We start from the raw sequence: 55,838 nt of genomic DNA, 5'->3' as shown, positions 1-55,838 counted from the left end.
GTAGTGACCTTCTGCCCGCCCACCTCGATCGTGAAGGTGGAACACTGCGCCAGGGCATCAGCGGATTTCTTCGTCTGGCCGGCCAGGACGGCGGGGTCCTTCACCGCCAGGGCGGTGATCACTGTGACGGACTTATCCGCCGCCGAAATGCTCTCCCCTGCCGCATACGTCGCACCGTCCGGGACTTGCGCGTTGGTGTTCGCCAACGCTGCGCACGCCGGGGGTGTGATGACGGCGGACGCGAGCATCTGCTTCGCCGCGATGATGCCTTGATCGAGCTGCGCGGCAGGCACCACGGTCAAGGGCTTGCCCTGGTCATCCTTCAACTGCGCGACGATCGACGCAAGTTCCTCGTTGGTGTACGCCTTCGGTGTAGGAGTTGGTGTCGGTGTCGAGGAGGAAGCGGCGGCGTTGCCCGGATTTGCGGGACCTCCGCAGCCGGTCAACGCCAGTACGCCAGCAAAGAGAATCCCGAGCGGTGCGAGCATTTTTTTCATGTGTAGACCCCAATTTTTGTGGCGGCACGAACCTTCCCGGGGATAACCGGCACGGCCTTGCCTCAACCGCCCGGCCGGTCTTTCACCGCACCGGTAACAAGCGGCAATGAATAGGATGGTTGCCACGGTACACAATCAGTAGGCTTCCTAAATAGAGTGTGCCCTACTTGGATGCCGTGAGCCGGTTCAGTACTCGCCCTTGATCACGAAGTAGGAGCCGCGGATGACGCCTGCCAGCTTCGACTTCTGGCGAGCGAATTTGAAGCGTGACGCCAGTTCTTCCGGAATCTCCATGCCGTCCGAGAGCTTGAATCCGACAGCCCGCTTCCCGTCGGCCTCGATGCCGTACATAACGTTGACCGACAACCCGGACTCGTAGAAGACGTAGGCCATCCGCAAACCGTCGACGTCGAAGGCGGTTGCTTCCAGCGGGCGGGAGCTGATGACGATGTCACGCTCCTCCTTCAGGATGCGGCTCACGCGCTCGACGACTTCCGGAACCTCGCCGGCAGGGCTCACTGTGAAGACGTGGCCGTACTTGTTCCGGTAGTAGCGGCCCTCGTTGGCGCGCAACCCGGCAAGCGCCTCGGCAACGGGAGACGATTCCAGTCCGATGGTAGAGACATTCTCGAAGTCAACGATGTACGGCATGCACCCTCCTGGTAAGACGTAGTGGGACCAATGCTAGCGCTTGGCGTGCGGGCACTCCCAAGGGGGCTTTCCTTCGCGCCGCAATGGGGCGATTCTGGAATTCCAAGCATGTTTGGAAGCGTTCTTCGGAGGCGTCATGGCGCGGAAAAACGAGTCACCGGCTGTGCAGGCACCGCCCGAGCCGGGAGACGAATACCCTGAGAAAGTCCGGATCCTCGCCGAAGGCCGATTGGTCAGCGACAGGCTGTGGAACGCGGACCTCGCACCGGCCCGGCAACGCAACTGGAGGGTCCGCAGCCTCTTCGCCCTGTGGATGTGCGACGTCCACAGCATCGCCGGTTACACTTTCGCGGCCGGCCTGTTCATCACGGGACTGGTGGGCTGGCAAGTCTTCCTGGCCCTGGTCCTCGGCATTACGCTGGTCTACTTCCTCATGAACTTCGCCGGGACGGCCGGGCAGAAAACGGGCGTACCGTATCCGGTCTTGGCTCGGATGTCCTTCGGCCTGTTCGGCGCCAACCTGGCTGCCCTGATCCGGGCACTCATCGCCATCGCCTGGTACGGCATCCAGACCTGGCTCGCTTCGGAAGCCGTGCTGGTGCTGCTGTTTTCCGTATGGCCCCAGTTGACGTCGCTCGACGGTCCGGACGTGCCGCGCATCCTTGGCCTGACGCCCGTGGGCTGGGCGGCTTTCCTGGTCCTCTGGGCGGTCCAGCTGCTGGTCATCCGGCGCGGCATGGAGACGGTCCGGAAGTTCCAGGATTGGGCGGGCCCTGCAATCTGGGTGGCCATGTTCGCGCTCGCGATCTATATCCTGACGCAAGCGGGCAACAAGTTCAGCCTCTCGATCCCCGGCGTCGCGCCCTTGGACGGCCCGGCAGCCCTGACCCAGTTCTTCTCTGCCATCGCCCTCACAGTCACCTACTTTGCCGCGCTTCTCCTGAACTTTTGCGATTTCTCCCGGTTCGCACCAGACCGGAAGACCATCCTGCGCGGCAACTTCTGGGGCCTGCCCGTGAACTTCATCGCGTTCGCCCTGGTCACAGTGGTGGTCACAGCCGGTGCGGCGTCCTACTTCACCGCAGACCAGTACCGCGGGCAGGACATGTTCAAGGTCATCACCGATCCCGTGGCGATCGTCCAGGCGATCAAGAATCCGTGGATCACCATCATCGCCGCCGTGACGTTCGTGGTGGCCACGATCGGCATCAATGTGGTGGCCAACTTCGTTTCGGCCTCCTACGACCTCGCCAACGTGGCCCCGCACAGGATCGACTTCCGCCGCGGCGGCCTCATCAGCGCTGTGCTCGCAATCGTGATCCTGCCCTGGAACCTCTTCAGCAGTCCCGTAGTGATCGTGTACTTCCTGGGCGGACTCGGCGCGCTTCTCGGTCCGCTGTTCGGGGTCATCTTCACGGACTTCTTCCGCATCCGGCACCAGCGGTGCAAGGTCTCGGACCTGTACCACGAGGACGAGAAAGGCCTCTATTTCTACACCAAGGGCTGGAACCTCAAGGCCATTGCGGCGCTGGTCCCTGCCGCCGCCGTCGCAGGTGTTTTGGCCCTGGTCCCGGCCCTGCAGACATTCCTGCCGGGAGGCTCGGGCCTGGGCCCGTATTCATGGTTCGTGGGGGCCATCCTGGCCAGCCTGATTTACTACACGATCACCCGCAACGATCCCCGGACGGTCCGCGCCCGTACGGAGGAACACGACTGACGCTCAGATAGCGGGAAACTCCGCGCCCAGGGCGGAGAGCACGCCGAACGCCTTGGTCCGGATTTCCTCGTATTCGTCCTGGGGCGTCGAGTCCGCCGTGATGGCGCCCCCGACGCCGAGACTGAGCGTGCGTCCGCCGTTGCCGTCGGGACACATCACCAGGGTCCGGATCACGACGGCGAGATCGGTCGCCGCATTGAGCGAAAAGTACCCGATCGCGCCGGAGTAGACCCCGCGCGGTCCGGACTCCAAGCCGTCAAGGATGTCCATGGTGCTGATCTTCGGGGCGCCCGTCATGGAGCCGGCAGGGAACGCGGCCGCCACGGCCTCGGCCCGCGGTGCTCCAGGCCGCAGCCGGGCGTCGATGGTGCTCACCATCTGGTGCACCGTCGCGTAGCTTTCCACCGCGCACAACCGGCTGACGGTCACCGACCCCGGCACGGCGAAGTGGCTGAGGTCGTTGCGGAGCAAGTCCACGATCATGATGTTCTCGGCACGGTCCTTGAGCGAGGATTCAAGGCCACGCCGCAGCATTTCGTCGATGACCGGATCGTTGGCCCGCGCCCTGGTGCCCTTGATCGGCTCGGCCCGCATGCCGCCGTCGGAAGTAATCCGCAGGAAGCGTTCCGGCGAGGTACTCGCAACCGTCAGGTCACCGAACCGCAAGTAGCTCGCGAACGGCGCCGGGTTGCGCTTGCGCAGCGCGAGGTAGCTCTCCCACGGGTCCAGCCCGGGATCCGGGGCGGTCACCGTGGTGGTCAGGCAGACTTCGTACGTGTTGCCCTCGGCAATCTGGTGCTGGGCCTCGGTGATTTTGCTTTTGTACTCGTCCTCGGTGTCGCGGCTGGAGAACTCAAGCGCCATGGCGGAACTCCCGACGGCGGGATCCCCGGCCGAGTGCCTCGGCGCACTTTCGGGTGCCGACGCCGCGGACAGCACGGACTCACGGGCAAGCCCGAGCCAATCACCGGCGTCGGGAGCGTCGATGGCGAGCAGCCAGACCGCAGCCTCACGGTGGTCGATCACCACGGCCCGTCCGGCGAAAAGCAACGCCGCATCGGGAGTGCCGGCTTGGACATCGCTGCCACCGGTCTCCCGCTTCAGTTCGTAGCCGAGGTACCCCAGCCAACCGAGCGTGAATTCGCAGTCATAGCCTTCCGGTGCCCGCAAAGCCTTGCGGCCCCACACGGTGTCCAGCCAGCGGAAGAAGGGACCTGTGGTCACCGCGGTGGCGCATCCGGCGCTGAGGCGGGTGGTTCCGGAGCTGTGCATCACAGACTGACCGAAGGAGCCGCCGTCGTCCGCGAGGATACTGAAGCGGCTGCGTTCGGCGGCGTTGGAGGAACCGGCGTCGTCGACTGTGCCCCTGTTGGAGGCCGCATTGGAGGAATCGAGCCAGACGGCGTTGGCGGACCGGGCGTAGAGCGCTTGGAACAGGGCTGCGGCGTCCGGCGTGGCATCGATCCGTTCGGCCTTGAGCTGCAATCCGCGGCGTGCCGAGAGCTCGGGAGCCAGCACGGGGGAGAGCGCAGGGAGGTAGTTCAGCGCCTGCAGGGCATCGTCCGGGGCATTGCCGTCTGCCCGATTCAGTACCCTGACGTCAATGTGGTCGAGGACCTGGTCGGTCTCCAGCCATTCGTCCTCCTGCGCTGCCCAGCTGTCCCAGAACGGTTCGTAGCTGCTGCCGTCCCGGGCCATGGCACGGTGCCGGCGGTCGTCGTCGGGAGCGTCCACCCAGACCACGGCGTCCAGCATGGGCCGGGCGGCACTCGCGGCTGCACCGACGCCCTCGACGATGACGATTTCGGCAGGCAGGGTGACGTGGCTGCGGCCGTCGTAATGTTTCTCCCAGTCCCAACTGACCCACTCGGCGGCGTCGCCGCGCCGCAACGGTGCCAAGACCGTGGTGACGTACCGCTCGATACCCGCGGCGAGGCCGTTCCAGCCCGGATAGATATCTTCGAGATGGAACAACGACACCTTGTGATGCATGCGGAGGCGGGCGGCTAGTTCGACGGCGAGAGTGGTCTTTCCCGCGCCGGACCGGCCATCGATGGCGATGATCACGGGTGCTGGGGTCATGAAATAGAGCGTACCTGCTGCGGGTCGTGGTGCTGTCCGTGCTGCCTGGCGGCGAGGGCGTCCCGGGTGTGCGCGACGATCCCGGGGACGGCCGCGCGGATGAGGTCCCAGGTCACGTCGAAATCGTGGTGGCCCCCATACCAAGGATCCTCGATGCCCAGGTCCAGGGTGCTCCGGCCGGCAACGGCTGGGTCGAAACTGCGCAGCATCCGGATCTTGGCGAGGGTTTCCGAATCCGGCGCGGCCTCGTGCAGCCAGCCATAGTGATCCACGTCGAGCGCCAAAATCAGGTCCCGCTCCCGGAACCACTCCTGGCGCCAACTCCTGGCAATGTGGCCTTCGGAGCGGATGCGGTGGGCCGAAAGGACGCGGGCTGCGCGTGGATCGATGGGATGTCCGGCCTCATAGGATGTAGTCCCCGCGGAGTCCACAACAACCGCTCCACCAAGCCCTCCGGCGTCGAACGCTTCAGTCAACATCAGTTGCGCCATGGGTGAGCGGCAGATGTTTCCCGTGCAGACGGTGATGATGCGGTATGGGCTCGACGCTGAGTACATGGAGCAAGCATGGGGGATGCCACCCCGTCTTGGCTAGTCAAAAGGAGGGTGAGATTACAGGATTTGTAAAGTCGCTGGTGGAGGCGTAATGAGTCACGAAATCCGCAAGTGCTCCAGGACTTCCTCGGCGCCGGGGTAGGCGGCCTGGGTGCCCTTCTTGGTAGTGGCGAGCGCTGCGGCAACCGATGCGAACGCCGCGGCTTCCGCCAAGGTGACACCTGCGGCGAGGCGGGCAGCCACGGCGCCGGTGAAGGCGTCCCCCGCACCGGTCGTATCCACGGCACTGACCTTGGTGGGTGCGATGCGCGAGATCTGTTCCCCGGACGCGGCGAGTGAATCCAACACCACCGAGCCATGCGAGCCAAGGGTAACGAGCACCCGCTCCAGCCCCCGCTCCGCGAACTGGCTCCGGACCGGCTCCCACGCGCTCGCGTGCGCGCCCGGATGGGGCATCTCGGCGTCGCCCAGGAACATCGAGGCTTCGTGGGCGTTGACCAGCAGGACATCGCTCAAGGCGGCCAGGCTCTGCGGGATCTCGGCGTACGGCGAGAGGTTCAACAGGACTGTTGCGCCGGCGTCGTGCGCTGTTTTGGCGGCAGCCTCCACGGTCTCAAGGCTGACTTCCAGGCAGAGGCAGAGCACCGCGGCGTCGTCGAAGGCGTCCGCCGGCACGTCCGCCGGGGCGAGCGTTCCGTTGGCGCCGGCCGAAATGATGATGTTGTTCTCACCATTCGCGTCCACCGCGATGACCGCGACGCCGGTGGCATCATCCGCGGAACGGCGGACGCGGGAAACGTCCACGCCGGCCCCTTCCGTGGAGGTGAGCAGCATGTCGCCGTTGGAGTCGTTTCCAACAGCGCCGATCAGGGTCACCGTGCCGCCCAGCTTGCTCGCCGCGACGGCCTGGTTGGCGCTCTTGCCGCCGGGATTGACCGCGAAGCCGTTGCCGTGGACGGTTTCGCCCGGGAGCGGGAGCCGCTCGCAATAGATGGTCAGGTCCGCGTTCAAGGACCCGACGACCACGATCCTGCGGTTCACTTTTCAACCTCGGCTTCGAGCGGCTTGGGGATGAGCAGCGACGCCGCGAAGGCGGCGACCGTGATGGCCAGGCCGACGACAACGACCGTCAAGTACGAGGCCTTGGCGTCGCCGAGCGCCGAGGTGGCCACAAGGACGGCCGGCAACACGAGGAAGCTCAGGCCGGCGCCGAGGTTGAAGGCTCCGGCGTTCATGCCGGGCAGGAAGCCGGGGTTGCCGGCGGGGGAGAGGACAACTCCGAGTCCGTTGAGCATGATGTTGACCGTACCGGCGTACATGATGCCGAGCAAGGCCGTTCCCACGATCATGAGGGGCAGGCTGCTGAGTCCGAGGAACGCGATGACTGCAAGGGCCACGATGCTTCCCAGCATGCCGATGCGCAGGACTTTGGTGTAGCCGAGCACGGGAGCGAGCCGGCCGCTGATCGGTCCGAACACCCAGCCGAGGAGGGCGTACGGCGTGAGGATCATGAGCGACATCTCGGTGGGTCCAACCCCGAATCCCGGGGCCGCAGCCTGGACGTAGGCAGGGACGATGCCGTTGATGACTGCGAAGATACCGGTCATGGCGAGCGTGGTGGTCAGCAGTGGTGCCCAGGTGGAACGCTGGCGAAGGTGGATCGTTTCCACCATGGGCTTCTTGGAGCGCTTCTCGACTGTCCAGAAGGCGGCGAACGCGGCTGCGGCGACCACGATCAGCCCGATGGCCAGCATGAGCGTTCCGGAAGAGAAAGCGCCGACCAGCTTGGATCCCTCGTTCAGGGCTGTCAGGAGTGCGCCCACAGCGATGACAATGAAGAACACGCCAAGCCAGTCCATTCCGGTACCGGCGGCGGGCTTGCTTTCCCCTGCAAGGATGGCGATCAACGCCGTGGCCACGATAGCAAGGCCAACCATGAGCCAGAAGATGCTCCGGAATCCGAAGTGCTCGGCGAAGTAGCCGCCCACGAAGGAGTCGACGCCGGCGACGCCGCCATTGACCGCTGTGATGAGGCCCATGAGGGCTCCGTACTTGCGCGGGTTGTTGACCGCGGAGCGCAGCATGATGAGGCACAGCGGCACGGTGGGACCGCTGACGCCCTGGATGATGCGGCCCACGAAGAGCCAGGTAACGTCGGGCGCCATGGCCGCGATGACCGAGCCGACGGCCATGAGCAGCATCATGCCGAGGAGGATCTTCTTACGGCCGACGATGTCGCTCAGGCGCGGCAGGAAGAGCGAGAACAGGGCTGCGGCCGTGAAGAACCAGGTTTGGGAGAGGCCGATGACCGCCTGGTCCGTGTGGAGCTCGTTGCCCATGGTGACCAGGGCCGGACTGAGCATCGATGCGTTGAGCTGGAACGCCACGCAGGCCGCCAGCAGGGCAACCATGAGGGCGGTGACGTTGCCGCGGTTGGTCTTGGTTTCGTTGATGAGGGTGGTCATTTACTTGGCCTCTCCTGCGATGCCGGCGGCGGCGGGCGTGGCGGCGGTGGTGGCGGCAGCGCCGGTTGCGGGATCGCCGATGCGGACGATCGCGTCGGTGACGAGGTTCCAGAACTTCTCGTGGTCGAGGTCGACCGCGACGGAGGTGTTGCAGTCGGCCGGTGCGGGGGCGCGGAAATCGGCCACAGTCATTCCAAGGGTGAGCTTGCCCTGCAGTTCGATGTCAACGGGTACCTTGCGGGTGGTCATCACGGTGGGGTCGATGACGTAGGCCACGGCGCAGGGATCGTGTACCGGGGGATAGTCAAAGCCCTGGGCGTCCTTATAGGTCTTGGTGAAGAACTCCATCAGTTCCATGACGAACTTGGCAGGCTTGGTGCCCACAGCGGCGATCTTCTCGACTACTTCCGGGGTGGCCAGGGCCTGGTGCGTGAGGTCCAAACCGACCATCACTACGGGCCATTTTTCGTTGAAGACGATGTGCGCGGCCTCGGGGTCGATGATGATGTTGAATTCCGCCACGGCGCTCCAGTTTCCTACGTGGTAGCCGCCGCCCATGAGGACGACTTCCTTGACGCGTTCAACGATGCGCGGCTCCTTGCGGGCGGCCATGGCGATGTTGGTGAGTCCCGCCGTGGGGACCAGGGTCACGGTGCCCGGCTCGTGCGCCATGATCGTCTCGATGATGAGGTCGACGGCGTGGCGCGGGTCCAGCTCGATGGTGGACTGGGGCTGCTCGGGGCCGTCCATACCGGTTTCGCCGTGGATGTCCGGTGCGGTTTCGATGCAGCGGACCAGCGGACGGTCGCAGCCGGCGGCAAAGGGAACACCCGTGATGCCTGCGATGGTGCCCACGGACAGGGCGTTGCGGGTGACCTTCTCGAGGGTCTGGTTGCCGACCACCGTGGTGACGGCGAGCAGTTCGATGTCCGGGTTGCCATGGGCCAGCAGCAGGGCAACGGCGTCGTCATGCCCGGGATCGCAATCCAGGATGATCTTCTTGCGTTCACGGGTCATGGTGTTGGGATCCATGTTCATCTCCACGTCATTGGGGCCTGCCGAGGCAGGGCGCTAAAGCATTCAGGGGAATTCTGGCACTGGCTTGCCGGTCACGTCAAGCGCTTAACGCTGATGGCGTCAAGCGCTTGATGCCTTGCGGCGTGGGAAGGGGCCGATTCCCGGCTACGATCGTTGTATGGAATCCGCGGAACCAGTGCATCGGGCCTTAGGCCGTACGCAGCGCGTCACCGCGGCGATGGTGGCCTCCCTGGCAGGGGTCTCGACTGCCACCGTGTCCCTGGTTGCCAACGGCAAAACGCAGGGCAGGGTCTCCGAGGACAACATTTCGCGGGTCCGCCAGGCCATCGCCGAGCTAGGCTACGTGGTGGATGGCATCGGCAGTTCGTTGGCCAAGGGCGTGAGCTCGATTGTGATCCTTGTGGCGCCGGACATTTCCAACCCCTTTTTCGCCAAGGTCATTGCCGGCGTCCGGGAATCGCTCGGCTCCGAGTACCAGCTGCTGCTTTCCGTGACCGACGCCGGTGAGTTCCCCCGTGCGGAGGACGTCCGGAAGCTCCTGGCCCTTCGCCCTGCCGGCCTGCTGGTGGATGCGCCCAATGCGGCCTTCCTGGAAGACCTTTCCGTCGCCGGGCCGCTGGTCCTTCTCGATGCGCCCGGCCTTGAGGCCTACGCTCCGTCCGTGAACCTCGATGTTGCCCACGGCGCCCGTGAATTGGCCGCGCACCTTGCGGCCTCCGGGCACAAGCGCGTTGCCTATGTGGACAGCGTGACCGGCACGGCCACGTTCGAAGTGCGCCGGGCGGCATTCTTGGATGAGGCACATTCCTGCGGCATTTCCGTTGCCGACGCGCACATCATCAGCACCACCATCGACGTCGGCGCTGCCGCGGCTGCCTTCGCTGCCGCCTGGCCGGACTGGCAGCGAGCCGGGGTCACCGCCGTCGTCTGCGGAACGGACACCCACGCGTACGGCGTGCTTCAGGAAGCCCGCGTGGCCGGGGTCCGGATTCCGGAGGAACTGGCGGTTGCCGGCTTCGACGACCTGCCGTATTCGGCCACGAGCAACCCGAGCCTGACCAGTGTGCACTTGCCGGCCACTCCACTGGGACTCAAGGCCGGCGAACAACTTCGGGGGCTGATGGAAGGCCGTGAACTAGACCAGCCGCAACTGACCCTCGAGAGCTCGCTGGTGGTGCGCGGCTCCACGAGGGCGTCAGCCCTGGGCGTCTTCGGCACGGCTCTCTGAAGAGACTTGGCAGGGGGATTCGTTCGGAAAGCCCGACGGCGGAGCTCCCCTTGTGCATCCGCGTGCGCCCTTTCGTCGAGGTCAATGAGCGACGCGCCGCATCCCACCTCACAGCGGCGGAACTCCTTGACCTGCCGCGACGTCGCCAGAAGGAGCCAGCGCAAATGTTCCATGTGATCCGCCCCGAGGGTGCTGCCCACCTCAACCGGCCGCACGTCGTCGTGCACCGCATGAAGCTCTATGAGGACGAGGTCACTACGGTTGATGGCGTCCCCGTCACCACTGTGGAGCGTACCTGGTTCGACATGGCCGAGATACTGACCGTGGACGAATTGGTGGTCATGGGGGACAGCTGTGTGCGGATACCGCGGGTTGAATTCGAAGGGCGGGACACGCCGCTGTGCACTCTTGGGGATCTTCAGCGAGTGATCGATCGCCATAAGGGAAAGAGAGGGCTGCGCAAAGCAAGAGTAGCCATCCAACTGATCCGGATAGGCTCGGATTCGCCGCAGGAGTCATTGCTCCGCCTGGCGATCACAAGTGGTGCGGGACATCAGCCGATCGGAACGGTATGAGGCGCTGGGTTGGACGGAGGTCCGGATCTCAAAGCGCCACATGGTGAACGATGCGAAAGCTGCGATAGCCAAGGTCCGAGGCGCGCTGGTCCAGGCCGGCTGGCGGCCTGCCCGATCTTAAAATCGATTGCTCCGTAACTGTCGTTCTGAAGGTTCAATACGACAGTTTGGTCCCACGCCGGCGAGGGCCCCGGCCTGAGCTTGCGAAGGCTGGGAGCCGGTGGGGAGCAATCGATTAGTTTCTAGTGGATGGCGGCGAGCAGCACACCCACGGACATGAAAAGCACTCCAAACGTGCGGTTGAGGACTTTTTGGCCGTGCTCGTTGTGCGTGAACCGTTGGAATGAACGGGCCGCCAAGGCGAAGAAGAACCACATGACGCAGATGTCGATGAAAACGATCGTGGTGCTGAGGATCAGATACTGCGGTATCAGCGGCTGCTCGGGACGGATGAATTGGGGCATGAAGGCCAGGAAGAAAACGATCGCCTTGGGGTTGAGCAGGTTGACCCAAACGCCTCGCTGGAACATGGACCAGGCCGGCTCGTTCCGCCGGGCCTCTACTTTTTCCTTGTCCAGGTCCGGCCGGTGCAGGAATTGTCGGATGCCCATGTACACGAGATATGCCGCCCCCGTGTAGCGGATCACGTTGAAGACCACAGGCGAGCTGGAGACCAGAACACCTACCCCGAGCGCAACGATCAGGATGTGCATGATCAGTGCCGCCTGTTGGCCCAGCACTCCCCAGATGGAGCGGCGGAATCCGGAGTTGAGCGAATTGCTCATGGTGGAGATGGCGCCCGCGCCGGGAGTGAAACTGATCAGGGTGCCGGCGCCTACCAGGGCCAGCCAAAGCGAAATTTGCACCAATCCAGCTTATGCCCGCGGGGCGCGCCGCCCGGACGAGCTGATGAGCCTACACGGACGAGCGGTTACCAGAGCGTCTCCACCAACGGGAAGCTATGGAATTCCTGATCGGCCGTGATAACCACCATCGATTCCACGATGGCTTGCGCAGCGATCAGCCTGTCGAACGGGTCTCGATGCTCCCAATCGAGGTGCGCGGCCGCAAGCGCATGGACACTCCGAATGGACAGCTCCTCGTTGCACAGCTCGGCGACATGCCGCGCATAACCCAGAAACAGTCCGTCCAAGCCGGGGAGCTTACCCAGCTTGTGCTTGTAGCCGATCTCGTATGCGCTGGCGGATGATGCCACGAGGCGGTTGTCGAATGACTGGATTGCGCGTCTCGCCTTGGATGAGAGCTTCCTGGGTTCCGTCAGGGCCCAAATCAGGGCATGCGTATCGAGGAGATAAGGGGTGCTTCCCACAGCGTAAGTTCCTCCTCATCCATGGGCTCTAGGAAATTGTCGGGAAGTTGTCCCTTGACGAATCCAAGGCGGCGCTTGGTGGGCCGCTCAATCTTCACGAGCCGTGCGACGGGCTTGCCGGCCTTGGCGATAACCACTTCCTCGCCCCGTTCAACCATGTTGAGGAGCTCAGAAAGGCGGGTCTTTGCCTCCTGAACGTTGTACTGTGCCATGTTGACCAAGTCTAGTTGGTCAACCCAGCCGACGTAAGGCTCGGTGGCACGGTGGATGCTTCTGGGCCACAGCCGACGGCGCTCAGGCACACTTGCCAAACCTCGAATGCACCCAGTGAAGCATCGTTTCCGGGAGATCGTCGCCAAGTACATATTGGTCGAAGTAGGAGTGCGGGCCGTTGGACATGTACCCGTTTTCGTCGAGCCCAAAATGGCCGATCATGTGAAGCCCTTGCCGTGCCGCTGCCTCTGACAAGTGCTTCGCCTCCGCGAGGATTGGCTGTTCATTGAAGTAGTCGTCCTCGGCCCAAATTCCGGCGTGCGCGATCGCAAAATACGTCGAGCCCTCGATATCCAGATCTTCCAGGATGGCGTCCCGGAATGGATTCAAGCTGCCTTCAAAGGACTCCGTGACAACCCGGATGCTTTCCAGCTGCATCTCGGCGTCGAGGCCAATCACGACGAGTCTTGGGTAGAGTTTTTCATCTTGGACTATGAGCGGGCGGGCAAGAATCTGGAGGTCAAAGCCTGCTTGAATGATCATGTGTTGAGGCTATTCGCGGCCGCGGCCCACAGACAGAGACCACTTTGCCTATGTGGACAACTGCCCCAGTTTGGCCGCCTTCACCAGGAGATACTGCCGCTCCTGCAGACTCCCCGTCTTCTTCGCCGCGGCAAGAAAGCACTCCCGGGCGCCCGCAAGCTCGCCGGCCATTTCGAGCAAGTGCCCGCGAACGGCGTCGAGCCTGTGCCAGTCTCCCAGCCCGGCCCCAAGCCCATCCAACAGTTGAAGGGCCGCCCGCGGCCCTTCAACCATGGCCACGGCAACTGCCCGGTTGAGCGCCACAACCGGACTCGGGGCCATGGCTTCGAGGACCGTGTACAACGCCAGGATCTGTGGCCAGTCGGTCTGGTCCGCGGAGGATGCCTCGGCATGGACTGCGGCGATGGCGGCCTGCAGCTGGTAGGGGCCCGGACGGCCGACCCCGAGCACTGTTGACAAGAGTTCAAGGCCCTCGGCGATCTGGGTCGTGTCCCACAGCCGGCGATCCTGTTCCGCGAGCGGCACCAACATCCCGTCCGGGAGGGACCTCGCCCGTCGTCGTGCGTCGGTGAGCAGCATGAGGGCCAGCAACCCGCCCACTTCGAGCTCGCTCGGAAGCAGCCCCCGAAGGAGCCGGGCAAGGCGGATGGCCTCGGCAGTGAGGTCTTCGCGCTGCATGGACGGGCCTGAACTGGCCGCGTAGCCCTCGTTGAAGATCAGGTATAGGACATGGAGTACGACGCCGAGCCGCGCCTGTCGCTCGCCCGTTTCCGGGAGCTCGAAATGGGCTCCGGCCTTCTTGATGCTCTGCTTGGCCCGGCTGATCCTCTGGCCCATGGTGGCCTCAGGGACGAAGAACGCGCTGGCGATTTCCGCCGTCGTGAGCCCTCCGACTGCCCGCAAGGTCAGTGCCAGTTGCGAAGGTGCCGAGAGGGCGGGGTGGCAGCACAGGAACAGGAGGGTGAGGGTGTCTTCCGCTAACCCTTCCGGCTCACTTGTTGAGGAGGGGTCCTCGCCGGGCGGCGGTTCCATGGCCGCCGCGCGTTGTTCTCGAGCCTGCCGGGCACTTTCGCTACGCCAGTAGTCAACCAAACGCCGCGTGGCCACCGTGAGCAGCCACGATCTCGGGTTGTCCGGGACACCGGAGGCCGGCCATTGCAATGCTGCCTCGAGCAGGGCTTCCTGGACGGCATCCTCGCACTCGGCAAATTGGCCGTGCCTGCGGACGAGCACGCCAAGGACCTGCGGCGCCAGCGTGCGCAGCAGGTCCTCGAACGTGGATTCCCGGGAAGGTTCGGCCAAGCGCTAGACCTCCGGCGGCGCGTCCTGGATGCGGCGCAACTCCACAACCGGCGCGTACTTCACGATGCTGGAGCAGATTTCCACGGCCCGTTCCTCGCTGGCGACATCCACTACCCAGTAGCCGATGAGTGATTCCTTGGCCTCGGCGAAGGGCCCATCGGTGGTGATGATCCCGGTGTCCGTCTGCTTGACCAGCTTGGCGGTGCCGGGGTCGGCCAGTCCGGCGTTGAATACCATCTCGCCGGAATCGGTGAGATCTTTGTCGATCTGGATCATGAACCCGATCATTTCCCTGATCCATTCGGGATCCGCGGTCTCCATCATGCCCTCGGCCGAACCAAACATCATGATCATGTATTTCATCTCGAACTCCTTATCAGGGCGCTCCGTGTGGGCGCTTTCGTTCATGGGTCGGAACCACCGGACGGTTTTCGACATGGTTGATGGAAATTCCCGGAAAATGTTTGGCGGGCTGTCCGCGGGCCGTTACGCCCGTGCGATCACTTCCCCGTTCGGGATCAGGAAAAATCCATCATCCGTGGAGCCCCAACGGTGCCATCCGGCGGCGATCCGGGCCAGGTCAGCCTCGTTGGCCAGCCCGTATTCCAGGGCCTGCTCTGCAAAGGCGGAGTGCAGGACGCGCTCGCTCCACACCCGCGACTGCCAACGGCGCTGCTGCGCCGTGGCGTACAGCCAGTTGCTGCTGGAGGGCGCGACGTCGGTGAAGCCCGCCTGCTGCGCCCACGACACAAGCCGCCGCCCGGCGTCGGGCTCTGCTCCGTTCCGTCGGGCGATCTTCTGGTATAGCTCCATCCAGTCGTCGAGCTCACGGACTTCCGGGTACCAGCTCATGCCGTGGAAGTCGGCGTCGCGTACTGCCACGATGGCGCCGGGCTTGGCCACGCGCCGCATCTCGCGCAGCGCGGCCACGGGGTCGGTCAGGTGCTGCAGGACTTGGTGGGCATGGACGAGGTCGAAGGTCTCGTCCTCGAAGTCCAGATCGTAGATGTTGCCCGTCACGAACTCCACGTTTTCCACGCCACGCTCGTCCGCAAGCGTGGCAGCCTGCGCCACGATCTCGGCGGAACGGTCGAGCCCGACGACCTTCGCCGGAGCCACCAGTTCCGCGAAGTCGCAGGTGATGCTCCCAGGCCCGCATCCGACGTCGAGCACTGATGTCCCGGCGGTGAGATGCGGGATGACAAACGCGGCAGAGTTCTCGGCTGTGCGGGAGGCATGGGCGCGTACGACGGACTCGTGATGGCCGTGTGTGTAGACGTCTTCAGGCTTCTGCTCGTTCATAGGGAAACGCTACCCCGATGGAGTGGAAAGCGGGCGGAACTCGGCGTGGCCTTACTCCTGGGGTCGGTTCCGATACGCCGCCAGGAACGTGGCGATCCTGCGCACGGCCTCCTCGATCTCCCGGACAGAGGGCAGGATGACGAAGCGGAAATGGTCCGGGGTTGGCCAGTTGAAGGCCGAGCCGTGGGAGACAAGGATTTTCTGGTCCTGCAGCAAGTCGAGGACGAACTTCTCGTCGCTCTCGATCGGATAGACGTCAGGGTCCAGCCGCGGGAATAAGTACATTGCTCCGGCCGCCGGAACGCAAGTCACTCCGGGGATCGCAGTCAGGAGCTTCAAAGCCAGATCCCGTTGTTCGCGGAGCCGGCCACCTGGCCTGATGAGCTCCTCGATGCTCTGGTAACCGCCCAGGCAGGTCTGGATGGCGTGCTGCGCCGGGACGTTGGAGCACAACCGGAGGGACGCCAGAAGCTCGAGCGCCTCACGATATTCGGCGGTTGCCGCATGCGGGCCGGTCACCGCGACCCAACCGGCCCGGTAGCCGGGCATGCGATAAGCCTTGGAAAGGCCGCTGAAGGTCAGGACGCAGATGTCGTCCGCCACGGATGCCATGTGGATGTGCTGCGCGTCCTCGTAGCGGATCTTCTCGTAGATCTCGTCCGAGAAGAGGACAAGATCGTGCTTGCGTGCAAGCGCCGTGAACTGTTCCAGGATGTGGCGGGGGTATACCGCGCCTGTCGGGTTGTTCGGGTTGATGATGACGATTGCCTTGGTGCGCTTGGTGATCTTGGCCTCGACGTCGGACATGTCCGGCCACCAGTTCTGGCCCTCGTCGCAGAGATAGTGCACCGGTGTGCCGCCCGTGAGGGTCACGGTGGCCGTCCACAGCGGATAGTCCGGCGCGGGGATGAGGACCTCGTCGCCGTTTTCCAGGAAGGCCTGCAGCGTCATGGAGATCAGTTCGCTGACGCCGTTGCCGATGAAGATATCCTCGACGCCGATATTCATCAGGTTCTTGGTCTGGTAGTACTGCGAAATCGCAGTCCGCGCCGTGAAGATGCCCTTGGAGTCGCTGTACCCCTGGGCTCCGCGGAGATGGTGGATCATGTCCACCACCACGGACTCCGGAGCTTCCAGTCCAAACGGCGCGGTGTCCCCAAGATTCATCTTGAGGATTCGGTGCCCTTCGGCCTCCATGGTCTTGGCCGCTTGGAGGATGGGCCCACGGAGTTCATAACGGACGTTTTGTAGTTTGCTGGAGTGCTGCATCGGACGCATGGTTGATCATTTCACGTCCGGGCACTCACTCCCATCGGATGATGACCGGCAGGCTGCTCGTGTTGGCTGAGACTTCGCGTTCAGTGCCGCGGACCGCCACGACAAAGTGCTGGAGATCGTCCGCCGAGGCCAGGACTTCGAAATGGCCGGTGGGATCGCTCACGACGGCGGCTGCGGAGGAATGCGGGCGGATATAAGCCTCAGGGATGCCCTTGTTGTGGATGTCGACCAACCTGCCGTGGATGAGCCGGGCCACCGTGGTGGCGGCAAGCCGGGGTTCAGCGGCCGGCTGCTCGGAAGGCTCGTCGAGGCTTATGCCAATGGGGACGCGGACCAGGAAGCCGAGGCCTTGGCGGATGCCGGCGTCGTATTCGTCGGGCTGGAACTCGCCGCTGGAGACCACTGAGTATTGGGTGTTTTGTTCGATGGCAACGAGGAGCTTCTCCATGTTGTCCAGTTGCATGGGACCATGGCATTCCACGGCCACTTTGAGCTCAAGGTCCAGCAGCGGCCCCTCACGCCTGGAACGGCCCACCCTGTTCATGGCGACGGCGTGCACCGTCACGGGGGCATCGGGGGATTGGCCTATGGGTGGTTCGGAACCGTCATCGAAGCGCACGCGCACGGGCGAGACGGCGTCGGAAAGTATCCCGAGGAGCTCGGTCAGGGATGATCGCACAACACCCACGGTGACACTCCAGTCCACAAAGTGGTCCAGCTAGCCGTTGTGCTCTACGTTACTCCCGCACCGGTCCACGAGTCACCGGGGTTCAGGCATAACTCCATTCGATGGCTAGCTGTTTGGCGTGACATCGTTCCGGGCAGTCATGGTGGCTTCGATGACGCCTTGCATGAAAGCCATCACTATGTGGAGTTCGTCCGGCGAAAGCGCGTCGATGACCGGGGCGATGGCGCTCGCCAGGGGAGAAAACAATTCGCTGCCGGTGGCACGCGCGGAATCGGTCATCTCCAGATGTACCTGACGGCGGTCCTTCTCGCTGCGGCGTCGTGCCAAGTGGCCTGCCCGGTCGAGCCTGTCCACAAGGGCTGTTGTAGCCGGCGAACTCAGGTTGAGTGCCGCCCTGAGCGCTCCGGGAGTCATCGTCTTGCCCTCCCGTGCGGCAGCCACCATGGCTGCCAAGGCATTCAGGTCCGTCCGATGGAGGTGGTGGCGGTTGCTGACGGCCTCCACATACCGCTCCGTCTCGAGCGTGAACTGCTGGAGTAGCCCAAGGAGTACGGCTGCGGACCGGACGTGCTGATTGTCATCCATGAGGCCTCCTTCAGCCTCAAATTATCCCACCGAGATGTCATTGACCAATTATCTCCATGATAGATATATTTTGCCATGGAAGTAATTACGGAGGGTGCGGGCATGATGGACAAACGGATTGGAACCGGGCGACGCAGCAGTTCGCGGTGGTGGTTGGCGGGGGCAGTGCTATCGCTGGTGGCGTGGATGGCGATCGGCGGAATCGGCGGCCCGACCTTTGGGAAGCTCAGCGAGGTATCCAGCAACGACCAAGCATCCTTCCTGCCAGCGAGCGCCGAATCCACCGAAGCCCGCGAATGGCAAAGCAAGTTCACTTCCAGCGGCAGCGTTCCCGCAGTGGTGCTGATCGAGTCTCCTGAGAAACTTTCACCCGCTCAACTGGCCGGATTGGCGCCCCTCGGCACCCAACTGTCCGCCGCCGTCGGGGTCAGCCATTCGACGTCGACGGTCGGGCCGATTCCGTCCACGGACGGCAAAGCTGCGCAGTTCATCGTCCCGGTGGAAGAAGGAAACGGGGTCAAGGGGAGCATCCAAGCGCTTCGCGAGAAGGCTGCGGGGTATGCAGTGGGGGCAGGGCTTCCCGCTGGAACAACCACCTACGTGACGGGACCGGCGGGCTTCCTTGCCGACTTGGTCAACGCCTTTGGCGGGATCGACGGGATATTGCTCTTCGCTGCGCTGGGGGCCGTTTTGGTCATCCTGCTGGCCGTCTACCGATCCGTGGTGCTGCCCTTTGTGGTGTTGCTTACCGCTGTCTTCGCGCTTTGCGGCTCCATCCTGGTGGTCTTTGCCTTGGCGAAGGCGGGCGCGATCCAATTGACGGGACAAAGCCAGGGGATCCTGTCCATCCTGGTAGTCGGCTCAGCCACCGACTATGCCCTCCTCTTTGTGGCCCGTTACCGTGAGGCCCTGGGTCAGGCGTCGAACAAATGGTCGGCTGTGGGACGCGCATACAAGGGGAGTTTTGGCGCCATCCTGGCATCCGGGACAACGGTCGCCTTGGCGTTGCTTTGCCTGCTCTTCTCGGAACTGAATTCAAACCGCGGATTGGGGCCCATCGGCGCAATCGGAATCGTCTTTTCAATGGTGGCCAGCCTGACGCTGCTTCCTGCGGCCCTCGGCTTGCTCGGCAAGTCCGCATTTTGGCCGCGTGCGCCGAGGACGGACCCGGCCGCGAGCGCCGGACCGAGCGCCGGAGTCGCCGGGGTCGCAGGCTCGGCAAACTCCGACATTCCACGGGTCTGGAGGCTTTTGGCTGGAATCATCGCCAAGCGGCCCAGGGCCGTTTGGCTGGGCGCAGCCGCCGTTTTGGTGGTCTGCGCGCTGGGCCTGCTCCAGCTCCAAGCCAGCGGAGTTCCGCAGTCGGCACTCATCCTGAGCAAATCCGAGGCGGTGGATGGCCAATCGGCACTGGGCCGGCATTATCCCGCCGGTGCAGGAAGCCCGGTGGTGGTTGTGGCCGACGAAATGGCGGCAGTCGCGGTACTTGCGGAAGTCAAGGCCCAGGAAGGCATCTCGGATGCATCGGTGGTTTCGGCCCAACTGGATTCCGGCGTCCGCCCGCTCGCGAAAGCTGCGACGGAACCAGCCCCCTTGGTGCGGGACGGCCGGGTGTTGATCAATGCCACCTTGTCTTCGGAAGCCGACTCGGCGAAGGCCGAACAGACCATCGCCACGCTCCGGCAGAAGCTCCATGAAAAGGCCCCAGGAACCCTGGTGGGAGGAACCACAGCCACAGCCGCGGACACTAACGCGAGCGCGCAATCTGATTTGTGGCGCATCATCCCGATCGTTTTGGCCGTCATCCTGTTGGTGCTCATGGCACTGCTGCGCTCCGTCCTGGCGCCGCTATTGCTGATCGGGACTGTGGTGCTGTCCTATGCGGCCGCGTTGGGCGTCTCGGCCTGGGTGTTCAACCACGTGTTTGGATTCCCTGGAGCGGATGCCTCGGTTCCGCTCTTCGGGTTTGTCTTCCTCGTGGCCCTCGGCGTTGACTACAACATCTTCCTCATGACCCGCGTCCGGGAAGAGTCGACGCTCAACGGAACCCGGGCCGGTATCTTGAAGGGGCTCGGCGCCACCGGCGGGGTGATCACCTCCGCCGGAGTGGTTCTTGCCGCAACCTTTGCCGCGCTTGGGGTTATTCCGATCCTCTTCCTTGCGCAGATCTCCTTTATCGTGGCGTTCGGGGTGCTGCTCGACACCACGATCGTGCGCTCGCTGTTGGTGCCTGCCCTGGCTTACGACATTGGCGGGCGGATTTGGTGGCCGGGCCGCTTGGCTCGCGATCCGGCGTCGAAAGCGGGTCAGCGGGCGGCCACGGCTTCCTGATCCCGCCACCAGGCCACTGTCGCTGCCATCGCGTCCGCAAGCGGCGTCGGTTCCAGCCCGAGCTTGGCCTGGCTTGCTGTGGAGTCCATGACGAACGGCCGCTCGAACTGGTACAGCATTTCGGCCAGCTCCCTCATGTCGGTGGAAAACAGGCCGAGGGTTCGGAGCAGCCAGCCCGGAACCACGCTCAGCTTCGGTTCGGGAACGCCAGCCGAGCGTGCGAAGTTTCCGGCGATTTCCCGCATCGTCATTGCCGGACCCGTGGGGGCGTGCAGTACCGAGTTCCAGAGTTCGGGCCGTTGAGCGGCGGCGATCATGGCTGCGGCAAGATCCGGGACGTACGTGAAAGAGTGCGGCTGCCCGGCGCTTCCGAGAACCTGGACCGTCTTGCCCTTGAGGACCAGGGGCACCATGCGCTCGCCGGCATGCGCCATGCGGGCCCGCGGCCCGAAGAAATCGCCCGCCACCACGCTGACGGTATTCGCCGGGTGGGCTTGGCGGGCCTTCAGCAGGGCAGAGCGGATCCCGCGCTTCCCGCCGGTCGCCTCGCGCGGGCTGCTTTCGGTGATGGTCTTGTCCGGCTCGCTGTAGGAGTAGAGGCTCTCAGGGAAGACGACGACGGCGCCCGCTGCCCCCGCGGCGTCCATCACCACTTGCTCTGCTCCAGGAAGCTCGGCCGCCCAGGCTTTGGCCCGGTAGGCAGAACCGTGGATGCAGTGGAAGACGGCCGTGGCGCCGTCGAAGGCTTGCGCCAACTTGCCCGGATCCGAGACGTCCACCCGGAGCTTTTCGACCAGCGGGTGGTCCGGGCCGCTGCCTGAGCGGGTCAGGACGCGCACCTGTTCTCCGCGGTCCGCGAGTTGCTCGGCAATGGTCCATCCGACGGGGCCTGCTCCTGTGACGACGTACATGGTGTTGCTCACTCTCTGGTTGGGGATCCATTTCTCGGGTGAAGCTCTATTTCGAGAGCAGTGCTCTCTGAATTCAGGATGGACCCATTCGAATTGCCTGTCAAGAGCACTGCTCACATTTGTTGTCAGTGCTCTCCTTTGTGGCATGCTGGATGCATGGACCTCCCTTCCGCCGCAGCGGCCAAGCACTCGACGCCCCGCGAGCGGGCCCGGGCCCAGACCGTGGCGGACATCATCCGGCTGGGTCGCCGGCACCTTGCCTTGCACGGCGCTGCGGGATTGTCCCTGAGGGCGGTCGCACGCGATCTCGGCGTGGTGTCCTCTGCCGTGTACCGCTATGTGGAGAGCCGCGACGAACTCCTGACCCTCCTGCTGATTGACGCTTACGGCGAGTTGGGCGACGAAGTGGACACCGCCGTCGACGCCCTCCCGGAGGACGACTACCGCGGCAGGTTCCTGGCGCTCGGGCGGGCCGTTCGCCAGTGGGCACTGCGCGAGCCGGCACGGTATGCCCTCCTGTTCGGCAGTCCGGTTCCCGGATACCAAGCGCCCGCAGAGCGCACCACGGAACCCGGAACGCGGGTGATCTACCGGATGGTGGGGATCTTCGACGCCGCCTACCGCGCAGGCGCCTTGGCCGCCGAAGTGGCGCCCGCCGTCGTCGTTCCTCCCGCCCTTGCCGCGGACCTCGCGGCTATCCGGGCCGAACTGGGCGTGGCCGTTCCAGAACCTGCGTTGGCGAGGGGCGTGCTGGTGTGGACGTCGGTCTTTGGGGCGGTCAGCTTCGAGGTGTTCGGCCAATACGGCGCCGACACCTTTGCCGCGCGCGACGAGCTGTTTGAGCACCAGCTCGAGGTGCTGCGGGGGGTCGTGGGGCTGTAGTCGCGAAGGTACAGTAACTGCATGGCCCGTGGACTTGCTGACATCGGTGCGGAGGGCGTCTTGCTCGCCGGGGCAGGCCGCGCCATCCTGATGCAGATTGCCAATCCCGCGGTCGGTCACGGCGTCGCCGAGCACAGCAATTTCGACGAACGGCCGCTGGACCGGCTGCGTGCCACCATGACGTACGTCTACGCCGTGGTCTATGGCACGGAAGAGCAACTGGCCGCCGTGCGCCGGGCCGTGAATCGTGCCCACGCTCCGGTTCGCCGGGCCGCGGACGATTCCACCGCGGGGTACAACGCCTTCGACGCGCAATCCCAGCTCTGGGTGGTTGCGACCCTCTACGACACCGCCGTCACCGTTTACGAAAAGGTCCATGGAGCCCTCGACGACGACACGGCCGATCGTATCTACCGCGAGTACGCGCGGATCGGGACAGCGTTGCAGCTGCCCGCCGAGCTCTGGCCTGCCGACCGCCCGGCCTTCGCGCGCTATTGGGACGAATCCTTACGGAACCTCGAGCCGGATGCAGCCGCTTTGAGGGTGGCACACGAACTCCTGCACCCCGTGAGCGGGCCGTTCTTGATGCGCTTGAGCATGCCGTTGGTCCGGCTGGTGACTGCGGGCTTGCTGCCGGAGCATCTTCGCGCGGGATTCGGACTTCCGTGGAAGGCCCGCCATCAACGCAGCTTCGATGGCACCATCCGGCTCTTGGCGGCGGCTTATCCAAGGCTGCCGGAAAAAATCAGGCATTGGCCGAAAAACTACTATCTTGGCCGGCTCGGACCGGGCGAGCCGGGCCCTGGCAAGTAGGCGCCCATGCGTGAGCTCACCGCGGTAGAGGAACTTATCGACGGGAGCGCGAGCCGATTCCTGGGAAGTGCCCCGGCCCAAGGGCTGCGATCCAGGCTCACTGAGTTCACGGTCTTCGGCCTCAAACAGGCGTGGGCGTGCGTCTTCGGCGCCTCGCTCCTTGCCGTCATTTTCGCAGCTCACCTCTGGTATCCGGCCAACGCCGGCCTCGCGCGGAATGATTTCCTGACGATCGCCGCCGTCGTGATCCAAATCCTCATGGTGGCCACGAGGCTGGAAACCTTGCGCGAGCTCAGGGTGATCGTGCTCTTCCACTTGGTGGGAACGGCCATGGAGTTGTTCAAGACCGACGTCGGCTCGTGGTCCTATGAAGCCGAAGGTGTCCTGCGGGCCGGCGCCGTTCCGCTCTTCAGTGGCTTCATGTACGCGGCGGTCGGCTCGTACATGGTGCGCGTTTACCGGGTTTTCGATCTGCGCTTCGCCCGGTATCCGCGGCGTTGGATCACTGCGGTCCTGGCTGCGGCCATCTATGTGAACTTCTTTTCGCACCACTTCATCGTTGATGCGCGCTGGGTCCTGCTGGCCGCCGTCGTCGTGATCTTTGGCCGGTGCGTCATGCACTTTCGGGTGTTCCGGCGTCGATTCCGGATGCCGCTGGTCGTCTCGTTCCTGCTGGTGGCGCTCTTTATCTGGATTGCCGAGAACATCGCCACCTGGTCGCACGCCTGGTTGTATCCGAGCCAACTGGACGGCTGGCACTTGGTGTCCCCGGACAAGCTTGTCTCGTGGTTCCTCCTGATGATCATCTCCGTGGTGTTGGTGGCGTGGGTGTACAGGCCGATGCCGCCTGATGCGGCACGCGTTCTCCCACGGCGAAATCGCGCGTAAATCCCCGAGTTTCCGCGGTCTTTTGGCTTCCGGTGAGCAGGGTTGAGCGTACTCGACTCAACTTTGGATTGACATTGAATGAGGCCTGAGTACAGTTGAGTGCAGAACGCTCAACCCGGTTTCATTGAAAGGAAGCAACATATGTCACGCGCTGTAGGTATCGACCTCGGAACCACTAACTCCGTCGTCTCTGTTCTCGAAGGTGGCGAGCCCACCGTCATCGCCAACGCCGAAGGTGGCCGCACCACGCCGTCGGTCGTTGCATTCTCCAAGTCCGGCGAAGTCCTGGTTGGCGAAATCGCCAAGCGCCAGGCCGTCAACAACATCGACCGCACCATCGCTTCCGTGAAGCGCCACATGGGCACCGATTGGTCCGTCGCCATTGACGACAAGAAGTACACGCCGCAGGAAATCTCCGCGCGTATCCTCATGAAGCTGAAGAACGACGCCGAGAGCTACCTCGGCGAAAAGGTCACCGACGCTGTCATCACCGTCCCGGCCTACTTCAACGACGCCGAGCGCCAGGCCACCAAGGAAGCCGGCGAAATCGCCGGCATGAACGTCCTCCGCATTGTCAACGAGCCCACCGCCGCTGCACTTGCCTACGGCCTGGACAAGGGCAAGGAAGACGAACTCATCCTGGTCTTCGACCTCGGCGGCGGAACGTTCGACGTCTCCCTGCTGGAAGTCGGCAAGGACGAAGACGGCTTCTCCACCATCCAGGTCCGCGCCACGGCCGGTGACAACCGCCTCGGCGGCGACGACTGGGACCAGCGCGTTGTTGACTACCTGCTGAACCAGCTCAAGATCAAGGGCATCGACCTTTCCAAGGACAAGATCGCCCTCCAGCGTCTGCGCGAGGCTTCGGAGCAGGCCAAGAAGGAACTCTCTTCCTCCACCAGCACCAACGTGTCCCTCCAGTACCTGTCCGTCACCCCCGACGGCCCGGTCCACCTGGACGAGCAGCTGACCCGCGCCAAGTTCCAGGACCTCACCAAGGACCTGCTCGAGCGCACCAAGAAGCCGTTCCACGACGTCATCGCCGAGACCGGCATCAAGCTCTCCGAAATCGACCACATCGTGCTCGTGGGCGGTTCCACCCGTATGCCTGCCGTCTACGACCTCGTCAAGGAACTCGCCGGTGGCAAGGAGCCCAACAAGGGCGTCAACCCGGACGAAGTTGTTGCCGTTGGCGCAGCCCTCCAGGCCGGTGTGCTGAAGGGCGAGCGCAAGGACGTCCTCCTGATCGACGTCACCCCGCTCTCCCTCGGTATCGAAACCAAGGGCGGCGTCATGACGCACCTGATCGAGCGCAACACGGCCATCCCCACCAAGCGTTCCGAGACCTTCACCACCGCTGACGACAACCAGCCGTCCGTGGCCATCCAGGTCTTCCAGGGCGAGCGTGAATTCACCCGCGACAACAAGCCGCTGGGCACGTTCGAACTGACCGGCATCGCTCCGGCACCGCGCGGCGTCCCCCAGGTCGAGGTCACCTTCGACATCGACGCCAACGGCATCGTCCACGTCTCCGCCAAGGACAAGGGCACCGGCAAGGAGCAGTCGATGACCATCACCGGCGGCACCGCGCTCTCCAAGGAAGACATCGACCGCATGGTCCGTGAAGCCGAGGAACACGCAGCCGAGGACAAGGCCCGCCGCGAAGCTACCGACACCCGCAACACTGCCGAGCAGCTCGCCTACTCCGTAGACAAGCTCATCGCCGAAAACGACGAGAAGCTGCCGGAAGAGGTCAAGACCGAGGTCAAGGCCGACGTCGACGCCCTCAAGAAGGCCCTCGAAGGCACCGACGACGCAGCAGTGAAGACTGCTTTCGAGAAGCTGCAGCACTCGCAGTCGAAGCTGGGCGAAGCGATCTACTCGCAGGCCGGTTCCCCGGATGGCGCAAGCAGCGCCGCAGGTGCTGAAGGCGCCCACGCCGGCGCCAAGGCAGACGAGGACATCGTCGACGCCGAGATCATCGACGAAGACGAAAAGAAGTAAGCATGCCTCACCACGGCAACGACGCAGAGCACTCACCTTCCAACAACGAGGGCAACGAGCAGCACAAGCCGGTCATTCGGGACAACCGCAAGGTTGACCCGGAGACCGGGGCCGCCCGCCACACCCAAGGATCGGCAGCTGAATCCAACGCCGCTGCCGAGGGCGACGCCCTGTCCCAGGCTGAGGAAATCCTCAACGGCATGGAGGTTCCGGCTGAAGAGTCGGTAGCCCCCGGCGCCGCTGCGGAAGCAGAGGCCGCGGAACTCCGCAACGACCTCTTGCGCCTGCAGGCCGAGTACGTCAACTACCGCAAGCGCGTCGAACGCGACCGCGCCGTCGCAGGGGAAATGGCCGTCATCGGCGTCCTGAACGCCCTGCTGCCGGTGCTCGACGACGTCGACGCCGCCCGCCAGCACGGCGACCTCGTGGACGGCCCGTTCGCCGCGATCGCCGCCAAGCTGGAGAACGCGCTGAAGACGTACGGCCTGGAGCGCATCGCGGAAACCGGAGTCGAATTCGACCCCACGATCCACGAAGCACTCATCCAGCAGCCGGGCGAGGACATCGAAGTTGACACCGTCAGCCAAGTGCTGCGCTCCGGCTACCGCTCCGGCGGCCGAGTGCTGCGCGCGGCCCAAGTGATCGTGGCTGTGCCGGCCTAGACGGAGTTACCGCCTCACCGCGCCTTCGCGGATGAGGGGGCAGCACCGCGAAACGAGACAAGGGGCCCCGCCCCTTCGCCGGGTGGCCCAGGATCTGCGATCCTTGGCCATCCGGCTTCGGCAGCGGATATTGGCCTTCCCAACACTCGCAAGCTCGTGTCGGGGCCCTCGGCCAGATCCTTAGATGCCACTCCCGGGCCCCTTGCCTCGCTCCGCTCAGGCGGTCGTCTCACCTAAGGTGGGATAAGCGCAGCGCAGCTGGATAGGGGGCCGCGGCGTGGCGGGCACCGCGGAGCGGGCACGGCCCCTATCCAGCGGAGCGCAAACTGAACCAAAATCGAAAGGAAACGCCCTTGGCCAGCCAGGACTGGGTTGAGAAGGATTTTTACGCCATCCTTGGTGTCGCCAAGGACGCCTCTGACGCTGACATCAAGAAGGCGTACCGCAAGCTTGCGCGGAAGTACCATCCGGATACCAATTCCGGGGATGCTGCTGCGGAGAAGAAGTTCAAGGACATCTCGGAGGCCTATTCGGTGCTCTCGGATGCCGAGGAGCGCCAGCAGTACGATGCCATTCGCGCCATGGGCGGGGCACGCTTCGCGCCGGGCGCAGCTCGCGGCGGCCCGGCCAATGGCGGCTTCGAGGACTTGTTCGGCGGCCTTTTCGGCGGCGGACGCCAGCCTGCCGGTGCCGGGGGCATCCCGCCCGAGTTCGCTGACCTCTTCGGCGGTGGCTTCGGCGGTGGACAGACCGGTTTCCAGCGGGCCCCGCAAAAGGGCAGCGACCGCACGGCGTCCACCTCGATTTCCTTTGCAGGCTCCATTCATGGCACCACGGTGAGCCTCCGCGAAAGCAACGGCAACGTCATCGACGTGAAGATTCCCGCGGGCATCAGGGACGGCCAGAAGGTCCGCCAGCGTGGCAAGGGCAACCCAGGCGCAGCCGGAAACGGGGACCTCATCATCACGGTGAACGTCAAGCCCCACGATTTCTTCAATCGCGACGGCGACAACATCCGGATCCATGTGCCGGTCACCTTCGCCGAGGCGGCCTTGGGTTCCAACATCCACGTGCCGACGCTCGACGGCGACACTGTCACCGTCCGCGTCCCGGCCGGCACGCCTTCCGGGCGGACGCTCCGGGTCAAAGGCCGAGGCGTCAAGACCTCGAAGGGCACCGGAGACCTGCTGGTGACGATCGACGTCTCCGTCCCGCAGAACCTCAACAAACAGGCCGAGGAAGCTGTCAAGGCGTTCGCCGCGGCCACGGCCGACGCCGATCCTCGCCACGACCTGGCCGCCAAGGCCCGCTTGTAGCGGCAGAAGACATGGGAGGGGACGTCGGCATGGGCATCGACATCAACCAGCCGATCTTCGTCATCTCCGTCGCGGCCGAACTGGCTGACATGCACCCGCAGACCCTGCGGCAGTACGACCGGCTCGGCATCGTGTCGCCGAGCCGTGCGCCGGGCAAGTCCCGGCGTTACTCCCAGCGCGACATCGACCGCTTGCGCGAGGTCCAGCGGCTCTCCCACGAGGGTGTGTCCCTTGAGGGCATCAAGCGCATTCTCGAGCTCGAAAACCAGGTGGCCGCGCTGCAATTCCGCGTGGCCGAGTTGAGCGAGGAACTGCAGCGGCGGCGGAGCCCCATGGAGGCCCGCGTTTTCGCGGCGGGAGCAGCCGGCGACGTCGTCAGCCTGGCCCGCGGGCAGCGCCCCCGGGCGCGGTCCCAGGCAGTTGTGGTGTGGAGACCGCGACCGGGGGAGTAGTCCTCTAGGGCCGCGAGAGGGACGCCAGCAGCACCGGTGCCTCCTGCCCGGCCCACGTGCCCCGAAGGGCAGCCGAATCTTCCGAACCCTGGATCCCCAGATCCAGGACGCGGTTCACCTGGACGGTGAGTTCACCAGCGTCGATGCTGGTAACGCCGCCTTCGGTGATCGGCGCTGCGGGACTCAGAGCGGGGACTTCGCTGCCGGGGGTTCCACTGCCCTTGACCTCGACGGAACTCGCCCTTGGCTCCAGCACGCCGTCCATGTCCACGAACTGTTCGGCTTCCCGCTGCCCAGTGAGGATGGCGGTGGCCAGGGCAGCGACGTAGACGGGATCGGTGCAGGCGTCGTAGACCCACCTCGTGCCCAACACGGAGTGTTCCATGGTGCCGAGCAGCGAGTGCTCCGCACCGGGCAATTCCGAACCCCGGTAGCTCAGGGGAACCTGATAGACCTTGCCGCCGTGGGAGACCAAGTGGGTTTCGAGGCCGACTTCGCCGTCCGGATCATCGAAGCGGTACGCACCGAGCAGCTCGGGCGGCGCGGAGCCGTCTTTGGTGAACCACGGCTGGACGGGCAAGTACTTTTCGATGAGCTCAAGTTTGCTAGGACTCAGGGTTGCTCGATGGATAATAGCCATGCGGTCCAGCCTAGTTGGCCAGCGCGGGGGCGGAGACAGACTGCGGGGTCCAGCGTAGGTGCGTGTTGCCGGCGTCGGATTCCGGCTCTTTCAAGAGGGACAGGCGGGGGCGCACCGCATCCGTGCGGGAGCTCGGCGGTTTCCGCCGGCCCGCCCGGAACTGAGGCACCCACTGCGCTCCGGGGCCCTGGTATTCCTGCTCGGCTGCGGCGTGGAGTGTCCACTGGGGGTCGAACAGGTGCGTCCGGCCAAGCGCCACGAGGTCTGCCCGTCCTGCAAGGAGGATGGAGTTGACGTCGTCGTAGCTGGAGATGGCCCCGACGGCGATGACGGCTGCTCCCGCCGGCGCGGCAACTTCCTGCCGGATGCGGTCGGCGAAAGGAGTCTGGTAGCTGCGGCCGAAAGCCGGTTGTTCTTCCTTGGCGACCTGGCCGGTGGAGACGTCGATCCCCGCGGCGCCGTGGGCCACGAATGCCCGCGCGATGTCGAGCGAGTCGTCCGAGGTGTTGCCGCCTTCGATCCAGTCCGTCGCGGAGATGCGTACCGTCACAGGCTTGCTGGCAGGCCAAGCCGCGCGGACGGCGTCGAACACTTCCAAGGGGAACCGCAGCCGGTTCTGCACGCTACCGCCGTATTCGTCCTTCCGGAGATTGGACACCGGCGAAAGGAAGGAGGAGAGCAGGTAGCCGTGCGCGGCGTGGAGCTCGAGGAGGTCGAAGCCTGCTTCATCGGCCCGACGGGCAGCTTCCACGAACTGGGCTTTGATGGCTTTCATGCCTGCAAGGTCGAGTTCCACGGGCGTCTGGTTGCCGGGACCGTACGGCAGGGCCGACGGGCCAACGGCCTGCCAGTTGCCGGATTCGAGCGGTTCGTCGATGCCTTCCCACATCAGCCGGGTGGAGCCCTTGCGTCCGGAGTGTCCGATTTGGGCCCCGATCTTGGCTGTCGAGCGAGCGTGGACGAAGTCCACGATTTCCTTCCAGCTCTCGCGCTGGCCGTCCGTGTACAGGCCGGTGCAGCCGGGGGTGATCCGCCCGCTCTCGGAAACACACACCATTTCGGTCATGACCAGTCCGGCACCGCCGAGTGCCTTGGAGCCGAGGTGGACTTTGTGGAAGTCGCCGGGGACGCCATCCACTGCGGAGTACATGTCCATGGGGGACACGACGATGCGGTTCTTGAGCTCGAGTCCGCCGATCCGGAACGGTTGGAACATGGCCGGGGCGGTCTCCGCCAGTCCTTGGGATTGGGCGAAGTTGCGGTCTACGGCGTCGGCGAATTCCGGGTCGCGCAAGCGCAGGTTCTCCTGGGTGATGCGGCGGCTCCGCGTGAGCAGGTTGAAAGCGAACTGCGTCGGGTCCTGCTCCTTGTATTGGGCGATCCGCTCGAACCATTCCAGCGAAGCCTGGGCTGCACGCTGGGTGGAGGCGACAACCGGACGCCGCTCGGTTTCATAGGCAGAGAGTGCAGATTCCACATCCGGGTGCTCGTGCAGGCAAGCGGCGAGTGCCAGAGAGTCCTCCATGGCGAGCTTCGTGCCCGAGCCGATGGAGAAGTGTGCGGTGTGCGCGGCATCGCCGAGGAGCACAACGTTGCCGTGGCGCCAGTTTTGATTGCGGACGGTGGTGAAGTTGATCCACTTGGAGTTGTTGGACAGGACCTCGTAGCCATCGAGTTCCTCGGCGAAGATGGAACGGATCTTGCTGATCGCCTTCTCGTCGGACACGCCTGGCGGGAAGACATCGGCTGCGGTCTCGTCGAAGCCGGCAGCCCGCCACACGTCCTCGTGCATTTCGACAATGAACGTGGATCCTTCGTCGGAGTACGGGTAGCCATGGATCTGCATGACTCCCCATTCGGTTTCCTTGACGAAGAACTTGAATGCCTCGAATACCTGGTCTGTGCCCAGCCACATGAACTTGTTGGGCCGCGGGTCCAGGCTTGGAGAGAAGGAGTCCGCATATTTGGCGCGGATCTGGGAGTTGATCCCATCTGCGGCGAGGACCAGGTCATGGCTGGCCTCAAGCTCTTCAACGGGCGGCGCGACGGTCTGGAAACGCAGGTCGACTCCGAGTTCGGCGCAGCGGCGCTGAAGCAGTTCCAGCAGTTCCTTTCGGCTCATGGCCGCAAAGCCCTGGCCGCCCACCGTCACCGTTTCGCCGCCGAAGTGGATGTCGATGTCGGACCAGCGGGCGAAGCGACGGCTCATGTACTCGGCCACGACGGGGTCGGCGTTGCCGATGCCGCCGAGCGTCTCATCGGAAAAGACGACGCCGAAACCGAAAGTGTCGCTGGCGGCGTTGCGTTCCCAAAGGGTGATGTCGTGTGACGGGTCGAGCTGCTTCATCAGGGCCGCGAAGTACAGGCCGCCGGGGCCGCCTCCTACGATTGCGATTTTCATGCTTTTGCTCCTTTTCAGGCCTGGCCGAGGCCTGCGCCGGCAAGTTGTTCGGGGTCGTTGTTGATGCGGTCGCGCAGCTTGAAATGCTGCAGTTTGCCGCTGGGGTTGCGGGGAAGCTCGTCGACGAACCGGATGTCCCGCGGGTACTTGTAGGGGGCGATCGTCCGTTTGACGAAGTCCTGGATTTCCTTGCGCTTCGCGTCATCGCCTGTGACACCTTCGCGCAGGACGATGAACGCGCAGACGACGCTGCCGCGTGCTTCGTCGGGGCGGCCGATGACGGCGTTCTCCACCACGTCGGGGTGCAGGTCGATGGCTGTCTCCACCTCTGGCGCGCCGATGTTGTAGCCGGAGGAAACGATCATGTTGTCCGAGCGGGCCTGGTAGGTGAAGTACCCGTCCTCGTCTTTCGTGAAGGTATCGCCGGTGACGTTCCAGCCGTTGACCACATAATTTGCTTGCCGGGGGTCGTCCAGGTAGCGGCATCCAGTGGGGCCGATGACCGCGAGCCGGCCAAGCTGCCCGGGTCCGAGTTCCAGACCCTCGTCATCGAGGATGGTTGCCCTGTACCCTGGCACTGCCCGTCCGGTGGTGCCGGGCCGGATGTCATCGCCCGCGGCGGAGATGAAGACGTGGAGCATTTCCGTGGCTCCGATGCCGTTGATGAGCCGGAGGCCTGTGGCCTCCCGAACTGCCTCCCACGTTTCCTTGGGTAGGTGTTCGCCGGCGGAAACCGCAATGCGCAGTCCGCTAAGCAGCTCGCCGCGCTTTTCCTTGAGGATGGCGCGGTACGCAGTGGGCGCGGTGAAAAGGATAGTGGCGCCGGCAGCGGCTGCACTCTCGGCAAGTTCAACCGGGGTAGCCCGTTCGGTCAACAACGACGATGCGCCGAAGCGCAGCGGGAAGACCACCAGCCCGCCGAGGCCGAAGGTGAAGGCGAGGGGCGGCGAACCGGCAAACACGTCGTCTGCGGTTGGCTGCAGGATGTGGCGGGCAAAAGTGTCGGCGTTCGCGAGGATGTCCCGGTGGAAATGCATTGTGATCTTGGGCGTGCCCGTGGTGCCCGACGTCGGGCCGAGCAGCGCGACGTCGTCGGCGGCCGTGGGCACGGCAGTGAATTCGCCGCTCTTGGCGGCGCAGCGGGACGTGAGGTCGCCGGCGTCGTCGGATCCGTAGGAGAGGACAACGGTGTCCTCGCCTGCGGCCGCGGCCAGTTCGTCCATGAATCGGTGGTCGGAGATCGCCACAGCCGGACGCGTGAGGCTGATGAGGGTGCCGACCTCGCTTGAGCGCAGCATCGGCATGGTGGTAACCACCACGGCCCCGGCTTTGAGCACGCCGAGCCAGGCAGCAACGATCCAGGGGTTGTTCGGTCCGCGAAGCATGACGCGGTTACCGGGCACCACCCCGAGGTCCTCGGTAAGGACCTGGGCCACCTGGTTGGCGCGCTGCTGCAATTCGCCGTAAGTCCAGACCGTACCGTCCGGGGTACGCAGGGCGGGCCGCGCGGCACCGTGGTTTGCGACGGCGTGGTCAATGAGTACCGCCGCGGCGTTGAGCCGCTCGGGGTACTGGAGTTCCGGCAGGGTGAATTCGAGCGTCGGCCATGTGCCCGCCGGTGGCAAATGGTCGTGGGTGAAGGTGTCCACGTGGGCTGATCTCAACATCGTCATGGCCACTCCTTTCAGTAATACGCGGATAAGTCGGGTGTGTTCAGGAGCCGGCGCGGATCATGCCCTCTTGGGCCACCGTCGCCAGCAGGCGTCCTTGCCTGTCGAAGAAGCGGCCCATGGCAAGCCCGCGGTTGCTCTGCCCGGATACTGCTTCCTGGGCGTAAAGGACCCAGCCGTCGGCGCGGCCGGCCCGGTGGAACCACATGGAGTGGTCCAGGCTGGCCGTGGCGAGTCCGGGACTGGACCAGTGGAGTCCGTTCACCCGGAGCAGGGGCTCCAGGATGGTGTAGTCGCAGACATATGCCAGTGCCGCCCGGTGCAGATCGGCGGTCGCGTGTTCGTTGCCGGCGTCAGGCAATTGCTCGAAGGCCTTGACCCAGATCGCCTGGTGCGGCACGGAATCGCCTTCCACCTGCAGATATACCGGGCTGGGAATATGCCGCATGTCGAAGCTTCGCTTCGAAGACCAGTATTCGGCGGCCAGCCCCTCGACCCCTTGGAGCACCTCGGCGGCACTGCGGAGGGATTCGGGCTCGACGGCGGATGGCGCCTCAGGCTGGAAGTCCGGGCCGTCTTCGGGCACTTGGAAGGAGCCCATCGCCGCGTAAACGGTCTTGCCGTTCTGGTAGCCCCGTACGCTGCGGGTCGAGTATCCACGGCCGTCGCGGAGGCGTTCGACCTCGTAGCGGACGGTGGCCCCGATCTCCACGGGGCGCATGAAGTAGCTGTGCATGGAATGCAGCGAGCGGTCGTCGTCGACCGAGCGCATCATCGCTGCCGCGGCCTGGGCCACCATGTCTCCGCCGTAGGCTTTGGGCCACGGGACGTACTGCGAGGTGGCTTCGTAGGCTTCGTCGTGGATCTGGGCGTGGACGGCCGTCAGCTCGATGGCCTTGAGGAATGTCTCCGACGTCAAGGTTCCGGTGGACATGTCCATCAGGCCCTGCGGAAGTCTGCGAGGGTCTCGTCGGCAACGTCGTCAAGGTTGACCACGAGGTTCTCCGGGGTGCGCGCGGTCAGCCATACGAGTTCTTCGGTGATGGACATGTTGGCCTCGACGTGCGGCATGAACGGCGGGACGAATACCCAGTCGCCGGTCTTCATGTCTAGGAACTCGGAGTAGTTTTCGCCGAAGTAGATGCGTCCGTGGCCGCGGAGCACGTAGCCGCCGGTTTCCGCTTCGCCGTGGTGGTGCGGCAGGGAGCGGTAGCCGGGAACGTTGGAGACCTGCCCGAACCAGATCTTGGTGGCCGGCGTGTGCTGGATGCTGACGCCGGAGACGCGGATGCAGTCGCCGGACTGGGCGGTGTTGGTGTCCTCTTCACCCGCGCGGGTGACGACGGGTACCACTTTGCCGTCCGGCTGGGCGTAGATGGAGTTGTCGCCTTCGAGGCGGTAATCGGTTGCGGTTGGGTTCATGGTGGTCACTCCTTTGAAGTGGTTGGTATTGGCCTAGGCGATGGCGGGGACGGGTGCGTGGATCCGGAAATTGTTTTCCAGCCGTCCGATCCCGTCGATTTCGGTGGTGAGGACGTCGCCGTCGTTCAGGAAGCGCGGCGGTGTCATACCCATCCCCACTCCGCCGGGCGTACCGGTCAGGACAAGGTCGCCTGGGCGCAGGGTAGTGAAATGGGAAATGTAGGAGAGCAGGCGTGCCGGGCCGAACACCAAGGTGCTGGTGTTGCCGTGCTGCACGAGTTCGCCGTTGACGTAGCCGCGGACCTCGAAGTCGCCGTCGGCCTCGTCCGCGGTCAGCATGACTGGCCCCACCGGTGTCGTTCGGTCGAACGCCTTGCCCTGGAACCACTGCAGCGTGCGGTTCTGCCAATCCCGCATGGAGACGTCGTTGGCGATTGTGTATCCGGCAATAGCCTTCCGCGCTTCGTCTTCGTCCGCGCCGAAGAGTTCGGAGCCGACGACGACGGCCAACTCGGCCTCCCAGTCGACGCGGCTGCTGCCGTGGATGTGGATGGTGTCGGCCGGGCCCGTGAGGGTGTCCGCGTACTTGGCGAAGAGCGTGGGGTATTCGGGAAGATCGCGGCCCATCTCCTGGATGTGGTCGCCATAGTTCAGTCCGCAGCAGATGACTTTGCCTGCCCGCGGAAGCAGCGGAGCGAAGTCGGGGTCAGCGATGGCGTTGCCTCCGGCGGCCACGGCTTTCTCCACGATGGTTCGCCACTGCGGCTGGGCAAGAAGCGCCCCGACGTCGGTGACCGGCAGCGCGAGGTAAGAGTTGGCGCCCGTGGCGAGTGCCGCCGTTGTGCCTCCACCGGCCGTCCGCAGGGTGGCGAGTTTCATGCGTTTTTGTCCTTCCATTGCTGCTTCTCAAAATACTGCTTCCCGAAATACATATGTCGACTTTTTTACGATCGTCACATATGCTCAACGTAGCACGGCAGGAATGATCTGCACAGAGGCTTTCCAAAAGTTTTCGCAGTTGCCACAACGAGGAGGAACAGCATGAGCCACAAGACGATCAACCCGGAGTCGCTCCCCAAGCCATCCGGGTTTGCGCACGGCATGCTCGCCGGAAACACCTTGTTCCTGGGTGGGCAGACCGCCCTGGACAAAGACATGAACATCGTTCCCGGCGGCATCGTGGAGCAGTTCACCCAGGCGTTTTCGAACGTCCTCACTACGTTGCGCGAGGCCGGCGGCCAGCCCGAGGACCTCGTCAACGTGACCATCTACCTGACCGACGTTGACGACTACACGGCCAACGGCCGCGAGATCGGAAGGATCTGGCGTGAAATGGCCGGATCCCAGTACCCCGCCATGGCCGGAATCGGCGTCACGCGGCTATGGCAGAAGGAAGCCCTCATTGAGATCCAAGGCATCGCCGTCATCCCTGGGCGCTAGGCGTTAGGCCAGCCAACCGTCTTTGCGGAGCCGGTCCTGGAGGCTGAGGACATTGCCCACGTCGATTCCCGAGGCGGCGTAGCGCTGGCGGACCCTGTGCAGGTGGGATTTGACCGTTTGTTGACTGATTCCCAGGAGCTCCGCAACTCCACGCATGCCATGGGGCCCGGGCCCAAGATCGAGGCGACGGTGTCGGCGAGTGTCCGGCCGTCGTCATTGAGTTCACCGACGACGGCGACATCGGCCGACGAGAAGGCGTCGGGACGGCAATCCCGACGCCTTCAGGCAGGTAACGCTAGAAGTCCGCTGCTTCGGCGCCCGGACCGGAAGATTCTCCGACGGTGATGAGCCGTCGTCGTTCCGTGGTGTCCAGGGCAAGGTCTATCGCTGTCCACGCCATCGCTGCCCCGCCTTCCAACGCTGCTTTGTCGGCGTCCTCGCTGGCGCACCAGCGGGCAAACTCCGGCTGGTGATTTGACGCTCCGTGGGCTTCCACCCTGATCACTGGATGAATTGACGGTATTGCCAGTGAGACGTTGGCCATGTCGGTCGAGGCGGCTTCCGACAAGCGCTTTTCCAAGGGCTCGTCATCAAAGCGGCGTCCAAGGGACTCCGCGTTCGCTTGGTAAAAACCGACCATCGGCTGATCGTTCCGGAACCCGGAAAACTCCCTTGTTTCCTCAGTGATGTGCAGGCTGGCGCCGGTCGCGACAGCTCCCGCTTCGAAACAGACAATGAGCTGCTTTTTGACCTCGGCCAGCTCCTTGACGCTGTTGGCGCGCGCATCGTAGAGCAATTCAGCGGCGCCCGGGATGCTGTTGGCCGCTTCACCTCCCTTGGTCACAATGCCGTGCACGAGCGCCCCCGGCAGAAGCTGCTGACGGAGCAAACCGATCGCAACTTGGGCCACGGTGGCGGCATCGCCGGCGTTGATTCCTTCGTGGGGTGCCGCAGCCGAATGAGCCGTGCGTCCCGTGTAGCTTGCGCGAAGCCCGACTACGGCCCGCGTGTGGTGATCCGCGTACTCCTTGGTAGCGGGATGGACCATCATGGCCGCATGTATGCCATCGAACGCGCCGGCTTCCAGCATGATGATTTTTCCGCCTCCGGCTTCCTCCGCCGGAGTGCCGAAAACCTTCACGCACACCCCAACGCTGTCAGCGACCTCGGCTAGGGCGATTGCTGCCGCGACGGAGGCGGCGGCAATCACGTTGTGCCCGCAAGCATGGCCGACTTCAGGCAGCGCATCCATCTCAGCGCAGAATGCCACGACCAATTCGCCATGACCCGAGGTTGCGACGAACGCGGTTTCGAGATCCGCTATGCCGCGTTCTATGTCGAATCCGTGCCGCTCAAGAAGATCCGTGATGGCCCGCGCCGATTCGTATTCAGCGAACGCCAGCTCCGGGTTCGCATGCAACTGATGGCTTAGTCCGACGATGTCGCGCTGTGCCCGGTGTAGTGCGTCTCTTGCGGTCCTTTTCAGCGCGATTGACGCTGTTTCCCCGCCGTATGCTTGGGGTGCCTCCTGATGGCTGTACGGGCCGAGCTTGCCCTCGGAAATGTGGTTTTTGGTGTGCATTGATACGTGATTCCCTTGGACGTGAGATGAGCTTTTGTGGTGGGCAGGCCTATAAGTAGGCCAGTGATATCGCTGGTTCCGCTCCTCAGCGCACCGAGGCGAGGAACGCCTGGGTACGTTCGTGGCGGGGGTTCCCGAGGACTTCGCGGGCCGGGCCGTCTTCGATGATCCGGCCTTGGTGCATGAAGACGTCTCCGACCAGTTCCGGGTCCAGGGCCGAGGTCGGCTCGTCAAAGAGCATGAGCTTGGGTTCCATGCATAGTGCCCTGGCGATCGCCACGCGTTGCTGCTGGCCGCCTGAGAGCTGCCGGGGGTAGGAGGAGGCCTTGTCTTCAAGGCCGACCTGGCGAAGGAGCCCCAGGGCCCGTTCCTTGATGTCGGCGTCGCGTTGTTTGAGTACTCTCCGCGGCGCTTCGAGCAGGTTTTCCATCACGGTCAGGCGCGGGAAGAGGTTGAAGTGTTGAAAGACCATTCCGATGTGGGCGCGGTCCCGGCAGACTTCGGCGTCCGTCTGCTCGTGCAGCTTGTTGCCCTTGAGTTTGTATCCGACCCTCTGGTCCTCGACCCACAGCCGGCCGCCGTTGGCCTTTTCCAGCTGGTTGATGCAACGTAGGAAGGTGCTTTTCCCGGAGCCTGAGGCCCCGATAAGGCAGACGATTTCGCCTTTCTGGACCTCGACGTCGATGCCCTTGAGGACTTCCAGATGACCGAAGTTCTTCACGAGTCCTTCTGCCCGGACCATGGGAACGGCCTGGGCGTGCAATGTCTGCGATGTCATGGTCGGGGTTCCTTTTGAGCTGCGGGGGCCGGGGTTCCCTGGAAGAGCCGGCGGATCCGGGTGAGTGTCCCTACATGGACCGTGCGGGTTGCTCCCCTGGAAGAGCGGCGTTCCAGGTAGCCCTGGCCGACGTTGCAGATGGTCGTGATGATGATGTACCAGATGCTTGCCACGAGGAGCAGCGGGATGACTTGGAAGTTCTTGGAGTAGATGATCTGGGATGAGTAGAGCAGCTCGGGCACGGCAATGACGCTTACCAGGGACGTTGCCTTCAGCATTCCGATGGCCTCGTTGCCTGTCGGAGGGATGATGACCCGCATGGCTTGGGGGAGGATGATGCGTTGCATCGCCTGGAGACGGGTCAGGCCCAGGGCGCCCGCGGCTTCGGATTGTCCGGGGTCAACGGAGAGGATGCCGGACCTGACGATTTCGGACATGTAGGCCGCTTCATTCAGGGCCAGCCCGAGGATCGCCGCCGCCATCGGGGTGATTAGTTCGTTGGCGTTCAGGGCAACACCTGGAATTCCAAAGGAAATGGAAGGGTACAGGGCGGCCAGGTTGAACCAGAACAGCAGCTGCACGAGTACCGGGGTGCCACGGAAGAAGCCCTGGTAGGCCCTGGCGATCCAGCTGATCACGGGGTTTGAGGAGATCCGCATGACGGCCAGCACGATCCCGAGTCCAACGCCCAGGACCATGCAGATTACCGTCAGTTCCAAGGTCACGCCGATGCCCTGGACAATCGCGCCGTCGCGGAAGAACAGGGCCACCTGGTCCCAGCCGAAGCGTGGATTGGTCAGGGCGGACTGGAGAAGGAGGCCGGCCAGCGTTGCACAGAGCAAAGCCCCTGTCCAACGCCCGATGTGTTTCGTCCTGACGATTCTTGGTTCGTCCAGGACCGGTGCGGCATTGCCCATCATGATGGCATCCGGGCCTTTTCGACTAGTTGCCTGCAACTTGGCCTGCCGTGACCTTGTGGTTTTCCGGCAAGCTCCACTTGCTGGTGATCGCGCTATACGCCGGGCTGTCGACCAGCTTGGTCATTGCGGCCCGCACGGCGGCTGTGAGCGGGGAATTCTTGGGCAGAGCGGCCCCGGCGATTCCCGGGCTAAGATTCGCGCCGGGAACAAGCTCGAAGGGGTCTCCGGCCAGCTTGGCCTGGCAGCTCATGGATGCGCTCTCCGACATGACGCCATCCACGCGGCCGGACCTCAGGGCGAGATTGGCGTCATTCATGGAGGGGAACAGCTGCGCGTCGATGGCGGGCTGGCCCGCGGCCACGCACTTCGCGGCAAAGTCGGGCAGTATGGTCAGTCCCTGGATAGTGCCCTTGCCGGCTGCGATCTTCTTCCCGCAGAGCGTCGTCCACTCCGTGGACAGTTTCTTTGGATTTCCGAGCGGAACCGCGATCGAGGTGCCGCCCTGTTCGTAGCTGACAAAATCGGCGTTCTTCTTGCGTTCCGTCGTTTCTATGAATCCGGAGATTCCCAGGTCATACTTACCGCTGCTGAGCCCGGGCAGGATGGTGTCGAAGGTGGCGGGCACCATCTGCGTCTTCAGTCCGAGGATTATCAACACCGGCACCATGTCAGCGAATCCGGCCAACTACACGACGCGACTGGACATGCTGGATCGCAGCTTGCTCGATCTGCTCGTCAGAAACGGCCGGCTTACGTGGATTGAGCTGGCGTAGGCGACGGATTGCAGCACGGCAACCGCGCGCCGGCGGGTCGAAAGACTGGTGGCCTCGGGTGGGGTGACTTTCCGTTGCGATATTGCACGGTCGCTGGCCGGGTGGCCCATCCAGGCCTCGTTGCTCGCCAAGGCGCCGGCCAAGGACGTCGATTTCATCTGTGAACAGCTCGCGGCCTGGCCGGCATGCCGCCTGGTCGCCGCAGTGACAGGCGAGGCCAATGTCTATGCGACTTTCTGGGTACGCAACCTCGGAGAAATCCAGCGCTTGGAGACGGCTTTGGGTTCACGGATGCCAACCATGAACGTGACCGAACGGATGGTCGCTCTGGATACGCCAAAGCGGATGGGTCACCTGTGCGACAAGGACGGGCGGCATATCGGGGTCCATCCGATCGCTCCCTGGTAGGCCGGGCAACGCGTTAGGGTGCCACCAGATCCGCATTGCCGTGGATGAGTTCGTGCGCGTGGGCCGCGGCTAGGGGTGCGGCCAGGCGATGAACCGCCTGGAACGTCTCGCGAACCGCAGGTCCGCGCCAGTCCTTCGGGAGGAATTCCAGCGGCAGGTTAGGGTCCCGGTACGGGAAGCGGCGCCACAGAGTCAGCATGGGAATGTAGTAGCGGAAAGCATCCCGGCGCAGTTCCGCGGTCGAGTTGGCCAAGGCGGCCTCGGGATCATCCCCGACCAGTCCGGCCCAAAGATTTCCGGCGCCTTCGTAGAGGTCCAGGAATTCGGCGAATTGCTCGTCGATGGCCTTCAAATCCCACCATTCGGCCACCTTCGGGGGCATGGGGCCCTCAAACAGATAGTCGCCCCGGAAGAAGTCCACAAACTGGATGAGACCCCGCGATGCAAGCCGCTCACGGGCCTGTTCAAGGACTCGGGCCGGCGCGATCCATACCCCTGAGGCCACGGATCCAAAACCGAGCCCGGACAGCTCGGAGCGTAGTTGGTGCCGACGGTTCCGCATTGATTCGGGGACGGAAAACACCGCGAGGACCCAGGCTTCCAGCTCGGTGGAGCGATCGGCTGCGAAGATCCTTCGATCGCCCTCGCGGAAGACGTCAATGACGGTGTCGGATAGTTCGTATTTGGCGACGCCGTCCAGGCGAACACTTTTCAGGACACCCTTGGCCTTCAGCCGCGAGACGGAGGAACGAACCCCGGGCGCGTCATAGCCCAGGTCGCCCAGCATTGAAATCAGCACAGAGACGGGGAGGGCATCGCCCGAACTGCGGCCATAAAGACCATAGATCGTGACGATCAGCTGCTGGTGACGTACCGGGGGAGCGGGCATGTCCATCATGGTTCAGAGCCCCGGACTGTTCGGGACCGCTACGCCAGCCGCCTGCCGGATCCGTTCCGGCCACGGCTGGGCTGAAGCTGAGCCCGCTGGCACGTGGGCAGTGGTCGATGTCCCATGTGCAGCCAGTCCGCCCGGCGAGTTTGGATGTGCGTGGCCATAGACCTCGAAGGCAAGGGTCATGGAGGTTCGCCCGAGCTTCTGGATCTTCACGGTTGCCGTCACTCGTTGGCCAAACCACAGCTTGGCCGTGTAATTGACCACTTGTTGCACTCGAGGAGCACTCGGGAAGTACTCCGGAAGCGCCAGGTTGCGGAAAAGCTCTGCCTCGGCGGCCTCGACCCAGCGCATGATTGCGGAGTTGTGTTGATGGCCCGACGCGTCGGTGTCCACCCATTCCACAGTTCTATCGATGCTTGCGTGCGTCTCTGACTGTGCTTCGGTGCCCTCCACGGTTCCCCCTTCGGCGACGCTGTATTGCTCTGGCCGCGTTCAATTGTATACATCAAATGACGGCCGTTAGGATCCCGATATGCCGAGGGGGTGATACAGGAAGCGGGAAACCGCCGGACGCCCTCAGCGCTCCCGGCGGCCGCCCGGCGTCCGGCCGTCCACGACAGCTGGAGAACGGCGGAGGGGAAGCTTCCCCTCCAACTGCGAAATGGCGGGTCCGCGGCTGTGTTCGATGTGGGCAATGGCCAGCGCGGAGGCGAGCTCGGCTTGCCCGGCGCAGATCGCCTGGCACAGTGCGCGGTGTTCCCGGCAAAGTTGCTCGGGATCCTGCTGGACGACGTTTCCGAAGAGCCACCGCATGCGGTTCGCGACCGGGCGGATCACGGTGGTCAGGAGTTCGTTGCCTGTCAGGCTGAAGATCTCGTCGTGGATGGCCACGTTGGTGCTGGCCCTGAGGTCCTCGTCGTGGTTGGATACGAGAGCCTCAGCGTCAGCGAGGACCGACAGCAGGCGATCGGGGCTGGCCCCCGCCCCCACCTGGTGGGCAGCAATGCTCGCGGCTGAAACCTCGATGCTGAGCCGGATGTCAAAGACTTCATCGACATCCTGGATCGTCATTTGCCTGACGACCGCTCCGTGACGCGGACCCGTCGTGGTGAAGCCATCTGCCTCAAGTTGCAGGAGCGCCTCCCGCACTGGGACCCGTGACACATTCAATTCAGCAGAGAGTTCCCGTTCTCGAAGCCATGTTCCCGGCGTCAGCTCGCCGCTGATGATCCGGTCCCGGATGTGGATGTACGCGGAAGCAGTCCGCGTCATCTGACGTGTCGCAGGAAATTGGCGGTGCGTTCGTGGGAAGGATTGTCCAGGACATGTGCTGCCGGTCCGGATTCGATGACCCGTCCTTCGTCCATGAATATCACCCGGTCGGCGACTTCGCGGGCGAACCCGATCTCGTGGGTGACCACAACCATGGTCATGCCCTCTTCGGCAACGCGTTTCATGACCTGAAGGACATCGCCGACCAACTCAGGGTCCAGTGCGCTGGTGGGTTCGTCAAAGAGCATCACCTCGGGTTTCATGGCCAGGGACCGGGCGATGGCAACGCGCTGCTGCTGACCGCCGGAAAGTTGCGCCGGGTAGGACCCGGCCTTGTCTTTCAGACCGACCTTCCCCAAGGCGTCCAGTCCTTGCTCCCTGGCCTCGGCTTTGGACAGCCCGAGCACCCGTCGCGGGCCATAACTGACGTTCTCCAGTGCTGTCATGTGCGTGAAAAGGTTGAAGTGCTGGAACACCATCCCTATCCGCCGTCGCATTCTGGCCGATTCCCGTTCGGTGCGTTCGAACAACTGTCCTTTGTGAACCTTGTATCCGACGCGGTCTCCGCCGATTTCAACGGTCCCGGACTCAATGGCCTCCAGACCGTTGATGCAGCGAAGTAGCGTGCTCTTTCCGGAGCCTGAAGGGCCAAGGACACAAACGATTTCACCGGATGCCACGGCGATGTTCACGCCGCGAAGGATGTGGTTCTTGCCAAGCCATTTGTGGACGCCGTCGATCACCATGAGTGGTACCTGTGCTGGAGCAATGGTCATGGCTGGGCTGCCTTTCGGGAAAGATCGGAGCGGTTTCGCAACAGGAGATTCCTGCGGATGAGTTCCCGGAACGACCCGCCGGCTGCGGCGCCGTCGGGGTTGAACTTTTGTTCCAGGAAATACTGGCCGATGCTGGCGACGCTGACAAGGATGAGGTACCAGACCGTGGCCACAATGAGCAGCGGCACAATTTTGAAATTCTGGCCATAGATGAGCTGGGTCTGCGTCAACAGATCGCTTCCCCCGATGGCAGAAACCAAGGAGCTGGCCTTGAGGAGGCCGATGAACTGATTTCCCGTCGGAGGAATGATGACCCGGATGGTCTGCGGTAGCACGATCCTTCGCAAAGCCTGTCCCCGAGTCAAGCCGATGCTGAGGCCGGCGTCCGTCTGCCCCTTGCTGACTGACAGAATGCCGCCACGGATGATTTCAGCCATGTAGCCCGATTCGGCCAGGGACAGTGCGCAGAGACCCGCGGTGAATCCAGAGATCAGCTGGTTGGTGTCGGCGCCGAGGATCTTCGGGAAGAGCACCGCCAGGTTGAACCAGATGAGGATCTGGACCAGGAGCGGCACCCCGCGGAAGAACCACACGTAGACCCGGCCAACAATCGCCGCGAGCCGGTTCCGGCTCTGGCACATGAGGGCCACGCCGAAAGCCAGGACCACCGAGATCAACATGCTGAAGACCGAAAGTTCCAGCGTGACTGCGATGCCTTTGAAGATGACAGGGTGGAACATGAACTCGCCGACGCTGGACCAGTCCAGATTCTCATTTGCCGCCTGGGACCAGATGAAGAGCGCGGCAATCGCCACAATGACTGCCCCGCTCGCCATCTGCCCGTAGGGCTTCCGGCGCTTGGCCTGGATTCCGGCCACCTGGCCGTCCTGCACGTGTGTTGGATCAAGAACTGTGAAGGGAGGCTTCCCGACGTTGTCGTGCGTCGGTGCCACCTGGCCGTCAACGATCATGGCGGAGATCACCCGACGGCGGGAGTGTTGTTTTCGTACGCATGTGGTGTCCTTCTTTGCGGAACTGGAATCCGGAGTGCGGTCCGTCGTGGAAGACCGCACTCCGGTAATGACTAAGACGTTGCGAGATTGACGCCTGGCTTTGGCAGGTCGATCACAGTGACATCCCACTTCTTCAGGATTGCGTCGTAGCTGCCGTCAGCGTGCATGGCCTCCGTTGCCTTCAGGAAGGCATCCCGCAATTGCGGGTTCTGCTTATTGAAGATCATGCCGAGGAAGACCTTGGGCTCGAAGTTCACCGGCACTGATTCGAGCTTCCCCTGGGTTTCCCGGTTGATGACCGATACGGCCATGTCCGGCCAAAACATGGCGTCCACGCGGCCTGAAGTCAACGCCAGGTTCTTGTCGCTGCCAGTCGGGAAGGTAACGAGCTCGGGTGCAGGCTTTCCTGCAGCAGTGCAGGCTTTGGCCATGATCCCCACCAAGCGCTCGTCGTCGTTGCCCTTGACTCCGCCGATCTTGATGCCGCAACCGCCGTCGGGCTCACCCGTGATCTTCTTCGGGTTTCCCTTGGCCACCATAAAGACCGTGCCCGCAACCTGGTAGTCGACAAAGTCGACATTCTCCTGCCGGGCCTTCCGGTCGGTCATTCCGGCGATGGAGGCATCGAACTTGCCGGTCTGGACGCCGACCAGCAGCTGGTCGAAGGGCACTTTCTGGTAACTGATCTTCAGGCCGAGCTTGGCGGCCATGGCATCCATGAGGTCGATGTTGAACCCCTTGACGCCGTTTTCGCCGATGGGGGTGAAGTTGGCCGGTTCGAAATCCGGCTGGGTTCCGACCGTGATGGTGCCTTTGGCCTTGATGTCAGCTGGCACCAGGGCCGTGAGGGAAGTATCGGCGCTGTTCGTTTGGGGCGATGAGGCCTGGCCTGAACCTCCGCAGGCGGCAGTGCCGGCGAGGGTAGAGGCAAGAACCGCGGCGATCGCGACTTTTCTCCAGAGACTTGGTACCCGGGGAGCAAAGTTCTTCATTGATTTTTCTCCTACTTGTGATGAACGGGAACAAACGCGGGCAAAAGATGAAAGGAAGATCAGCCCGGACAAGCGGGCTGGGGAGAAATGCGTTGGGGGTGCCCGGAGACGCTACGAGGCGGCAGCTGGGATCAGGTCGCTGCGAGGTTCCTCGACGAAGACGCCGTCGGCGGCCATCTGGTCCCAGATGCGCTGGACTACCTTGCCTGCCTCGCGGACAAGCCTGGCCTCGTCAACCACCGCGAGTGCGCCGTTGCGGACTTGCCAGTGACCGTCCGTCATGACGTTCTTGACGGAGAGTCCGTTTGCGTACATCAGGTGATTGAGCGGTTCCCGCGGAACCGTCCCTACCCCAACCAACAGACCGCTGACATCGATGCTGGTCAGGTCAGCTTTCGCGCCGACTGCGATCCGGCCAAGGTCTTCACGTCCCAGGCCCCGGGCGCCTCCCAGCGTCGCGGCTTCCACGGCTGTCCAGATGGACGGCCGGACCATGGGTACCGGGGTTGAATCGCCGAGGAAATCCGCCCTGATCCGACCGTAGATAACAGCCATCTTGAGGTTTTCGATGTAGTCGTTCGAGTGCGTATCCAGGCCGATGCCGGAGTTGACGCCTGCTCCGAGAACTTCCGGCCAGGGCCACTGTGCGGGTGTGACACCTGCGCCGGTGCCTGAAGGACAGTTGGCGAAAGTGAAACTGGGATTGGCCAACAGCGGAAGATCGCGCTCAAAGTCGATTCCGAGAAGGTGGGCTCCAAAAACCCGTACCGAGCCGTCGAAGAGGCCAAGGCTGTGCAGCCACGGGATCTCGTCCTGGCCCCATAAGCGGTTCATTGCAGCTTTGTCCGGCTGCGGCGCCCGGCCGTACCCTGCCTGCAGGTGAATGTGGAGGCCGTGCAGCTCTTCGGCTGCAGCCTTCATTGCGGCGAACGTTTCCGGGGTGTGCACCGCGTTTGTCGCTGGCGCCATCATTGGCAGGATGCGGCCGTCGTCGACGCCGTTGATGGTCCGAGCGTAGGCGAGGTTTTCCTGGATTTCGGCCAGTGTCTCGGGCACCGAATTGAACAACTTTTGGTCGTCGTCACCGCGTTTCCAGATCGGTAGGATCCGCCTCATCCCCGGCACGGCCCCGGAAGGGTAGCCGCGGATTCCGAATTGCCGTGCGACGCGGACGTAGGACTGCATCGATCTCAAGCCCTTGGACATTTCAACCTGGGTGGTGCAGCCACCGCGGAGGATTTCTGCCAGGTTCAGGGCAGTCATGGTGTCGAGGTCTTCGTCCGGAAGATCCTCGAGCAACACCATGGCATTGAGGAATTGCCTGCCCTGGCGCAAAATGGCGCCTTTGCTCATGGGAGTGAGGTTGCCCTCGACATACCCACGCGTGGCGGCGCCGCCCGCCACGTGGCTGTGCATTGAAATCAAGCCCGGGACCAGAAGCTGCCCTTGCAGGTCGATTCGCTCGTCGGTGGTACCGGTCCAAGGGCGGACCGCCTCGATGCGGTCGCCGCGCACAACTACTTCGTGATCGCGCAGAAGGACCAACTCGCCTTGCTGATGGGCAAGAACCCAACTTGCCGCGAGGACTAGCGGGCGGTTCTGGTCACGCTGTCCGTCTGGTCCGAGGCCTCGTTGCTGCGCACTGGCAGAGTCGTGCCGGACCCGTTCAGCGAGGCCTGCAGCCTGTCCTTTCGGCACGCTTCGCTTGCCGCCAAAGAGCCCTGAGTCTTCCGCAACCGCGCCATCGTAGCCGCAGGCGTCGCAGCCCAAGCCCTTGGGGGTGGCATGTGATTCCAGCTCAACCATTGAGAATTTTCCCTCCTCGTCATGGCGCCCCGTCAACCGGGCGTCGATTTCGCTCACGGTATACCAAGCTGGAATTTGCCGTCAACGGGGATTTGGAGAGTTTCCTTTAAATACAGGAGTCTTCGTGGCACAAAATGGGCAGCGGATGGCGGATTGACGCCACTTGGCATACCAAGAAAGAAGTTTTGATGCCGGCGCGGGCACTTCGTAAACATCCGGAAAGTCATTGCCTTGAGCGTGTTTCATGACCTAGAGTCGGTGGGATGCCGTGTTTGTAACGATCGTCAAAATTTGAATACATGCTAGCGGCGACGTCGATTTTGCCGTGGTCGTTTCTCCGCCGCAGGCGCGGCCCTACTCCGCAAATAGCCCGGCCAGGTCCTCCGCCGTCAGCGCGCCACCGGCCAGGGCGTCGCCTTCCATGACATCCGCGAACAGCTGCGACTTCTTGGTCTTGAGCGCCATGACCTTTTCCTCGATGGTGTCCTTGGCCACCAATCGGTAGACCATGACGTTCCTCGCCTGCCCGATCCTGTGGGTGCGGTCCACGGCCTGTGCTTCGGAAGCTGGGTTCCACCACGGGTCCAGCAGGAACACGTAGTCGGCCTCGGTCAGGTTCAGGCCGAACCCGCCGGCCTTCAAGGAAATGAGGAACACGGGCGCTGCGCCGTTCTTGAATTCGCTCACGACGTCGGCCCGGTTCCGGGTGCTGCCGTCGAGGTAGCAATACTCGATGTCCTCCGCGTCGAGCCGCTCCCGGACCTTGCCCAGGAACCCCGTGAACTGGCTGAAGATGAGCGCCCGGTGCCCCTCGGCGACGATGTCCTCCAGCTGTTCGAACAGCACATCCAACTTGGACGAGCGCACGGCTGACAAGGACTCGTCCACCAGGGAGACGTCCAGGCTCAGCTGCCTCAGCAGGGTGAGCGACTGGAAAATGGTGAAGCGGTTCTTATTGACATCGTCGATGAGCCCAAGGATCTTCTGACGCTCCCGCTGCAAGTGGGTCTGGTACACCTTCTGGTGCCGCGGGTTGAGCACCACTTCGAGCACCTGTTCCTGCTTGGGCGGCAGGTCCTTGATGACTTGCTCTTTGGTGCGGCGCATCATCAGGGGACGGACCCGACGGCGGAGCTTGGCGAGCTGGGCCTTGTCGCCGTTCTTTTCGACCGGCTTTTGGTAGTACTCCGCGAAGCGGCGCGGGCTGGAGAAAAGTCCCGGTGCGACGATCGAGGTCAGCGCCCAGAACTCCATGAGGTTGTTCTCAAGCGGGGTTCCCGTGATGGCCAGCTTGAAGGATGCCGGGAGTTTCCGGGCGCACTGGTAGGCCTTGGACTGGTGGTTCTTGACGAACTGGGCTTCATCGAGCATCAGTCCGGCCCATTCCTTGGCGGCGTAGGCTTCGTAGTCGATCCGGAACAGCGCGTACGAGGTGATGACGACGTCGATGCCCGCCATGGATTCCTGCGGATCCGCGCCGCTCTTGGCGAAGGTCTCTCCCACGGTCTTTATGCTCAAACCGGGCGCGAAGCGCTGCACTTCCGCGGCCCAGTTACCCACGACGCTGGTGGGCGCCACCACCAGGAAGGGGGCGCTGCCGCCCGCGGTGCCTCCGGCGCCGGACTCAGCCTGCTCCTTCGCCGCGCACATCAAGGCAATCGCCTGCACTGTCTTGCCGAGGCCCATGTCGTCGGCCAGGACGCCACCCAGGCTGTGGCGGTAGAGGAAACTCAGCCAGTTGAATCCCTCCAACTGGTACGGGCGCAGCTCGGCATCGAGCGAGCCCGGCAGCGGCAGCCCGGTCACGCCGTCGTCGAGCAATCCGCCCACGGCCTCCCGCCATGCTGCCGCCTGCTCGTCGACGATCCCCAATTGCGCGAGCTCATCCCAGAGCCCGGCCTGGAAACGGCTGATCTGCAGGGTGCCGTGCCGGTCCGGGTTGTCCTGCAAGGACCTGGCCTCGTCGATCAGCGCGCGGAGTTGGTGCAGTTCGGGCAGGTCCAGCGAGAAGTAGGCGCCGCTCGGCAGCAACATCCGGCTCTGGCCGGCCGCGAGGGCGGAAAACACGGCCGCGAAGGACACGGGTTCGCCCTCGAGCGTGATGACGATGCCAAGATCGAACCAGTCGCGGCTGTCGGTTGCCTTGGTCGAAATGGAGACGACGGGAGCCTCGGTGGCCTCGCGGTAGTCGGCGATCTCGCCGGAGGTGTCCACGACGACGTCGGGCAGCTCGCGGAGCCGGGGCAGCACCTCCTCGGTGAAGGCCAGGGTGTCCAGCCCATCCAGCGCCACCGAGGCCGCGAGGCGTGGAGCCCCCCATCCGCCGCTCGACGATTCGCCCAGCGCGGCAACCACCTCCCAAGGCCGGCCCAGGGTCTCCAGGATCCGGGCTTCTTCGGCGTCGTCGCGATAGCCGTGGTCGTCAGGGTGCCGCCAGAGGGGTTGGGCAGTCACGAGCTTGCCGGCTTTATAGTGCCATTCCCAGTGCAGCCGCACGCGGTGGTCGGAGCCGTAGTTCGCCAGCAAGGACAGCGTGGGCACGGCGAGGACCGGCAACTCGACGGAATGGTCCGCTGCCGTGACCCGCGTGGACTGCTTGAGTTTCGGATAGAACGCCGTGAGGAATCGTTCTTCGTCCTTCGCCGGGATCTGGAGCCGGGACGCGCCCATGACGAAATCGAGGAGTTCCTGCGACTCGCCGCCCTCCAAAGGGGCCAGCGTGATGAGGTTAGCGGGGGCCGAAACGCCGGGCAAGTGCCCCTCGCCGGGACCCGTGAAGAACAATCCATGCGCCGGGCGGCCGATCAAGCCCAAGGCCGCCGGATCAAGGGCGTCCCCGCCCAAGGTCACCGACGGCGACAGCTGCAGTCCGTCGTCGGGCCGGCTAAGGTCAAGCCCGACGACGGCGGGCTCCGCGGCAATGCGGACCGGCTCGGTCCCGCCGGAGTGGATGAGCGAAACCCCGACCTTCGAGGCTTCGGCGAGCAGGCTCCACAGGTTCTTGCCGGCGAATTCGTTGAGCAGCATCCACATGCTGGAAGTGAGCTGCCGGTAGTCCGCGGTGGAATGCGCGGCGAGGAAGTTCTGCATCCAGTCGATATGGGCTTCGTTGAATTCGCGCTTGTAGCCGAGGTAGTTCAGGTTGGTCCAGGAGACGTCGCCCCGGATCCACTTGCCCTTGGCTCCCATCATCACTGGGCGGGCCTTGAGCTGGCGCACGCTGCGGAGAGGATCGCGCCGGCCTGTGTAGGAGAAGTGCGGGGCCGGTTCTTCCACTTCGAAGGCCAGTGCCAAGGGGAGGCCCTGGCCTTGCGGTGCGGTCCCCGGGGTGGCGATGAGCTTGCTGAGCGCCTGTTCCCAGGCCGGCCGCTGCACGATTCCCCCCGTTTGGGCCGTCTGTCCGAACGCGGGCGCGCTGAGCAGCTGTGCCCGCACTGCGGGATGGTCTTCGGCGGCGAAGAGAAGGGCGGCCACGTGTTTGCAGTCCTTGCGGACGGGGCAACTGCACACGCCCACGGTGCAGCTCCAGCCTCCGGGCTTGCGGACCAGCTTGGCCGACGTCGAATACGGTGACGGGCCGCTGCCCCTGACCTTGCCCATCATCAGGCCCGTGGCGGAGTCGAAGGTGATGCCGCTGACCCGGCTTCCCATGGCATAGGCGAGGCCGGCCGCGAGGGAGCGGTCGTTAATGGCGGGTGTCTGAATCGCCAGTTCCCAGGAATCGTCTGAGTGGGAAGGCATTCGTTAAGGCTACTTTCGGCAGGAGGCTATCTATGAATCCTAGGGCCCACGCAGCAGCCCTGAAACTTTGCCCGACGTTCACCTCTGCCTAGCTTGCCCGACAACCGCCCCCGCGTACGTTGAAAGGGTCCGGAGCAGCACAAGCTTCCCAGCAGTGAGGAAATCCCATGACCAGCAATGAGAACCCCGTCGTTCTGACGAAGGACAGCATCGAGGCCGACAACGCAGAAGTTGTGGACGCGAACGTCACCGTGGTCAACGAGATGTACGAGGAGCTCCTCAACCACGAGGAAATCGCTACCAACGCCCTGCGCAGCTACTTTGTGGACTACTACCTGACACAGGCACTCGCGGGCGGTTTCGCCCAGTACGTCTTCACGGTCCCGGAGCGCGAAGAGGTGGATGCGTTTGTCCGCGAAGGCCTTGAAGGAATGGGCGCCAAGGGCCACCTCGAGCTGTTCAACCGCACCGCAGCAGCTTTCGACGCGCTGTCCGAGGAGGACGCCGAGGCCTACCTGGACGGCGACCTTGACGAGTCCGAGGTGGCACCGGAAGCCGTTGCCGAGCTCGAGGCCCTCGACGGCGAATTCGAATCCCTCCTGGAGACCGAAGACATCATCGAACTCAACGCAGCGTGGCTCCGCAGCCAGGACGGTGTGCTCTACCTCGACGAGGAGCAGCTCGAGGCACACATCGCCGACCGTGTAGCCCTCATCCCGAACCTCGAAGAGCGCCAGGCCGAGGCGGCCGAAGCCGAACTCGAGAACGCCCCCGAATTCGAGCTCATCATCCGCGAACTGTGCGATGTTGCCGGCTACCGGCTGGAGAAGATCACCATGGGCGATCCCAACTACGAGCACGACGGCGAGACGATCCTCGCCTGGCACTTTGCCACGGACCACGGCAACTACATCATGATCGAAGAGGACGACGAAGCCTTCATGATCCACCCCGAGACGAAGGAAATCATCGCCGCGGTGGAGTTCGAGGACGCTGAAGCGTTCGAAGACGCCTAAGACGCCTAAGACGCCTAAGACGCCCGCTCACTTTTAGGGCATCTGGGGCGGACGCCCGCTCACTTTTGAGGCCTTTTGGACAAACGCTCGCTCAGATCTTCCGGCCGGTCCGGAAAGATCTGAGCGAGCGTTTGCCGTTTGGGGTGCAAACGTGAGCGACGGTTTCAGTAGCCCATGCTGCTCCCGCTTGGGGTGCTGCTGCTTGGGGTGCTGCTTGGGGTGCTGCTCGGGGTCAACATGGAACCGGACGGGCTGACCATGAACCACACGCCACCCACGCCTTGTCCGTAGGTGTCACTGGAGTCTTCATCCTTGGAGTAGAAGTAGATGGGCATCCCGTTGATGGTGATCTGCATCTTGCCGTCTGCCGTGGGGATGGTGCCGATGGTTCCGGTCACCCCGTCAACCGTCGGTTTGGCCGACGTCGTTGTCACTGCCGGCCAGTTGGTGGCACAGCCGCCGGTGCAGGCGCTCTTGCCGGAATCCTTGACGTCCTTCGCGAAGACGTAGACGCTCTTGCCGTTCGCCGCGACCACTCTCTCGCCGACGCTCGACGACGCCGTCTTCAGTTCCGCCGCGCCAGCAGGAGTGCTCGACGCCGGAGCGCTTGAACTCGACGCCGCGGGGCTGGGACTGGTGGCGCTCGAAGATGACGACGCGCCGGGGCTTCCTCCACAGCCAGTGAGGGCGATGGCCAGAGCAAGGATGCCGAGCCCGGTGCCGAGTTGCTTCTTCATGGTTTGCTCCTTCGGGTCGACCGGCCGTGGACGTGCCGGAAGCTAACCCGTACGACGCCGTCGGGTGAAGAATGGTTCAGGGGGCTTGAACCTTTTTCGTGGCGGGCACGTCGTATCGCAGGAGAAGGGGAAGCCGAGCACCAAGGAGGCGCCGATGCCGCTCGACGAGGATGTAGTGGCCGCGATCTACCGCGACCACGGCACGGCCCTGCGCCGCTTCGTGCTGAGCTGCACGCCGGACGCGCACTTGGCTGAGGACGTAGTCCAGGAAACCATCCTTCGCGTGTGGCAGCACGCCCCGCAGATCACGGGCAGCCTGCGCAGCTATTTGTTCCGCACTGCCCGCAACGTCATCATCGACAACTACCGCAAGGCCCAGCGGCGCCCGGCAGAGGCTGCCGAACGCGACATGGCGGATCCGGAGGAGGCCACCGAACGGGTGGACGAGCTCCTCAACCGGGTTCTCATGGAGGAGGCGCTCCTGAGGCTCAGCACCGAACACCGGGAGGTCCTGGTAGCACTGCATTATGAACGTTTCACGGTGAACGAGGCCGCGTTGAGGCTCAACATCCCCAGCGGCACAGTGAAGTCCCGGGCCTTCTACGCCGTGAGGGCGCTCCGCACGATTCTCGACGAAATGGGGGTGCAGCGGTGAACGAAACCGGACTTCACCAATTGCTGGGCGCCTACTTGCTCGGCGGACTCGAGCCTGCCGAGGCCCGGATTTTCGAGGAGCACTTGGCGAGCTGCGCTGACTGCCGGCTCGAGTTGGGCGAGCTGGAGAGCCTCCCTGCCCTCCTCGACGCCGTCCCCGTGCCCGACGCCGTCGCGCTCGCCGCCGGGCGCCCCGCCGTCGAGCCCTCTACCGCTGCCCCTTCCGACGCCCGCCCACTTACAGGGGCTTTCGCGGAAACGCTCCCGCAGCCGATCCTCCTGAAGATGGCGGCACGGCGGCGGAAATCCCGACGCCGGTGGGCGGCCCTGGTGGGTGCCGTCGCCGCGGCGTGCCTTGGCTTGGGCATACTGGCAGGGCCCGTGTTGAACCAGCCACCCAAGCCTGACGCCAGTTACTCCGTGCAGACAGACAATGGCCTGCAGCTCACCGTGGGGCTCGTCAGGAAGGCGTGGGGGACCGAGCTTCAGCTGGAAGGCCGCAGCATGCCGGCGCAAGGCACGATGTACCTGTGGGTCAAGGGCCGCGACGGCACGGAGGAAATGGCGTGCGGATGGACCGCGACGTCCAGTGGCCACATCAAGGTCACGGGTGCGACGCCGGTCCAGCTCGCCGGGATTTCGGGCGTGGAACTGCGCGATGACAACCAAAAGACGGTCGCGGCGATTTCGGTCCCGGGGAGCTAGGGGTCCCCAGGACCTAGGCGGTGCCAGATTACGCGGATGCTGCCTCGCTGGCCTCAGGATCGGGGAGGTCGCTTCGTTCCCAGATGGGCATGTCCAGTCGGTTGAAGCTGTAAAGATGGATTCCCGAGATGCCATCCGGGTGCGCCATGATCTCGGAAACGAGGCCTTCCGGTGAGTACTTGTCCCCGCCTAGAAGCTTCCGGGCAAGGGTTCCTTTATTGCTGAGGAACTTCAGGGACGTCCCGACGCCGATCTGGGCTGCCAGGGCCAGCAGTTTGGTCCGGGGAACGGCCCCGGCCACGCCTGCCCACACCGGCAGCTCGACGCCTTCCCGGCGCAGGAGTGCTGCGTAGTCGAGGATCGTCGGGGCGGAGAAGCACATTTGCGTGACAACGTGCGTGGCCAGATGTTGTTTGGCCAGCAGGGCATCCAGCAAGTCGAGGCCGCTCATGGAAGGATGTCCCTCGGGGTAACCTGCGATGCCCGCCGTGATGCTTCCGCCGGAGTACTCGGCGATGTCTGCCAAGAGGGGGAGGCTCGATCGGTAGGGGCCGGAACCTTGCGGCCCGTCGCCACCGATGGCGAAGACCTCCCTAATCCCGGCGGCCTCGCAGTCCCGGAGGATACCGGAGAGTTGCGCACGGTGCTCCAGCCCGCGTGCCGAGAGGTGCGGAATCACGGTGTAGCCGAGGAGGCTGAGCTTGACGGAAGCCTCCATGGTCCGCTCGATGCCGTGATGGGGCAGGCAGGTAACGGTGAGCGTTGTGGAAAGCGGCACCGCCGCCTGGACTTTCTCAACGATTCCGGCTGAGGGAATGATTTCAATCCGGGTGGGGAACATGCTGGCTCCTTGCCGATCAGGCCGTGGCGTGGTGTGCGAGGAGGGTGCGGGCTTCCTGGCGGGTGGTGCCGGAGTCCTGGATGCCTTCGGCGATGTGGGCCAGATGAGCGGGGATCTCGCGGCCTTTTTTGCGCATCGCGGTGGCCCAGAGGCGACCGGCGCGGTAGGAGGAGCGGACCAGCGGGCCGGACATGACGCCGAGGAAGCCGATTTCCTCGGCTTCGGTGGCGAGCTCGACGAATTCCTGGGGTTTGACCCAGCGGTCCACGGGCAGGTGCCGTTCGGAGGGGCGCAGGTACTGGGTGATGGTGATCAGGTCGCAGCCCGCGGCGTGCAGGTCGGTCAGGGCTTCGGAGATCTCTTCCCGGGTTTCGCCCATGCCCAGGATCAGGTTGGATTTGGTGACCATGCCGTGGGCCCGGCCCTGGGTGATGACGTCCAGGGAGCGGTCGTAGCGGAACGCGGGGCGGATGCGCTTGAAGATCCGGGGCACGGTTTCGACGTTGTGCGCGAAGACTTCGGGGGCGGAGTCGCAGATCGCGCTGATGTGKTCGGGTTTGCCGGAGAARTCGGGGATGAGCAGTTCGACGCCGGTGCCGGGGTTCAGTTCGTGGATCTTGCGGACGGTTTCGGCGTAGAGCCAGACGCCTTCGTCTGCCAGGTCGTCGCGGGCGACGCCGGTCACGGTGGCGTAGCGCAGGTTCATGGCCTGGACGGAGCGGGCGACCTTGGTGGGTTCGAACATGTCMACGGGRGAGGGTTTGCCGGTGTCGATCTGGCAGAAGTCGCAGCGGCGGGTGCATTCGGAGCCGCCGATCAGGAAGGTCGCTTCCTTGTCTTCCCAGCACTCGAAGATGTTCGGGCAGCCGGCTTCCTCGCAGACGGTGTGCAGGCCTTCTTTTTTCACGAGGTTCTTCAGGCCCACGAATTCCGGGCCCATCTGGACCTTGGCCTTGATCCACTCGGGCTTGCGTTCGACCGGGACGGCTTTGTTGCGCTGTTCAACGCGCAGCAGCTTACGGCCTTCAGGTGCCAGGGTCACAGGGTCA

The 55,838-nt window shown here is 64.0% G+C and carries 56 protein-coding genes (1 of these 56 running past the window's edge); 16 read left to right on the top strand and 40 right to left on the bottom strand.

Annotated elements, in window-relative coordinates:
* Window positions 1–497 carry the 5' portion of a hypothetical protein gene (locus AB4068_RS06425; RefSeq protein WP_441432957.1) on the bottom strand. Its footprint begins 211 nt before the window's first position, so only the first 497 of its 708 coding nucleotides appear in the window; the start codon lies at window positions 495–497; the stop codon falls past the left edge of the window.
* Between the two features lie 186 nt (window positions 498–683).
* Entirely contained in the window at window positions 684–1,148 is a 465-nt protein-coding gene (locus tag AB4068_RS06420) for a phage tail protein (RefSeq protein WP_441432956.1), read from the bottom strand.
* A gap of 136 nt (window positions 1,149–1,284) precedes the next feature.
* Here AB4068_RS06420 and AB4068_RS06415 point away from each other — a divergent pair, with 136 nt between their 5' ends.
* Window positions 1,285–2,865: an NCS1 family nucleobase:cation symporter-1 gene (locus tag AB4068_RS06415; protein ID WP_441432955.1), complete on the top strand. Its 1,581-nt coding sequence runs from the start codon at window positions 1,285–1,287 to the stop codon at window positions 2,863–2,865.
* A gap of 3 nt (window positions 2,866–2,868) precedes the next feature.
* Here AB4068_RS06415 and pabB read toward each other — a convergent pair whose 3' ends face one another.
* The 5 genes from pabB to uriH all read right to left on the bottom strand — a co-directional run bounded on the left by pabB (window position 2,869) and on the right by uriH (window position 8,998).
* A complete protein-coding gene (pabB, locus tag AB4068_RS06410; protein ID WP_441432954.1) occupies window positions 2,869–4,947 on the bottom strand; it encodes an aminodeoxychorismate synthase component I in 2,079 nt (692 codons plus the stop codon).
* Window positions 4,944–5,504, bottom strand: a complete 561-nt coding sequence (locus tag AB4068_RS06405) for a low molecular weight protein-tyrosine-phosphatase (protein ID WP_059389864.1) — start codon at window positions 5,502–5,504, stop codon at window positions 4,944–4,946. Before AB4068_RS06405 ends, pabB begins: the two co-directional genes overlap by 4 nt.
* A 93-nt stretch (window positions 5,505–5,597) precedes the next feature.
* On the bottom strand, window positions 5,598–6,542 hold the full coding sequence (locus tag AB4068_RS06400) for a ribokinase (RefSeq protein ID WP_441432953.1): 945 nt from the start codon (window positions 6,540–6,542) through the stop codon (window positions 5,598–5,600).
* On the bottom strand, window positions 6,539–7,966 hold the full coding sequence (uriT, locus tag AB4068_RS06395; RefSeq protein WP_307054908.1) for a uridine transporter UriT: 1,428 nt from the start codon (window positions 7,964–7,966) through the stop codon (window positions 6,539–6,541). Before uriT ends, AB4068_RS06400 begins: the two co-directional genes overlap by 4 nt.
* Entirely contained in the window at window positions 7,967–8,998 is a 1,032-nt protein-coding gene (gene uriH, locus AB4068_RS06390) for a uridine-preferring nucleoside hydrolase UriH (RefSeq protein ID WP_441432952.1), read from the bottom strand.
* 223 nt (window positions 8,999–9,221) lie between these two features.
* Here uriH and AB4068_RS06385 point away from each other — a divergent pair, with 223 nt between their 5' ends.
* A complete protein-coding gene (locus AB4068_RS06385) occupies window positions 9,222–10,232 on the top strand; it encodes a LacI family DNA-binding transcriptional regulator (protein WP_284991307.1) in 1,011 nt (336 codons plus the stop codon).
* Window positions 10,233–10,396: 164 nt separating this feature from the next.
* Window positions 10,397–10,807, top strand: coding sequence for a hypothetical protein (locus AB4068_RS06380; RefSeq protein WP_441432951.1), 411 nt, complete (start codon window positions 10,397–10,399; stop codon window positions 10,805–10,807).
* A gap of 242 nt (window positions 10,808–11,049) precedes the next feature.
* Here AB4068_RS06380 and AB4068_RS06375 read toward each other — a convergent pair whose 3' ends face one another.
* The 10 genes from AB4068_RS06375 to AB4068_RS06330 all read right to left on the bottom strand — a co-directional run bounded on the left by AB4068_RS06375 (window position 11,050) and on the right by AB4068_RS06330 (window position 18,048).
* On the bottom strand, window positions 11,050–11,673 hold the full coding sequence (locus AB4068_RS06375) for a LysE family transporter (protein WP_306963113.1): 624 nt from the start codon (window positions 11,671–11,673) through the stop codon (window positions 11,050–11,052).
* Window positions 11,674–11,738: 65 nt separating this feature from the next.
* Window positions 11,739–12,137 (bottom strand): type II toxin-antitoxin system VapC family toxin, encoded by a 399-nt coding sequence (locus tag AB4068_RS06370; protein ID WP_441432950.1) that lies wholly within the window; start codon window positions 12,135–12,137, stop codon window positions 11,739–11,741.
* Complete coding sequence (locus AB4068_RS06365) at window positions 12,098–12,349, bottom strand: type II toxin-antitoxin system Phd/YefM family antitoxin (protein ID WP_059389870.1); 252 nt, start codon at window positions 12,347–12,349, stop codon at window positions 12,098–12,100. The genes AB4068_RS06370 and AB4068_RS06365 overlap by 40 nt, the downstream gene beginning before the upstream one ends.
* A gap of 82 nt (window positions 12,350–12,431) precedes the next feature.
* Window positions 12,432–12,893 (bottom strand): hypothetical protein, encoded by a 462-nt coding sequence (locus AB4068_RS06360; RefSeq protein WP_059389869.1) that lies wholly within the window; start codon window positions 12,891–12,893, stop codon window positions 12,432–12,434.
* A 48-nt stretch (window positions 12,894–12,941) separates the two neighbouring features.
* Complete coding sequence (locus AB4068_RS06355; protein WP_441432949.1) at window positions 12,942–14,195, bottom strand: RNA polymerase sigma factor; 1,254 nt, start codon at window positions 14,193–14,195, stop codon at window positions 12,942–12,944.
* A gap of 3 nt (window positions 14,196–14,198) precedes the next feature.
* The gene (locus AB4068_RS06350; protein ID WP_306963107.1) at window positions 14,199–14,558 is read right to left on the bottom strand and encodes a YciI family protein; all 360 of its coding nucleotides are present in this window, start codon (window positions 14,556–14,558) and stop codon (window positions 14,199–14,201) included.
* A 123-nt stretch (window positions 14,559–14,681) separates the two neighbouring features.
* Complete coding sequence (locus AB4068_RS06345) at window positions 14,682–15,497, bottom strand: methyltransferase domain-containing protein (protein WP_306963105.1); 816 nt, start codon at window positions 15,495–15,497, stop codon at window positions 14,682–14,684.
* Between the two features lie 51 nt (window positions 15,498–15,548).
* The gene (locus AB4068_RS06340) at window positions 15,549–16,775 is read right to left on the bottom strand and encodes a pyridoxal phosphate-dependent aminotransferase (protein WP_441432948.1); all 1,227 of its coding nucleotides are present in this window, start codon (window positions 16,773–16,775) and stop codon (window positions 15,549–15,551) included.
* 25 nt (window positions 16,776–16,800) lie between these two features.
* Window positions 16,801–17,463 carry a hypothetical protein gene (locus tag AB4068_RS06335; protein ID WP_306963100.1) on the bottom strand — a complete coding sequence of 221 codons (663 nt, stop codon included), beginning with the start codon at window positions 17,461–17,463 and terminating at the stop codon, window positions 16,801–16,803.
* A 105-nt stretch (window positions 17,464–17,568) separates the two neighbouring features.
* Window positions 17,569–18,048, bottom strand: a complete 480-nt coding sequence (locus AB4068_RS06330) for a MarR family winged helix-turn-helix transcriptional regulator (protein ID WP_306963099.1) — start codon at window positions 18,046–18,048, stop codon at window positions 17,569–17,571.
* Window positions 18,049–18,150: 102 nt separating this feature from the next.
* Between AB4068_RS06330 and AB4068_RS06325 the strand changes: the two genes are divergently transcribed.
* Window positions 18,151–20,379, top strand: coding sequence for an MMPL family transporter (locus tag AB4068_RS06325; RefSeq protein ID WP_441432995.1), 2,229 nt, complete (start codon window positions 18,151–18,153; stop codon window positions 20,377–20,379).
* Here AB4068_RS06325 and AB4068_RS06320 read toward each other — a convergent pair.
* The gene (locus AB4068_RS06320; protein ID WP_441432994.1) at window positions 20,355–21,290 is read right to left on the bottom strand and encodes an NAD-dependent epimerase/dehydratase family protein; all 936 of its coding nucleotides are present in this window, start codon (window positions 21,288–21,290) and stop codon (window positions 20,355–20,357) included. The genes AB4068_RS06325 and AB4068_RS06320 overlap by 25 nt on opposite strands.
* Window positions 21,291–21,446: 156 nt before the next feature.
* On the opposite strand from AB4068_RS06320, the gene AB4068_RS06315 reads away from it, so the two are divergent.
* From AB4068_RS06315 to AB4068_RS06285, 7 genes are all read left to right on the top strand, one after another.
* On the top strand, window positions 21,447–22,172 hold the full coding sequence (locus tag AB4068_RS06315; protein WP_306963096.1) for a TetR/AcrR family transcriptional regulator: 726 nt from the start codon (window positions 21,447–21,449) through the stop codon (window positions 22,170–22,172).
* A 21-nt stretch (window positions 22,173–22,193) separates the two neighbouring features.
* Window positions 22,194–22,985 carry an oxygenase MpaB family protein gene (locus tag AB4068_RS06310; protein WP_441432947.1) on the top strand — a complete coding sequence of 264 codons (792 nt, stop codon included), beginning with the start codon at window positions 22,194–22,196 and terminating at the stop codon, window positions 22,983–22,985.
* A 6-nt stretch (window positions 22,986–22,991) separates the two neighbouring features.
* Window positions 22,992–23,873, top strand: a complete 882-nt coding sequence (locus AB4068_RS06305; RefSeq protein WP_441432946.1) for a DUF817 domain-containing protein — start codon at window positions 22,992–22,994, stop codon at window positions 23,871–23,873.
* Between the two features lie 141 nt (window positions 23,874–24,014).
* Complete coding sequence (dnaK, locus tag AB4068_RS06300) at window positions 24,015–25,877, top strand: molecular chaperone DnaK (RefSeq protein WP_306963091.1); 1,863 nt, start codon at window positions 24,015–24,017, stop codon at window positions 25,875–25,877.
* Window positions 25,878–25,879: 2 nt separating this feature from the next.
* Window positions 25,880–26,539: a nucleotide exchange factor GrpE gene (locus AB4068_RS06295; RefSeq protein WP_306963090.1), complete on the top strand. Its 660-nt coding sequence runs from the start codon at window positions 25,880–25,882 to the stop codon at window positions 26,537–26,539.
* 353 nt (window positions 26,540–26,892) lie between these two features.
* Window positions 26,893–27,855 (top strand): DnaJ C-terminal domain-containing protein, encoded by a 963-nt coding sequence (locus tag AB4068_RS06290; protein WP_284991285.1) that lies wholly within the window; start codon window positions 26,893–26,895, stop codon window positions 27,853–27,855.
* A 29-nt stretch (window positions 27,856–27,884) separates the two neighbouring features.
* Window positions 27,885–28,307, top strand: a complete 423-nt coding sequence (locus AB4068_RS06285) for a heat shock protein transcriptional repressor HspR (RefSeq protein WP_269995195.1) — start codon at window positions 27,885–27,887, stop codon at window positions 28,305–28,307.
* A 4-nt stretch (window positions 28,308–28,311) separates the two neighbouring features.
* Here the strand turns inward: AB4068_RS06285 and AB4068_RS06280 are convergent, their stop codons facing one another.
* The 6 genes from AB4068_RS06280 to AB4068_RS06255 are packed head-to-tail and all read right to left on the bottom strand — an operon-like array spanning window position 28,312 to window position 35,319.
* Complete coding sequence (locus AB4068_RS06280; RefSeq protein ID WP_307054927.1) at window positions 28,312–28,947, bottom strand: CG0192-related protein; 636 nt, start codon at window positions 28,945–28,947, stop codon at window positions 28,312–28,314.
* Window positions 28,948–28,957: 10 nt separating this feature from the next.
* Window positions 28,958–31,348: a bifunctional salicylyl-CoA 5-hydroxylase/oxidoreductase gene (locus AB4068_RS06275; RefSeq protein WP_284991287.1), complete on the bottom strand. Its 2,391-nt coding sequence runs from the start codon at window positions 31,346–31,348 to the stop codon at window positions 28,958–28,960.
* Between the two features lie 14 nt (window positions 31,349–31,362).
* Entirely contained in the window at window positions 31,363–33,021 is a 1,659-nt protein-coding gene (locus tag AB4068_RS06270) for an AMP-binding protein (RefSeq protein ID WP_441432945.1), read from the bottom strand.
* A gap of 40 nt (window positions 33,022–33,061) precedes the next feature.
* Window positions 33,062–33,952, bottom strand: coding sequence for an acyl-CoA thioesterase (locus AB4068_RS06265; RefSeq protein ID WP_059389899.1), 891 nt, complete (start codon window positions 33,950–33,952; stop codon window positions 33,062–33,064).
* Between the two features lie 5 nt (window positions 33,953–33,957).
* Window positions 33,958–34,440, bottom strand: coding sequence for a cupin domain-containing protein (locus tag AB4068_RS06260; RefSeq protein ID WP_284991290.1), 483 nt, complete (start codon window positions 34,438–34,440; stop codon window positions 33,958–33,960).
* Between the two features lie 33 nt (window positions 34,441–34,473).
* Window positions 34,474–35,319 carry a fumarylacetoacetate hydrolase family protein gene (locus tag AB4068_RS06255; RefSeq protein ID WP_441432944.1) on the bottom strand — a complete coding sequence of 282 codons (846 nt, stop codon included), beginning with the start codon at window positions 35,317–35,319 and terminating at the stop codon, window positions 34,474–34,476.
* Window positions 35,320–35,481: 162 nt separating this feature from the next.
* On the opposite strand from AB4068_RS06255, the gene AB4068_RS06250 reads away from it, so the two are divergent.
* Window positions 35,482–35,880 (top strand): RidA family protein, encoded by a 399-nt coding sequence (locus AB4068_RS06250; protein WP_059389887.1) that lies wholly within the window; start codon window positions 35,482–35,484, stop codon window positions 35,878–35,880.
* Window positions 35,881–35,883: 3 nt separating this feature from the next.
* Here AB4068_RS06250 and AB4068_RS06245 read toward each other — a convergent pair whose 3' ends face one another.
* From AB4068_RS06245 to AB4068_RS06225, 5 genes are all read right to left on the bottom strand, one after another.
* Window positions 35,884–36,036, bottom strand: coding sequence for a sigma factor-like helix-turn-helix DNA-binding protein (locus tag AB4068_RS06245; RefSeq protein WP_172465689.1), 153 nt, complete (start codon window positions 36,034–36,036; stop codon window positions 35,884–35,886).
* A gap of 139 nt (window positions 36,037–36,175) precedes the next feature.
* Window positions 36,176–37,462 (bottom strand): amidohydrolase, encoded by a 1,287-nt coding sequence (locus AB4068_RS06240; protein WP_441432943.1) that lies wholly within the window; start codon window positions 37,460–37,462, stop codon window positions 36,176–36,178.
* Window positions 37,463–37,547: 85 nt separating this feature from the next.
* Window positions 37,548–38,240 carry an amino acid ABC transporter ATP-binding protein gene (locus AB4068_RS06235; RefSeq protein ID WP_441432942.1) on the bottom strand — a complete coding sequence of 231 codons (693 nt, stop codon included), beginning with the start codon at window positions 38,238–38,240 and terminating at the stop codon, window positions 37,548–37,550.
* Window positions 38,237–39,160, bottom strand: a complete 924-nt coding sequence (locus AB4068_RS06230; RefSeq protein ID WP_441432941.1) for an amino acid ABC transporter permease — start codon at window positions 39,158–39,160, stop codon at window positions 38,237–38,239. Before AB4068_RS06230 ends, AB4068_RS06235 begins: the two co-directional genes overlap by 4 nt.
* Window positions 39,161–39,182: 22 nt before the next feature.
* Entirely contained in the window at window positions 39,183–39,818 is a 636-nt protein-coding gene (locus tag AB4068_RS06225) for a transporter substrate-binding domain-containing protein (RefSeq protein ID WP_441432940.1), read from the bottom strand.
* Between the two features lie 235 nt (window positions 39,819–40,053).
* On the opposite strand from AB4068_RS06225, the gene AB4068_RS06220 reads away from it, so the two are divergent.
* On the top strand, window positions 40,054–40,341 hold the full coding sequence (locus AB4068_RS06220) for a hypothetical protein (RefSeq protein ID WP_148667694.1): 288 nt from the start codon (window positions 40,054–40,056) through the stop codon (window positions 40,339–40,341).
* 13 nt (window positions 40,342–40,354) lie between these two features.
* Here the strand turns inward: AB4068_RS06220 and AB4068_RS06215 are convergent, their stop codons facing one another.
* From AB4068_RS06215 to AB4068_RS06180, 8 genes are all read right to left on the bottom strand, one after another.
* On the bottom strand, window positions 40,355–41,230 hold the full coding sequence (locus tag AB4068_RS06215) for a PaaX family transcriptional regulator (RefSeq protein WP_284991294.1): 876 nt from the start codon (window positions 41,228–41,230) through the stop codon (window positions 40,355–40,357).
* Between the two features lie 12 nt (window positions 41,231–41,242).
* On the bottom strand, window positions 41,243–41,689 hold the full coding sequence (locus AB4068_RS06210; RefSeq protein ID WP_441432939.1) for an acyl-CoA thioesterase: 447 nt from the start codon (window positions 41,687–41,689) through the stop codon (window positions 41,243–41,245).
* 123 nt (window positions 41,690–41,812) lie between these two features.
* On the bottom strand, window positions 41,813–42,508 hold the full coding sequence (locus AB4068_RS06205) for a GntR family transcriptional regulator (protein ID WP_059389893.1): 696 nt from the start codon (window positions 42,506–42,508) through the stop codon (window positions 41,813–41,815).
* Window positions 42,505–43,284: an amino acid ABC transporter ATP-binding protein gene (locus AB4068_RS06200; RefSeq protein WP_059389894.1), complete on the bottom strand. Its 780-nt coding sequence runs from the start codon at window positions 43,282–43,284 to the stop codon at window positions 42,505–42,507. Before AB4068_RS06200 ends, AB4068_RS06205 begins: the two co-directional genes overlap by 4 nt.
* Window positions 43,281–44,267, bottom strand: coding sequence for an amino acid ABC transporter permease (locus tag AB4068_RS06195; RefSeq protein WP_441432938.1), 987 nt, complete (start codon window positions 44,265–44,267; stop codon window positions 43,281–43,283). The genes AB4068_RS06200 and AB4068_RS06195 overlap by 4 nt, the downstream gene beginning before the upstream one ends.
* Before the next feature lie 101 nt (window positions 44,268–44,368).
* Window positions 44,369–45,289: an ABC transporter substrate-binding protein gene (locus AB4068_RS06190; protein WP_284991296.1), complete on the bottom strand. Its 921-nt coding sequence runs from the start codon at window positions 45,287–45,289 to the stop codon at window positions 44,369–44,371.
* Between the two features lie 111 nt (window positions 45,290–45,400).
* A complete protein-coding gene (locus AB4068_RS06185) occupies window positions 45,401–47,095 on the bottom strand; it encodes an amidohydrolase family protein (RefSeq protein ID WP_441432937.1) in 1,695 nt (564 codons plus the stop codon).
* Between the two features lie 354 nt (window positions 47,096–47,449).
* Complete coding sequence (locus AB4068_RS06180; protein ID WP_284991299.1) at window positions 47,450–50,836, bottom strand: DEAD/DEAH box helicase; 3,387 nt, start codon at window positions 50,834–50,836, stop codon at window positions 47,450–47,452.
* A gap of 167 nt (window positions 50,837–51,003) precedes the next feature.
* Between AB4068_RS06180 and AB4068_RS06175 the strand changes: the two genes are divergently transcribed.
* Window positions 51,004–51,852 (top strand): DMP19 family protein, encoded by an 849-nt coding sequence (locus tag AB4068_RS06175; protein ID WP_307054931.1) that lies wholly within the window; start codon window positions 51,004–51,006, stop codon window positions 51,850–51,852.
* Between the two features lie 164 nt (window positions 51,853–52,016).
* Here the strand turns inward: AB4068_RS06175 and AB4068_RS06170 are convergent, their stop codons facing one another.
* The gene (locus AB4068_RS06170; RefSeq protein ID WP_441432936.1) at window positions 52,017–52,589 is read right to left on the bottom strand and encodes a COG4315 family predicted lipoprotein; all 573 of its coding nucleotides are present in this window, start codon (window positions 52,587–52,589) and stop codon (window positions 52,017–52,019) included.
* Between the two features lie 154 nt (window positions 52,590–52,743).
* Here AB4068_RS06170 and AB4068_RS06165 point away from each other — a divergent pair, with 154 nt between their 5' ends.
* Window positions 52,744–53,244 (top strand): sigma-70 family RNA polymerase sigma factor, encoded by a 501-nt coding sequence (locus AB4068_RS06165; protein ID WP_059389901.1) that lies wholly within the window; start codon window positions 52,744–52,746, stop codon window positions 53,242–53,244.
* Complete coding sequence (locus tag AB4068_RS06160) at window positions 53,241–53,948, top strand: anti-sigma factor family protein (protein ID WP_441432935.1); 708 nt, start codon at window positions 53,241–53,243, stop codon at window positions 53,946–53,948. The genes AB4068_RS06165 and AB4068_RS06160 overlap by 4 nt, the downstream gene beginning before the upstream one ends.
* 28 nt (window positions 53,949–53,976) lie before the next feature.
* On the opposite strand, the gene AB4068_RS06155 is transcribed toward AB4068_RS06160, so the two are convergent.
* Entirely contained in the window at window positions 53,977–54,789 is an 813-nt protein-coding gene (locus AB4068_RS06155; protein WP_441432934.1) for a methylenetetrahydrofolate reductase, read from the bottom strand.
* Between the two features lie 16 nt (window positions 54,790–54,805).
* Window positions 54,806–55,831 carry a lipoyl synthase gene (gene lipA / locus AB4068_RS06150; RefSeq protein ID WP_441432993.1) on the bottom strand — a complete coding sequence of 342 codons (1,026 nt, stop codon included), beginning with the start codon at window positions 55,829–55,831 and terminating at the stop codon, window positions 54,806–54,808.
* Window positions 55,832–55,838: the final 7 nt, after the last annotated feature.

The sequence above is a fragment of the Arthrobacter sp. 2RAF22 genome (assembly GCF_052115325.1).
Taxonomy (GTDB): Bacteria; Actinomycetota; Actinomycetes; order Actinomycetales; family Micrococcaceae; genus Arthrobacter.
Note: the sequence above shows the minus strand (reverse complement) of the source record. Positions and strands in the feature narration are given on the sequence as shown.

Bases quoted from the DNA above. Each gene is read 5' to 3' on its own strand.
- AB4068_RS06420 (WP_441432956.1), bottom strand. From the start codon at position 1,148: ATGCCGTACATCGTTGACTTCGAGAATGTCTCTACCATCGGACTGGAA.
- AB4068_RS06415 (WP_441432955.1), top strand. From the start codon at position 1,285: ATGGCGCGGAAAAACGAGTCACCGGCTGTGCAGGCACCGCCCGAGCCG.
- pabB (WP_441432954.1), bottom strand. From the start codon at position 4,947: ATGACCCCAGCACCCGTGATCATCGCCATCGATGGCCGGTCCGGCGCG.
- AB4068_RS06405 (WP_059389864.1), bottom strand. From the start codon at position 5,504: ATGTACTCAGCGTCGAGCCCATACCGCATCATCACCGTCTGCACGGGA.
- uriT (WP_307054908.1), bottom strand. From the start codon at position 7,966: ATGACCACCCTCATCAACGAAACCAAGACCAACCGCGGCAACGTCACC.
- uriH (WP_441432952.1), bottom strand. From the start codon at position 8,998: ATGGATCCCAACACCATGACCCGTGAACGCAAGAAGATCATCCTGGAT.
- AB4068_RS06385 (WP_284991307.1), top strand. From the start codon at position 9,222: ATGGTGGCCTCCCTGGCAGGGGTCTCGACTGCCACCGTGTCCCTGGTT.
- AB4068_RS06380 (WP_441432951.1), top strand. From the start codon at position 10,397: ATGTTCCATGTGATCCGCCCCGAGGGTGCTGCCCACCTCAACCGGCCG.
- AB4068_RS06365 (WP_059389870.1), bottom strand. From the start codon at position 12,349: ATGGCACAGTACAACGTTCAGGAGGCAAAGACCCGCCTTTCTGAGCTC.
- AB4068_RS06360 (WP_059389869.1), bottom strand. From the start codon at position 12,893: ATGATCATTCAAGCAGGCTTTGACCTCCAGATTCTTGCCCGCCCGCTC.
- AB4068_RS06350 (WP_306963107.1), bottom strand. From the start codon at position 14,558: ATGAAATACATGATCATGATGTTTGGTTCGGCCGAGGGCATGATGGAG.
- AB4068_RS06345 (WP_306963105.1), bottom strand. From the start codon at position 15,497: ATGAACGAGCAGAAGCCTGAAGACGTCTACACACACGGCCATCACGAG.
- AB4068_RS06340 (WP_441432948.1), bottom strand. From the start codon at position 16,775: ATGCGTCCGATGCAGCACTCCAGCAAACTACAAAACGTCCGTTATGAA.
- AB4068_RS06330 (WP_306963099.1), bottom strand. From the start codon at position 18,048: ATGGATGACAATCAGCACGTCCGGTCCGCAGCCGTACTCCTTGGGCTA.
- AB4068_RS06325 (WP_441432995.1), top strand. From the start codon at position 18,151: ATGATGGACAAACGGATTGGAACCGGGCGACGCAGCAGTTCGCGGTGG.
- AB4068_RS06320 (WP_441432994.1), bottom strand. From the start codon at position 21,290: ATGTACGTCGTCACAGGAGCAGGCCCCGTCGGATGGACCATTGCCGAG.
- AB4068_RS06315 (WP_306963096.1), top strand. From the start codon at position 21,447: ATGGACCTCCCTTCCGCCGCAGCGGCCAAGCACTCGACGCCCCGCGAG.
- AB4068_RS06310 (WP_441432947.1), top strand. From the start codon at position 22,194: ATGGCCCGTGGACTTGCTGACATCGGTGCGGAGGGCGTCTTGCTCGCC.
- AB4068_RS06305 (WP_441432946.1), top strand. From the start codon at position 22,992: ATGCGTGAGCTCACCGCGGTAGAGGAACTTATCGACGGGAGCGCGAGC.
- dnaK (WP_306963091.1), top strand. From the start codon at position 24,015: ATGTCACGCGCTGTAGGTATCGACCTCGGAACCACTAACTCCGTCGTC.
- AB4068_RS06295 (WP_306963090.1), top strand. From the start codon at position 25,880: ATGCCTCACCACGGCAACGACGCAGAGCACTCACCTTCCAACAACGAG.
- AB4068_RS06285 (WP_269995195.1), top strand. From the start codon at position 27,885: ATGGGCATCGACATCAACCAGCCGATCTTCGTCATCTCCGTCGCGGCC.
- AB4068_RS06280 (WP_307054927.1), bottom strand. From the start codon at position 28,947: ATGGCTATTATCCATCGAGCAACCCTGAGTCCTAGCAAACTTGAGCTC.
- AB4068_RS06275 (WP_284991287.1), bottom strand. From the start codon at position 31,348: ATGAAAATCGCAATCGTAGGAGGCGGCCCCGGCGGCCTGTACTTCGCG.
- AB4068_RS06270 (WP_441432945.1), bottom strand. From the start codon at position 33,021: ATGACGATGTTGAGATCAGCCCACGTGGACACCTTCACCCACGACCAT.
- AB4068_RS06265 (WP_059389899.1), bottom strand. From the start codon at position 33,952: ATGTCCACCGGAACCTTGACGTCGGAGACATTCCTCAAGGCCATCGAG.
- AB4068_RS06260 (WP_284991290.1), bottom strand. From the start codon at position 34,440: ATGAACCCAACCGCAACCGATTACCGCCTCGAAGGCGACAACTCCATC.
- AB4068_RS06255 (WP_441432944.1), bottom strand. From the start codon at position 35,319: ATGAAACTCGCCACCCTGCGGACGGCCGGTGGAGGCACAACGGCGGCA.
- AB4068_RS06250 (WP_059389887.1), top strand. From the start codon at position 35,482: ATGAGCCACAAGACGATCAACCCGGAGTCGCTCCCCAAGCCATCCGGG.
- AB4068_RS06245 (WP_172465689.1), bottom strand. From the start codon at position 36,036: ATGCGTGGAGTTGCGGAGCTCCTGGGAATCAGTCAACAAACGGTCAAA.
- AB4068_RS06240 (WP_441432943.1), bottom strand. From the start codon at position 37,462: ATGCACACCAAAAACCACATTTCCGAGGGCAAGCTCGGCCCGTACAGC.
- AB4068_RS06235 (WP_441432942.1), bottom strand. From the start codon at position 38,240: ATGACATCGCAGACATTGCACGCCCAGGCCGTTCCCATGGTCCGGGCA.
- AB4068_RS06230 (WP_441432941.1), bottom strand. From the start codon at position 39,160: ATGATGGGCAATGCCGCACCGGTCCTGGACGAACCAAGAATCGTCAGG.
- AB4068_RS06215 (WP_284991294.1), bottom strand. From the start codon at position 41,230: ATGCCCGCTCCCCCGGTACGTCACCAGCAGCTGATCGTCACGATCTAT.
- AB4068_RS06205 (WP_059389893.1), bottom strand. From the start codon at position 42,508: ATGACGCGGACTGCTTCCGCGTACATCCACATCCGGGACCGGATCATC.
- AB4068_RS06200 (WP_059389894.1), bottom strand. From the start codon at position 43,284: ATGACCATTGCTCCAGCACAGGTACCACTCATGGTGATCGACGGCGTC.
- AB4068_RS06190 (WP_284991296.1), bottom strand. From the start codon at position 45,289: ATGAAGAACTTTGCTCCCCGGGTACCAAGTCTCTGGAGAAAAGTCGCG.
- AB4068_RS06185 (WP_441432937.1), bottom strand. From the start codon at position 47,095: ATGGTTGAGCTGGAATCACATGCCACCCCCAAGGGCTTGGGCTGCGAC.
- AB4068_RS06180 (WP_284991299.1), bottom strand. From the start codon at position 50,836: ATGCCTTCCCACTCAGACGATTCCTGGGAACTGGCGATTCAGACACCC.
- AB4068_RS06175 (WP_307054931.1), top strand. From the start codon at position 51,004: ATGACCAGCAATGAGAACCCCGTCGTTCTGACGAAGGACAGCATCGAG.
- AB4068_RS06170 (WP_441432936.1), bottom strand. From the start codon at position 52,589: ATGAAGAAGCAACTCGGCACCGGGCTCGGCATCCTTGCTCTGGCCATC.
- AB4068_RS06165 (WP_059389901.1), top strand. From the start codon at position 52,744: ATGCCGCTCGACGAGGATGTAGTGGCCGCGATCTACCGCGACCACGGC.
- AB4068_RS06155 (WP_441432934.1), bottom strand. From the start codon at position 54,789: ATGTTCCCCACCCGGATTGAAATCATTCCCTCAGCCGGAATCGTTGAG.